The 55,997-nt window shown below is 67.1% G+C and carries 58 protein-coding genes and 1 tRNA gene (1 of these 59 running past the window's edge); 28 read left to right on the top strand and 31 right to left on the bottom strand.

What is annotated here, in order from left to right:
• From LRP66_RS07620 to LRP66_RS07585, 8 genes are all read left to right on the top strand, one after another.
• Positions 1-764 carry the 3' portion of a hypothetical protein gene (locus LRP66_RS07620; RefSeq protein WP_230481897.1) on the top strand. 244 nt of this gene lie to the left of the window's left edge, so 764 of the gene's 1,008 nt are visible here — the last part of the coding sequence; its start codon lies beyond the left edge, outside the window; the stop codon is at positions 762-764.
• Between the two features lie 64 nt (positions 765-828).
• Positions 829-1,404 (top strand): aminoacyl-tRNA hydrolase, encoded by a 576-nt coding sequence (pth, locus tag LRP66_RS07615; RefSeq protein WP_230481896.1) that lies wholly within the window; start codon positions 829-831, stop codon positions 1,402-1,404.
• Positions 1,401-2,003: a TIGR02466 family protein gene (locus LRP66_RS07610; protein WP_230481895.1), complete on the top strand. Its 603-nt coding sequence runs from the start codon at positions 1,401-1,403 to the stop codon at positions 2,001-2,003. Before pth ends, LRP66_RS07610 begins: the two co-directional genes overlap by 4 nt.
• A 165-nt stretch (positions 2,004-2,168) precedes the next feature.
• On the top strand, positions 2,169-2,363 hold the full coding sequence (locus LRP66_RS07605; RefSeq protein WP_230481894.1) for a hypothetical protein: 195 nt from the start codon (positions 2,169-2,171) through the stop codon (positions 2,361-2,363).
• A gap of 164 nt (positions 2,364-2,527) precedes the next feature.
• A complete protein-coding gene (gene ychF / locus LRP66_RS07600; RefSeq protein ID WP_230481893.1) occupies positions 2,528-3,628 on the top strand; it encodes a redox-regulated ATPase YchF in 1,101 nt (366 codons plus the stop codon).
• Positions 3,629-3,707: 79 nt separating this feature from the next.
• On the top strand, positions 3,708-4,100 hold the full coding sequence (locus tag LRP66_RS07595) for a BLUF domain-containing protein (RefSeq protein WP_230481892.1): 393 nt from the start codon (positions 3,708-3,710) through the stop codon (positions 4,098-4,100).
• Between the two features lie 97 nt (positions 4,101-4,197).
• Positions 4,198-5,511, top strand: coding sequence for an alkaline phosphatase family protein (locus LRP66_RS07590; protein WP_443026669.1), 1,314 nt, complete (start codon positions 4,198-4,200; stop codon positions 5,509-5,511).
• 19 nt (positions 5,512-5,530) lie between these two features.
• Positions 5,531-5,992, top strand: a complete 462-nt coding sequence (locus tag LRP66_RS07585; RefSeq protein ID WP_230481996.1) for a MaoC family dehydratase — start codon at positions 5,531-5,533, stop codon at positions 5,990-5,992.
• Here the strand turns inward: LRP66_RS07585 and LRP66_RS07580 are convergent, their stop codons facing one another.
• A complete protein-coding gene (locus LRP66_RS07580; RefSeq protein ID WP_230481891.1) occupies positions 5,993-6,493 on the bottom strand; it encodes a hypothetical protein in 501 nt (166 codons plus the stop codon).
• A 298-nt stretch (positions 6,494-6,791) separates the two neighbouring features.
• On the opposite strand from LRP66_RS07580, the gene petA reads away from it, so the two are divergent.
• The 7 genes from petA (at position 6,792) to LRP66_RS07545 (ending at position 12,232) form a co-directional block, all read left to right on the top strand.
• Positions 6,792-7,385 (top strand): ubiquinol-cytochrome c reductase iron-sulfur subunit, encoded by a 594-nt coding sequence (gene petA / locus LRP66_RS07575; protein WP_230481890.1) that lies wholly within the window; start codon positions 6,792-6,794, stop codon positions 7,383-7,385.
• A gap of 14 nt (positions 7,386-7,399) precedes the next feature.
• Positions 7,400-8,698: a cytochrome b gene (locus LRP66_RS07570; RefSeq protein WP_230481889.1), complete on the top strand. Its 1,299-nt coding sequence runs from the start codon at positions 7,400-7,402 to the stop codon at positions 8,696-8,698.
• A 30-nt stretch (positions 8,699-8,728) separates the two neighbouring features.
• Positions 8,729-9,577 (top strand): cytochrome c1, encoded by an 849-nt coding sequence (locus tag LRP66_RS07565; protein WP_230481888.1) that lies wholly within the window; start codon positions 8,729-8,731, stop codon positions 9,575-9,577.
• A 168-nt stretch (positions 9,578-9,745) separates the two neighbouring features.
• Complete coding sequence (locus tag LRP66_RS07560; RefSeq protein WP_230481887.1) at positions 9,746-10,282, top strand: adenine phosphoribosyltransferase; 537 nt, start codon at positions 9,746-9,748, stop codon at positions 10,280-10,282.
• A complete protein-coding gene (locus tag LRP66_RS07555) occupies positions 10,282-10,737 on the top strand; it encodes a tRNA (cytidine(34)-2'-O)-methyltransferase (protein WP_230481886.1) in 456 nt (151 codons plus the stop codon). The genes LRP66_RS07560 and LRP66_RS07555 overlap by 1 nt, the downstream gene beginning before the upstream one ends.
• A 35-nt stretch (positions 10,738-10,772) precedes the next feature.
• Positions 10,773-11,633 (top strand): oxygen-dependent coproporphyrinogen oxidase, encoded by an 861-nt coding sequence (gene hemF, locus LRP66_RS07550; RefSeq protein ID WP_230481885.1) that lies wholly within the window; start codon positions 10,773-10,775, stop codon positions 11,631-11,633.
• 5 nt (positions 11,634-11,638) lie between these two features.
• Complete coding sequence (locus LRP66_RS07545) at positions 11,639-12,232, top strand: GNAT family N-acetyltransferase (protein ID WP_230481884.1); 594 nt, start codon at positions 11,639-11,641, stop codon at positions 12,230-12,232.
• On the opposite strand, the gene LRP66_RS07540 is transcribed toward LRP66_RS07545, so the two are convergent.
• Positions 12,216-12,959, bottom strand: a complete 744-nt coding sequence (locus LRP66_RS07540) for a hypothetical protein (protein WP_230481883.1) — start codon at positions 12,957-12,959, stop codon at positions 12,216-12,218. The two genes, LRP66_RS07545 and LRP66_RS07540, sit on opposite strands and share 17 nt — an antisense overlap.
• Before the next feature lie 5 nt (positions 12,960-12,964).
• Entirely contained in the window at positions 12,965-13,819 is an 855-nt protein-coding gene (locus LRP66_RS07535; protein WP_230481882.1) for a hypothetical protein, read from the bottom strand.
• A 177-nt stretch (positions 13,820-13,996) separates the two neighbouring features.
• Between LRP66_RS07535 and lipB the strand changes: the two genes are divergently transcribed.
• From lipB to LRP66_RS07515, 4 genes are all read left to right on the top strand, one after another.
• Entirely contained in the window at positions 13,997-14,668 is a 672-nt protein-coding gene (gene lipB / locus LRP66_RS07530) for a lipoyl(octanoyl) transferase LipB (protein WP_230481881.1), read from the top strand.
• Between the two features lie 90 nt (positions 14,669-14,758).
• Positions 14,759-15,028, top strand: a complete 270-nt coding sequence (locus LRP66_RS07525) for a hypothetical protein (protein ID WP_230481880.1) — start codon at positions 14,759-14,761, stop codon at positions 15,026-15,028.
• 252 nt (positions 15,029-15,280) lie between these two features.
• The gene (locus LRP66_RS07520) at positions 15,281-15,988 is read left to right on the top strand and encodes a hypothetical protein (RefSeq protein ID WP_230481879.1); all 708 of its coding nucleotides are present in this window, start codon (positions 15,281-15,283) and stop codon (positions 15,986-15,988) included.
• A gap of 189 nt (positions 15,989-16,177) precedes the next feature.
• The gene (locus tag LRP66_RS07515; protein WP_230481878.1) at positions 16,178-18,040 is read left to right on the top strand and encodes an ABC-F family ATP-binding cassette domain-containing protein; all 1,863 of its coding nucleotides are present in this window, start codon (positions 16,178-16,180) and stop codon (positions 18,038-18,040) included.
• Between the two features lie 222 nt (positions 18,041-18,262).
• On the opposite strand, the gene LRP66_RS07510 is transcribed toward LRP66_RS07515, so the two are convergent.
• The gene (locus LRP66_RS07510) at positions 18,263-18,547 is read right to left on the bottom strand and encodes a DUF3297 family protein (RefSeq protein WP_230481877.1); all 285 of its coding nucleotides are present in this window, start codon (positions 18,545-18,547) and stop codon (positions 18,263-18,265) included.
• 77 nt (positions 18,548-18,624) lie between these two features.
• Positions 18,625-19,011, bottom strand: coding sequence for a hypothetical protein (locus tag LRP66_RS07505; RefSeq protein ID WP_230481876.1), 387 nt, complete (start codon positions 19,009-19,011; stop codon positions 18,625-18,627).
• A 139-nt stretch (positions 19,012-19,150) separates the two neighbouring features.
• Between LRP66_RS07505 and LRP66_RS07500 the strand changes: the two genes are divergently transcribed.
• From LRP66_RS07500 to LRP66_RS07490, 3 genes are all read left to right on the top strand, one after another.
• Positions 19,151-19,552 (top strand): EVE domain-containing protein, encoded by a 402-nt coding sequence (locus tag LRP66_RS07500; protein WP_230481875.1) that lies wholly within the window; start codon positions 19,151-19,153, stop codon positions 19,550-19,552.
• A gap of 528 nt (positions 19,553-20,080) precedes the next feature.
• Entirely contained in the window at positions 20,081-22,756 is a 2,676-nt protein-coding gene (gene ppc / locus LRP66_RS07495; protein WP_230481874.1) for a phosphoenolpyruvate carboxylase, read from the top strand.
• Between the two features lie 5 nt (positions 22,757-22,761).
• Positions 22,762-23,163, top strand: coding sequence for an OsmC family protein (locus tag LRP66_RS07490; RefSeq protein ID WP_230481873.1), 402 nt, complete (start codon positions 22,762-22,764; stop codon positions 23,161-23,163).
• A gap of 30 nt (positions 23,164-23,193) precedes the next feature.
• On the opposite strand, the gene LRP66_RS07485 is transcribed toward LRP66_RS07490, so the two are convergent.
• The 6 genes from LRP66_RS07485 to LRP66_RS07460 all read right to left on the bottom strand — a co-directional run bounded on the left by LRP66_RS07485 (position 23,194) and on the right by LRP66_RS07460 (position 28,422).
• Entirely contained in the window at positions 23,194-23,556 is a 363-nt protein-coding gene (locus tag LRP66_RS07485) for a chorismate mutase (protein ID WP_230481872.1), read from the bottom strand.
• 134 nt (positions 23,557-23,690) lie between these two features.
• Positions 23,691-24,188 carry a methylated-DNA--[protein]-cysteine S-methyltransferase gene (locus LRP66_RS07480; RefSeq protein WP_230481871.1) on the bottom strand — a complete coding sequence of 166 codons (498 nt, stop codon included), beginning with the start codon at positions 24,186-24,188 and terminating at the stop codon, positions 23,691-23,693.
• Between the two features lie 49 nt (positions 24,189-24,237).
• The gene (locus LRP66_RS07475; protein WP_230481870.1) at positions 24,238-24,630 is read right to left on the bottom strand and encodes an acyl-CoA thioesterase; all 393 of its coding nucleotides are present in this window, start codon (positions 24,628-24,630) and stop codon (positions 24,238-24,240) included.
• Positions 24,627-25,232 (bottom strand): DedA family protein, encoded by a 606-nt coding sequence (locus tag LRP66_RS07470; RefSeq protein ID WP_230481869.1) that lies wholly within the window; start codon positions 25,230-25,232, stop codon positions 24,627-24,629. The genes LRP66_RS07475 and LRP66_RS07470 overlap by 4 nt, the downstream gene beginning before the upstream one ends.
• Positions 25,208-27,274 (bottom strand): S9 family peptidase, encoded by a 2,067-nt coding sequence (locus tag LRP66_RS07465; protein ID WP_230481868.1) that lies wholly within the window; start codon positions 27,272-27,274, stop codon positions 25,208-25,210. The genes LRP66_RS07470 and LRP66_RS07465 overlap by 25 nt, the downstream gene beginning before the upstream one ends.
• 50 nt (positions 27,275-27,324) lie before the next feature.
• Positions 27,325-28,422: a glycoside hydrolase family 43 protein gene (locus LRP66_RS07460; protein WP_230481867.1), complete on the bottom strand. Its 1,098-nt coding sequence runs from the start codon at positions 28,420-28,422 to the stop codon at positions 27,325-27,327.
• Positions 28,423-28,552: 130 nt separating this feature from the next.
• Between LRP66_RS07460 and LRP66_RS07455 the strand changes: the two genes are divergently transcribed.
• On the top strand, positions 28,553-30,343 hold the full coding sequence (locus LRP66_RS07455) for an aminopeptidase P family protein (RefSeq protein ID WP_230481866.1): 1,791 nt from the start codon (positions 28,553-28,555) through the stop codon (positions 30,341-30,343).
• A gap of 267 nt (positions 30,344-30,610) precedes the next feature.
• Here LRP66_RS07455 and LRP66_RS07450 read toward each other — a convergent pair whose 3' ends face one another.
• Positions 30,611-35,227 carry an NAD-glutamate dehydrogenase gene (locus tag LRP66_RS07450; RefSeq protein ID WP_230481865.1) on the bottom strand — a complete coding sequence of 1,539 codons (4,617 nt, stop codon included), beginning with the start codon at positions 35,225-35,227 and terminating at the stop codon, positions 30,611-30,613.
• Between the two features lie 77 nt (positions 35,228-35,304).
• Entirely contained in the window at positions 35,305-36,126 is an 822-nt protein-coding gene (locus LRP66_RS07445) for a hypothetical protein (RefSeq protein WP_230481864.1), read from the bottom strand.
• A 123-nt stretch (positions 36,127-36,249) separates the two neighbouring features.
• On the opposite strand from LRP66_RS07445, the gene LRP66_RS07440 reads away from it, so the two are divergent.
• Positions 36,250-36,325 (top strand) — tRNA-Thr (locus LRP66_RS07440).
• 150 nt (positions 36,326-36,475) lie between these two features.
• Positions 36,476-37,693, top strand: a complete 1,218-nt coding sequence (locus LRP66_RS07435; protein WP_230481863.1) for a tyrosine-type recombinase/integrase — start codon at positions 36,476-36,478, stop codon at positions 37,691-37,693.
• Between the two features lie 31 nt (positions 37,694-37,724).
• Here the strand turns inward: LRP66_RS07435 and LRP66_RS07430 are convergent, their stop codons facing one another.
• On the bottom strand, positions 37,725-37,925 hold the full coding sequence (locus LRP66_RS07430; RefSeq protein WP_230481862.1) for a helix-turn-helix transcriptional regulator: 201 nt from the start codon (positions 37,923-37,925) through the stop codon (positions 37,725-37,727).
• Between the two features lie 525 nt (positions 37,926-38,450).
• On the opposite strand from LRP66_RS07430, the gene LRP66_RS07425 reads away from it, so the two are divergent.
• Entirely contained in the window at positions 38,451-38,699 is a 249-nt protein-coding gene (locus LRP66_RS07425; RefSeq protein ID WP_042485091.1) for a helix-turn-helix domain-containing protein, read from the top strand.
• Positions 38,700-38,701: 2 nt separating this feature from the next.
• Complete coding sequence (locus LRP66_RS07420) at positions 38,702-40,033, top strand: type II toxin-antitoxin system HipA family toxin (protein ID WP_230481861.1); 1,332 nt, start codon at positions 38,702-38,704, stop codon at positions 40,031-40,033.
• Here the strand turns inward: LRP66_RS07420 and LRP66_RS07415 are convergent.
• The 7 genes from LRP66_RS07415 to trbJ all read right to left on the bottom strand — a co-directional run bounded on the left by LRP66_RS07415 (position 40,030) and on the right by trbJ (position 45,554).
• Positions 40,030-40,263: a DNA-binding protein gene (locus LRP66_RS07415; RefSeq protein ID WP_230481860.1), complete on the bottom strand. Its 234-nt coding sequence runs from the start codon at positions 40,261-40,263 to the stop codon at positions 40,030-40,032. The two genes, LRP66_RS07420 and LRP66_RS07415, sit on opposite strands and share 4 nt — an antisense overlap.
• Positions 40,260-40,490 (bottom strand): DUF2274 domain-containing protein, encoded by a 231-nt coding sequence (locus LRP66_RS07410; RefSeq protein WP_042485086.1) that lies wholly within the window; start codon positions 40,488-40,490, stop codon positions 40,260-40,262. The genes LRP66_RS07415 and LRP66_RS07410 overlap by 4 nt, the downstream gene beginning before the upstream one ends.
• A 1-nt stretch (position 40,491) precedes the next feature.
• A complete protein-coding gene (locus LRP66_RS07405; RefSeq protein WP_230481995.1) occupies positions 40,492-41,667 on the bottom strand; it encodes a TrbI/VirB10 family protein in 1,176 nt (391 codons plus the stop codon).
• A 47-nt stretch (positions 41,668-41,714) separates the two neighbouring features.
• Positions 41,715-42,551 (bottom strand): P-type conjugative transfer protein TrbG, encoded by an 837-nt coding sequence (gene trbG / locus LRP66_RS07400; protein WP_230481859.1) that lies wholly within the window; start codon positions 42,549-42,551, stop codon positions 41,715-41,717.
• Entirely contained in the window at positions 42,548-43,378 is an 831-nt protein-coding gene (gene trbF, locus LRP66_RS07395) for a conjugal transfer protein TrbF (protein ID WP_230481858.1), read from the bottom strand. Before trbF ends, trbG begins: the two co-directional genes overlap by 4 nt.
• A gap of 3 nt (positions 43,379-43,381) precedes the next feature.
• Positions 43,382-44,668, bottom strand: a complete 1,287-nt coding sequence (gene trbL / locus LRP66_RS07390) for a P-type conjugative transfer protein TrbL (RefSeq protein ID WP_230481994.1) — start codon at positions 44,666-44,668, stop codon at positions 43,382-43,384.
• Positions 44,669-44,801: 133 nt separating this feature from the next.
• Positions 44,802-45,554, bottom strand: coding sequence for a P-type conjugative transfer protein TrbJ (gene trbJ / locus LRP66_RS07385; protein WP_230481993.1), 753 nt, complete (start codon positions 45,552-45,554; stop codon positions 44,802-44,804).
• 329 nt (positions 45,555-45,883) lie between these two features.
• On the opposite strand from trbJ, the gene LRP66_RS07380 reads away from it, so the two are divergent.
• Entirely contained in the window at positions 45,884-46,834 is a 951-nt protein-coding gene (locus LRP66_RS07380; RefSeq protein WP_230481857.1) for a serine hydrolase domain-containing protein, read from the top strand.
• A 128-nt stretch (positions 46,835-46,962) separates the two neighbouring features.
• Here LRP66_RS07380 and LRP66_RS07375 read toward each other — a convergent pair whose 3' ends face one another.
• From LRP66_RS07375 to LRP66_RS07330, 10 genes are all read right to left on the bottom strand, one after another.
• Positions 46,963-47,646 (bottom strand): type II toxin-antitoxin system HipA family toxin, encoded by a 684-nt coding sequence (locus tag LRP66_RS07375; protein WP_230481856.1) that lies wholly within the window; start codon positions 47,644-47,646, stop codon positions 46,963-46,965.
• Positions 47,598-48,272: a type II toxin-antitoxin system HipA family toxin gene (locus tag LRP66_RS07370; RefSeq protein ID WP_230481855.1), complete on the bottom strand. Its 675-nt coding sequence runs from the start codon at positions 48,270-48,272 to the stop codon at positions 47,598-47,600. The genes LRP66_RS07375 and LRP66_RS07370 overlap by 49 nt, the downstream gene beginning before the upstream one ends.
• On the bottom strand, positions 48,262-48,600 hold the full coding sequence (locus LRP66_RS07365) for a helix-turn-helix transcriptional regulator (RefSeq protein WP_058732925.1): 339 nt from the start codon (positions 48,598-48,600) through the stop codon (positions 48,262-48,264). The genes LRP66_RS07370 and LRP66_RS07365 overlap by 11 nt, the downstream gene beginning before the upstream one ends.
• Positions 48,601-48,882: 282 nt before the next feature.
• The gene (gene trbE / locus LRP66_RS07360) at positions 48,883-51,348 is read right to left on the bottom strand and encodes a conjugal transfer protein TrbE (protein ID WP_230481854.1); all 2,466 of its coding nucleotides are present in this window, start codon (positions 51,346-51,348) and stop codon (positions 48,883-48,885) included.
• A 10-nt stretch (positions 51,349-51,358) separates the two neighbouring features.
• The gene (locus tag LRP66_RS07355) at positions 51,359-51,643 is read right to left on the bottom strand and encodes a VirB3 family type IV secretion system protein (protein WP_058732923.1); all 285 of its coding nucleotides are present in this window, start codon (positions 51,641-51,643) and stop codon (positions 51,359-51,361) included.
• Positions 51,640-51,981: a TrbC/VirB2 family protein gene (locus LRP66_RS07350; RefSeq protein ID WP_042485066.1), complete on the bottom strand. Its 342-nt coding sequence runs from the start codon at positions 51,979-51,981 to the stop codon at positions 51,640-51,642. The genes LRP66_RS07355 and LRP66_RS07350 overlap by 4 nt, the downstream gene beginning before the upstream one ends.
• On the bottom strand, positions 51,978-52,982 hold the full coding sequence (gene trbB, locus LRP66_RS07345) for a P-type conjugative transfer ATPase TrbB (RefSeq protein ID WP_230481853.1): 1,005 nt from the start codon (positions 52,980-52,982) through the stop codon (positions 51,978-51,980). The genes LRP66_RS07350 and trbB overlap by 4 nt, the downstream gene beginning before the upstream one ends.
• Positions 52,979-53,422 (bottom strand): hypothetical protein, encoded by a 444-nt coding sequence (locus LRP66_RS07340; RefSeq protein ID WP_058732921.1) that lies wholly within the window; start codon positions 53,420-53,422, stop codon positions 52,979-52,981. The genes trbB and LRP66_RS07340 overlap by 4 nt, the downstream gene beginning before the upstream one ends.
• A gap of 3 nt (positions 53,423-53,425) precedes the next feature.
• The gene (locus LRP66_RS07335) at positions 53,426-55,492 is read right to left on the bottom strand and encodes a conjugal transfer protein TraG (protein ID WP_230481992.1); all 2,067 of its coding nucleotides are present in this window, start codon (positions 55,490-55,492) and stop codon (positions 53,426-53,428) included.
• Between the two features lie 319 nt (positions 55,493-55,811).
• A partial coding sequence (locus LRP66_RS07330) for a hypothetical protein (RefSeq protein ID WP_230481852.1) occupies positions 55,812-55,997 on the bottom strand: 186 nt, incomplete at its 5' end.

Raw genomic sequence — 55,997 nt, 5'->3', positions numbered from 1 at the left:
CCTTCCGCCATCATCTGGGCATGGGGCGGATCGTCATCCTCGACGATGGCAGCCTGACCGAGGACGACGAGCGGACGCTCGCGCATCATTGCGGATCGCCGCGCATCTTGCGGATCGCCGATGTGGACACGGGCCTTTGTCCGCAGGGCGGCACCTGGGAAAGGCTGCTGACCGTCCTCGACCTTCGCGCCGAGGATTATGTCATCCAGCTCGATTCGGATACGGTGACGCTGGGCGACGTGGCCGAGGTGCGCGCCGCGATCGCCGCCAATGACAGCTTCCTGTTCCTGGGCGGTCCGGATGCCGAGGAACGGGGGATCGAGCCGCTTCCCGACTATGTCGCCCATCGCTATCCGAACGGCCCGGTGGACGAGCCGGCGCATATGCAGATCCTCGTCGAATCGCGCCTTGTCGGCCTCCCGGATGCCGATCGGCGTCTTTACGTCCGCGGCTGTGCCGGTTTCGCCGGTTTCGCGCGCGGAGGGCCGAGCGGACGCGCCGAGGCGACACGCTTCTCGACGGCGGCGACCCGGTTGGTCGGCGATACGATATGGTGGCGCTGGGGCAGCGAGCAGGTCACCTCCAACGTCCTCCTGGCCAATGAGCCCGGCGCACGGCTGCTACCCTATCACCGCTATTGCAACTATTGGCTGCAGCGCGTGACCGGCGACGAGCGGCTGGTCCATTTCGTCGGCACGCACCGCTATTCGGACGCCACCTATCGCCGGATGACCGTGCGGGCGATCGAGCAACTGACCCCGTAAGCCTGTGCCTCGCGCGTCGCCGGTGCTAGGGGCCGTCGCCGGAAACGCGAACGAGGAATACGACATGCAGGTCTGGGCCGGGCTGGGCAATCCGGGGCCGCAATATGCGATGCACCGCCACAATGTCGGTTTCATGGCGATGGACGCCATCGCCGAGGTGCATGATTTCGGCCCCGTCAAGAAGCAGTTCCAGGGCTGGACACAGGAGGGGCGCATCGGCGGGCAGAAGATCCTGCTGCTGAAACCCGCGACCTTCATGAACGAAAGCGGGCGGAGCGTCGGCGACGCGCTGCGCTTCTACAAGCTGGGGGTGGAGGCGCTGACGGTGTTCCACGACGAGCTCGACATCGCGCCCTTCCGCGTCAAGGTGAAGACCGGCGGCGGCACGGCGGGGCATAACGGCCTGCGCTCGATCGACCAGCATCTGGGCCCCGACTTCCGCCGCGTGCGGCTGGGCATCGGCCATCCGGGGCATAAGGACCGGGTGACCGGCCATGTGCTGGGCAATTACGCCAAGGCGGAGATCGAGCCGCTGTCGGACCTGCTCGGCGCGCTGGCCGCCGAAGCGCACTGGCTGGCGGAGGGCGACGATGTGCGCTTCGCCAACGATGTCGCGCTCCGGCTGGGGGACCCGGCATGAGCGTGCGGCGGCTGTTCGCCTCGCTCCTCTACGAAGGCAAGCTCGACGATGCCGATCTGCTCGAGGAGATCGAACAGAGCTGCTGGGCGCTGGCGGAGGACGACCGGGCCGGGCGGCGCTGGTCGAAGGAGCATGGCTATCGCGGCTATACCAGCTACGCCTCGCTCGACGACCTGCCGGTCCGCGATCCGGTCTTTGCCGACCTGCGCAAGAAGCTCGACCGCCACGTCGCGCGCTTCGCCGAGGAGTGCGCGTTCGACCTGGGCGGCCGCAAGCTCAAGCTCGACAGCCTGTGGGTCAACGTCCTCAAGCCCGGCGGGCATCATTCGGCGCATATCCATCCGCATTCGGTCGTCTCGGGCACGCTATACGTCGCCATGCCGCAGGGTTCGGGCGCGCTGAAGCTGGAGGATCCTCGCCTGCCGATGCTGATGGCCGCGCCGCCCCGGCGCCCCGACGCGCCCGACGATCTCGCCACCTTCGCCACCGCGACGCCCGAGCCGGGCACCGTGCTGCTCTGGGAAAGCTGGCTGCGGCACGAGGTGGTTCCCAACGGTGCCAAGGGCGAGCGGATCAGCGTCAGCTTCAATTACCGCTGATCCCATCGATCCGGCTGCGACGACCTGCGCCGCACCGGCGACAAGGCGAAAAGTTCCTTCGGTTCGTCGCACGCATGGAGCGTTTGGCCGACGGGATATCGTGCCGTTAACGGGCTTTGGGTAAGGGCTCGTCCGAACGCACCTCCATCCCGGACGCTTACACCGATGCTCGAAATCACCGTCTTCACCTTTGGCATGCTGGCGAGCTTCGTGCTGTCGGGACTCGGCCGGAACAAGAAGGCGCAGCGCGCCAATCCGCCGATGCTGCGGTACATGGGTCTGGTGCTGATGGGCTTTTCCACCGCGCTCGGCCTGCTGCTGCTCGGCTGGGCCGCCGCGATGATGGTCGGGATCGCCTGACCCCTCCCCGTTCAGCCCGGGCGAGCCTGTTCCCTTGGCCGTCGACTTCGCTCAGGCCGAACGGAGCGAAGCCGTGGCGCACGCCCCCCCGGACCATCGGTTGAGAAATCACGCCATCGCCGCTAGAGGGACGCTTTCCCCTTGATCCACAGGATACGCGACGCATGGGTTTCCGCTGCGGCATCGTCGGCCTGCCGAATGTCGGCAAGTCCACCCTCTTCAACGCGCTGACCGAAACGGCGGCGGCGCAGGCCGCCAATTATCCGTTCTGCACGATCGAGCCCAATGTCGGCAACGTCGCGGTCCCCGATCCGCGCCTGTACAAGCTGGCCGAGGTCGCCGGGTCGGCCAAGATCATCGAGACCCAGCTCGCCTTCGTCGACATCGCCGGTCTGGTACGCGGCGCGTCCAAGGGCGAAGGACTGGGCAACCAGTTCCTCGGCAATATCCGCGAGGTGGACGCGATCGTCCATGTCCTTCGCTGCTTCGAGGATGGCGACGTGACCCATGTCGAGGGCAAGGTCGACCCCATCGCCGACGCCGAGACGGTCGAGACGGAGCTGATGCTGTCCGACCTGGAAAGCCTGGAAAAGCGCGTTCCCGCCTTCGTCAAAAAGGGTCAGCAGGGCGACAAGGAGGCCAAGATCGCGGCCTCGGTGCTCGGCCAGACGCTCGAATTGCTGCGCGAGGGCAAGCCCGCACGCCTGACCAAGCCGAAGGATGACGAGGAAGCGCGGGTCTTCGCGCAGGCGCAGCTGCTGACCGCCAAGCCCGTCCTCTATGTCTGCAACGTCGAGGAAGCGAACGCGTCGGCCGGCAACGCCCATTCGCAGGCGGTCTTCGCCAAGGCCGCTGCCGAGGGAGCGCAGGCGGTGGTGGTGTCGGCGGCGATCGAAGCCGATATCGCGACCATGCCGGTCGAGGATCGTGCCGAATTCCTGTCCGAGCTGGGCCTGGCCGAAACCGGCCTGGCGCGCGTGATCCGTGCCGGATATGCGCTGCTCGACCTGCTGACCTTCTTCACCGTCGGGCCGAAGGAGGCGCGTGCCTGGACCGTGCATCGCGGTGCCAAGGCGCCGAACGCGGCTGGCGAGATCCATAGCGACTTCGAGCGCGGCTTCATTCGCGCCGAAACCATCGCCTATGACGATTATGTCGCCTACAAGGGTGAGGCCGGTGCGCGCGACGCGGGCAAGCTGCGCTCGGAAGGCAAGGAATATGTCGTGCAGGACGGCGACGTGATGCTGTTCCGCTTCAACGTCTGATCCATCATGCGCCGGTCGGTCGTGGATGGGCCGGCGCATGGGTCTTTAAACGACGACCCGTCCACGCTACCTGATCGCCATGATCCAGGTTAGTCCGATCCGCCGCATCATCTATAGCAGCACGGCCGTAACCGACGACAGCCGCGCCGATCATCTTGCGATCCTGGGCGTTTCGCGGCGAAACAACGGCATGGACGGTATTTCCGGCATTCTCTGGATCGAGCAGGGCCGCTATCTGCAGTTGCTCGAGGGGCCGGCCGACAGCGTGACCGACGCTTTCGAACGGATCCGGCGCGACCCGCGTCATACCGATATCGCCGTCCTCGACGACCGCATGACCGATGCGACCGCGTTCGGCGAATGGGCGATGGCCGGGCTTCCCGGCGATGGCCCCAGCGATGCGAAGGCGCGCCTCCGCCACCTGTTGCGCAACAGCGACGCCGAGATCAGGCGCTTTTTCCCGCTCCATTAAGGCCCTTCCGCGACCCGCCGCGCCGTCGTCGCAAAGCATCGCTCGCCAGTGTCACATCGTCGCGTTATCGGGCTGGTCCGAAAGGACGATTCCCGCCGTGATCCGATTCCCCCTCGCCGCGTTCGCCCTCAGCCTGCTGGCCGGGTGCGCCTATCCCTATACGCCACCTGCATTGCCGCCGGTCGGCGCCGCGACACCCGCCCCCGGTGGCGTGCCGGTCGCCGCGGCCGCCACGAGCGACGCGCGCGCGCCGGTAACGATCCTGGTGTCGATCGACGGCTTTCGCGCCGACTATCTGACGCGCGGCCTGTCCCCCAATCTGTCACGCCTCGCGAGCCAGGGCGCTTCCGCGGCGATGCGGCCGTCCTTTCCGTCCAAGACCTTCCCCAATCACTGGACGCTGGTGACCGGCGTCGTCCCCGACCGGCACGGCATCGTCGCCAACGGCTTCACCGATCCGGCGCGTCCCGACGAGCGCTTCACCATGGCGTCCGACGATCCCTATTGGTGGAATGCGGTGGAGCCGATCTGGGTCACCGCCGAAAAGGCGGGCATTCCCACCGCGACGATGTTCTGGCCGGGCTCCAACGTCGCCTGGGGTGGCACCGAACAGACCGGCGCGCACCACGCCGTCACGGGCGGCACGCGCCCGCGCGACTGGCAGCAGTTCAACCAGAGCGTGTCCGATCGCCAGCGGGTCGATGCGACCATCGACTGGCTGCGCCGCCCCGCGACCACCCGCCCCCGCTTCCTCACCCTCTATTTCGACGAGGTCGACACCGCCGGACATGAGGCGGGGCCCGATTCGCCCGAGGTAAACGCCGCGATCGGCGCGGTCGACCAGTCGATCGGCCGCCTGCTCGCGGGGCTTGCCGAACTGGGTCAGCCGGCCAATCTGGTCGTCGTCGCCGATCACGGCATGGCGGCGATCTCGAGCGACCGGGTCGTCCCGCTCGATCGCTTCGCGAACCCCGCCGACTATGTGCTGGTCGAAGACGGTCCCTATGCCACGCTGCGCGCCGAGCCGGGGCATGAGGCGGCACTGGAGCATGACCTGCTCGGGCATCACGATCATATCGACTGCTGGCGCAGGGAGGCGATGCCCGCACGCTTCCACTATGGTCGCAACCCGCGCATTCCGCCCTATTTCTGCCTCGCCGATGCAGGCTGGACGATCAAGGCCAAGCCGCCCGAAAAGCCGTTCGCGGGCGGCACGCACGGCTATGACAATGCCGACCCCAGCATGGCGGCGCTGTTCATCGCCAACGGCCCGGCCTTCCGCCCCGGCGTGAGGCTCGCGCCGTTCGACAATGTCGATGTCGCGCCATTGCTGCGCGACCTGATCGGCCTGCCACAGGGTCAGGGTCTGGACGGCAACGACCTGCCGTTCCGGCGGGCGTTCAGGCGTTAGGATCGCGGGAGAGACGATGATGATCTGGCTGGAGGATGTCGCGGTCGGCGACGTGGCGCGGTTCGGGCACTACAGGGTCGAGCGCGACGAGGTCGTCGCCTTCGCCCGGCGCTACGACCCGCAACCCTTTCATCTGTCCGACGAGGCCGCCGCCGCGACCCATTTCGGGCGGCTGTCGGCCAGTGGCTGGCACACCGCGTCGATGGCGATGGCGATGATCGTCGCCCATTTCCGCGAGACGGGGTTCCAGAGCCTGGGATCGCCCGGAGTCGACGAGCTTCGCTGGATGAAGCCCGTCTTTCCCGGCGATACGCTTCACTGCGAGACCGAGGTGCTGGAGACCCGCGCCTCCGCCAGCCGTCCCGAAATGGGGTTCGTGATCAGCCGCTGGACGGTGTTCAATCAGGATGACGAGCCGGTCATGCGGATGCGCCCCACGGTGATGATCCGCGCGCGGGGCGACACGCCGACGGCCGCCTGATCAGCGCGGTCCGCGACCGCCCCGACCACCCGAGCGGCCGCCACGCCAGCCGCCGGGATTGCCCCGGTTGCCGCGCCAGCCCTCGGCGCGCGGCACGCCGGGTGCCGGGCGGACCGCGCCATTGCCGCGCCAGGTGCCCGGCACGTCGCCACGCCAGCCACCACGGCCCCAGCCGCGCCACTGGTCACGGATCGGCCCGCCCGACCAGGCGCCGCGCCGCCCTTCCCAATAGGCGCGCTGGCCGTCGTTCCAGCGATAGGGGCGGCGATAGCGGTCGTAGACGTAGATGCCGGTGCCCGGATAATAGAAATTGTCGTACCAGCCGAAATAGGACGGCGCGTAACCATAGCCGTAGCCACCGCCGTAATAGCCGGGGGCATAGCCGCCGCCATAACCCGCGCCGACTGAGACGCCGCTATACCCGTAACCGTCGTTGCAGCCGGTCAGCGCCATCAGACCGGCCAGCATCGCCGCCGCCAAAGTTTTCCGACCGAGGACCATCTTGCCTCTCCACACCCCTGGCCTGTTACCGCGCGACGGCGGCAGGGGCTCGCCATTCTCGCGTCCATCTCCGGTCAACCCGGGCGCATGATCATGGTTCCTATACGTTCTCCGATGCACCGGCCATGAACGGGACACTGCAAAGGGGGATTGGCAAAGCGGCTCAAGCAAGGCTAACCTGAAACACCGTTCATCATGGACGGACGAGTTGAGAGGGCGGCGCACGACCGGAACAATCCGGCACGACCGTCACGGCGTACCGGATGCGCACGCGAGCAAAGGTGGAGGGACAGGACGAATGGCGATGACGGAGAACACCGTACCCCCCGGCGAGGCGCCGGAGCCATTCCAGGAAGAGGTCCATGATCCCCGCCGCCGCGACTTCATCAACATCGCCGCCGCGTCCTTCGCGGGCGTCGGCGGCCTGGCGATCGTCCTGCCGCTGATCAACCAGATGAACCCGTCCGCCGACGTGCTCGCGCAATCGACCACCGAGGTCGACCTGTCGAAGATCGAACCCGGCCAGGCGATCAAGACCAGCTTCCGCAAGCAGCCGCTGTTCGTCCGCAACCTGACGCCCAAGGAAATGGCGGAGGCCGATGCGGTGCCGTTGTCCGAGCTGCGCGATCCCCAGACGCTCGCCGAGCGGACCAAGCCGGGCAAGAAGAACTGGCTGATCACGCTGGGTGTCTGCACCCATCTGGGCTGCGTGCCGCTGGGCGCTGGCGAGGGCGAGAACAAGGGCCCTTACGGCGGCTATTTCTGCCCCTGCCACGGTTCGGCCTATGACACCGCCGCGCGCATCCGAAAGGGGCCGGCGCCCAAGAACCTGTTCGTCCCCGATTACAAATTCGACACCGACACGACCGTCACGGTCGGCGCGGCGGCTTAAGGGAGTCCCGAGACATGAGCTTCCCCTGGGCCAAGCATTATCAACCGAAGCAGCCGCTGATGCGCTGGCTGGACGAGAAGCTGCCGGTGCCGCGCCTCGTCTACAATGCGGTGGGCGCTGGCTATCCGGTCCCGCGCAACCTCAATTACTTCTGGAATTTCGGCGTGCTGGCGGGCGCCGCGCTCGCCATCCAGATCATCACCGGCGTCGTGCTGGCGATGCATTACGCCGCCAATGCGGGCGTCGCCTTCGATTCGGTCGAAAGCATCATGCGCGACGTGAACGCGGGCTGGTTCCTGCGCTATGCCCACGCCAACGGCGCGTCGATGTTCTTCATCGTCGTCTACACCCATATCTTCCGCGGCCTCTATTACGGATCGTACAAAGCCCCGCGCGAGATGGTGTGGCTGCTCGGCGTCGTCATCTTCCTGCTGATGATGGCGACCGCCTTCATGGGCTATGTGCTCCCCTGGGGGCAGATGAGCTTCTGGGGCGCGCAGGTGATCACCGGCTTCTTCTCGGCGATCCCGCTGGTCGGCGACACCATCCGCATCTGGCTGCTGGGCGGTTTCGCGCCGGACAATGCCGCGCTCAACCGCTTCTTCTCGCTCCACTATCTGCTGCCCTTCGTGATCGCGGGCGTCATCATCCTGCACATCTGGGCGCTGCACATTCCGGGTTCGAACAACCCGACCGGCGTCGATGTGAAGGGTGAGCAGGATACGGTGCCCTTCCACCCTTATTACACCGCCAAGGATGCGGTCGGGCTGGGCGTGTTCCTGCTGGTGTTCGCGGGAATGCTGTTCTTCTTCCCCAACTATCTGGGCCATCCGGACAATTACATTCCGGCCAACCCGCTCTCGACGCCCGCGCATATCGTGCCCGAATGGTATTTCTGGCCCTTCTACGCGATCCTGCGCGCCTTCACCGCCGACTTCATCCTGCCCGCCAAGCTGTGGGGCGTGCTGGCGATGTTCGGGTCGATCCTGCTGCTGTTCTTCCTCCCCTGGCTGGACAGCTCGCCGGTGCGGTCGAACAATTTCCGGCCCAAGGCGCGAATCGCCTTCTGGGTGCTGGTGGTCGACGTGCTGCTGCTCGGCTGGTGCGGAGGTTCGGCCGCAACGCCGTTCTTCATCATCCTGAGCCAGATCACCGCGGCCTATTATTTCCTCCACTTCCTGGTGATCCTGCCCTGGATCGCCCGGACCGAGCGCCCGGCCCCCCTGCCCAATTCGATCACCGAGGCGGTGCTCGCCAAGCAGGGCGGTACGGCCCCGACCAAGTCGGCCCTAACCCCATCGGCCTCGGCCTGACGCGAACCGATAAGAGAGGATTCTGACGACATGGTTCGTGGCATCGCATTCCTGGTCGGCGCGGCCTTCACCCTGGTTCTCGCGATCGCGCTGTGGGGCAGCGTGTCGGGGCTCGTCTCCGACCCGCCCGCTCCCACCGCCGAGGAGGAGTTCCACCTTCACCCCAAACAGGCACATCTGGCCTCGGACGGCGTGCTCGGCCGCTTCGACCGCCGCCAGCTCCAGCGTGGTTTCCAGGTCTTCAAGGAAGTCTGCGCGGCCTGCCACTCGCTCCGCCTCGTCGCCTTCCGCGACCTGAAGGACCTCGGCTATAACGATCCCGAGGTGAAGGCGATCGCCAACCAGTGGGTGATCGAGCAGCCGAGCATCAATCCGGAGACGGGCGAGGCGACGACGCGCAAGAACGTGCCCGCCGATCACTTCCCCTCGCCCTTCGCCAACGAGGTGGCGGCGCGCGCGGCGAACAACAACGCGCTGCCGCCCGACCTGTCGCTGATGACCAAGGCGCGGCATGACGGCACCAACTACATCTATTCGCTGGTCGGCCCCGACGCCTATCGCCCGCAGCCGGCCGAATTGCTGCGCAAGTTCCCGGACATCAAGACGCCGACCGGGCTGCACTACAATCCCTATTTCGCCAACCTCAACATCGCGATGCCGCCGCCGCTGACCCAGGACGGTCAGGTCCAGTATACCGACGGTACGCTGGCGACCCGCGACCAGATGGCCAAGGACGTCGCCGCCTTCCTGACCTGGACCGCCGAGCCCAAGCTGGAGTCGCGCCATGCGGCCGGTATCGGCGCGGTGATCTTCATCCTGATCTTCTGCTTCCTGGCCTGGGGCGCGTATCAGAATGTCTGGCGTGACGTGAAACACTGAGATCGGGCTGGCCCGATGTGAGAGAACTGGGGCGGTTTCCGACAGGGAACCGCCCGTTTTATTGGTGGGCGGCAGCCCCTTCCCCGACCTCCGCTCAGGCTGAACGCTGCGTGGGCCGGTTGGCCTCCCCCCTTTACCCCCGCCGCCGCCAGGCCCATGAGACCCGGCATGAGCCCCAATGATGACCTCAAAGCCCTGATCCGCACCATTCCGGACTTCCCCAAGCCCGGCATCCAGTTCCGCGACATCACCACGCTGCTGCTCGACCCCGGCGGCTTCGCCACCACGGTCGCGCGCATGGCGGCCGCGACGCGCGGGCCGGTCGACCTGATCGCGGGGATCGAGGCACGGGGCTTTCTGTTCGCCGCGGCGCTTGCCGTGCCGCTGAACGCGGGCGTGCTGCTGATCCGCAAGGACGGCAAGCTGCCCGGCGCGACGATCGCCGAGGATTATGCGCTGGAATATGGCCAGGACCGGATCGTGATGCATGAGGACGCGCTGGTCCCCGGCGCCCGCGTCCTGCTGGTTGACGACCTGATCGCCACCGGCGGCACCGCGCGCGCCGCCGTCCGGCTGCTCCGCAAGGCGGGCGGCGTGGTGGAGCAGGCGCAGTTCCTGGTCGACCTGCCCGACCTGGGCGGCGCGGATGCGTTGCGTGCCGAAGGGCTGGACGTCGATTCGCTGATCGCCTTCCCTGGCCACTGATGCGGCTGGCGCTGCATGAGCCCGACATCGCGGGCAATGTCGGCACGCTGATCCGTACCGCGACCTGTTTCGGCGTCGCGGTCGACCTGATCGAGCCGATGGGCTTCCCCTATTCCGACCGGGCGCTGGCGCGGTCGGCGATGGACTATGCCGCGCTGGCCGAGGTCGTGCGACACGCCGATTGGGCGGCATTCCGCGCGGCGACGCCGGGTCGCATCGTATTGGCGACCACGCTGGGGGCGTTGCCGCTGCCCGAGATGCGTTTCCGTCCCGACGACGTGATCCTGCTCGGCTCGGAGGGAGCGGGCGTGCCGGAGGCGGTGCATCGTGCCGCCGATGTCCGGGTCCGCGTGCCGATGCGCGTCGGGGTCCGCTCGCTCAACGTCGCGATCACCGGCGGCATCCTGCTGGCGGAGGCGCGGCGGCAGACGGGTTGGGACCAAATGCCCGGTTGACCCCCGGCCCCGCCCCCGCCCAGAACGCGCTCGCCATGACCAGCCGTATCCCCGATATCGCGCTCGACGCCGAGCAGGACGCCGCCCGCCTGTGGTTCGAATCCCTGCGCGACCGCATCTGCGCCGCATTCGAGGCGATCGAGCGCGAGGCCGGGTCGGACGCCGCCTTCGAATACACCGCCTGGGATCGCACCGACCCCAGCGGCGAGCCGGGCGGCGGCGGGGTTCGCGGCGTGATGAAGGGCCGCGTGTTCGAGAAGGTAGGCGTCAACGTATCGACGGTTGGCGGCACCTTCGAAGGGCCCTTTGCCAAGACCATCCACGGCGCGGGCGACGATCCGCGCTTCGTCGCGACCGGGATCAGCCTGGTCGCGCACATGGCCAACCCGCATGTCCCCGCGGTGCATATGAACACCCGCTTCCTGACCACCACCAAGCGCTGGTTCGGCGGCGGCGCGGACCTGAATCCGCCGCTGCCGATCGAGGAAGACACCGCCGATTTCCACGCCCGCCTCCGCGCCGCTTGCGACGCACATGATCCGGCGCACTATCCGCGTTTCAAGGCGTGGGCCGACGATTATTTCTACATCCCCCACCGCCAGGTCCATCGCGGCGTCGGCGGCATCTTCTACGACCATCTGGAGGGCGATTTCGCCGGGAATTTCGCCTTTACGCGCGACGTGGGCGAGGCCTTTCTGGACATATTCCCGCGCATCGTCCGGCGGCGCATGGGCCTGCCCGCGACCGACGCCGACCGGGCGCAGATGCTGGCGTGGCGCGGACGCTATGCCGAGTTCAACCTGGTCTATGACCGGGGCACGCTGTTCGGTCTGAAGACCGGCGGCAATATCGATGCGATCCTGATGAGCCTGCCGCCGCTCGCCACCTGGGCATAAGGGACGTGGCGTTGACCCCCGTCGACCCGGCCGAGGTCGCGACCATCGTCACCACGCTGGAGATGCGGACTCGTCCCCGCCCGCGTCCGATGCCCAACGCGCCGCTCGGCCTCGTCGCCTGGGCCGATCCCGATCCCGCCAAATACCGGGCCCTGTTCGCGCGGGTCGGCGCGCCGTGGCTGTGGTTTTCACGGCTGGTGATGCGCGACGACATGCTGACCGCGATCATCCATGACCCCGCCGTCTCGGTCTTCGCGGTGGTCGACCGGGCGGGGATCGAAGTCGGGCTGCTGGAACTCGACCATCGTCGGCCGGGCGAATGCGAGATCGCCTATTTCGGGTTGATCCCCGAACTGGCGGGACGGGGTCATGGCCGCTGGCTCATGGCGCAGGCACTGATGCGCGCCTGGACCGCCAGCGTGGAGCGGGTGTGGGTGCATACCTGCACGCTCGATCACCCGTCGGCGCTCAATTTCTATCGGCGGCAGGGGTTCGTCGCGATCGGTCGCGCGGTCGAGACCTTCGCCGACCCGCGCCTGCTCGGCCTGTTGCCCGAAGGCGCCGCGCCGCAGATCCCGCTGATCAGGCCTGTCGGCTGACCAGGCGGCGATAGGCGGCGACGGCGATCAGCGCCTGGGCCAGCCCCGCCGCCATCGAGACGCCCGCCGCGCCCGCCTGGAGCAGCGCGATCGCGACCGGATTGCCGGGACCGTCGCCCCTGGACAGGTCGACCAGCATCAGGAAGGGCTGCGCCGCGATCATCCCGGCGAGATAGGTGCAGGCGGCCAGCGCGGCCATCTGCAACCCGGCACCGCGGGTCAGCGCGAACGACCGCGCCAGCGCCCCCACCGCCGCCATCCGCCGCTCCGCCAGCAGCACCGGCCCGACCAGCAGCAGCCGACCGGCGACGTACAGCCCCGGCAGGATATAGAGCAGCATCCCCGCCCCCACCGGCAGCGCGACGAGCATCATCGCCAGCAGGAAGCGCGGCGCGACGCCCAATGCCCGTCCCAGCGCTTCGCCGACCGTCAACCGCCCCTCGCCCAGCACCAGCGTCAGCAGCGCCGCCGTCCCGAGCAGGCCGACCACATAGCTGGCGAAATACCAGGCGCCATAATGGCCCGCCCATTGCCCGACCGAATCGATCCAGGCGGTGGCCCGCGCCGTGGTATCGCCCACGCCCTCGTCGGGCAGCGGCGGCGCCGGGACCAGCAGCCCGAGCGCGAGGGCGGGCCAGAACAGAAACGGAGCCGCCAGCCGGATCAGCAGCGAGCGGTCCCGGCGGAACAGGCCCCAGGCGTCCCGCAGGGTGGCAACGACATCCATTTTCATCACAGCGACGGCGAACCCTCGGTCCGAAGCGCCTGTTCCCCCGCCGTCGCGACATAGAGCCGCGCGATGAAGACATAGGCGAGCGTCATGAATGCCGCGCTGACCAGCGACCCGAGCAGTCCAGTCAGCGCAAGCACCAGTCCCAGTCGGTCGGGACCGAAGGCCAGCCGGAACACCGCCCCGGCGACGCCCTGCACCGCCAGGACCGACACCAGCATGACGATCACGAACAGGATCGTCACGCCGATCAGCCGCCATGTCATGCCCCGCGTCAGCGCGATCGAGCGGCGAAACGCGCCCAGCCCCAGCCGTTCGTTGAGCACCACCGCATAGGTCAGCATCAGCCGCGCGCTCAACCACACCGCCAGCGGCAGCGCGACGAGCATGTAGAGCGTGACGAAGATCGCCGCCCCACCCGGCATCGGCGGCATCCGGGTCGGATCGCCATTCACCGCCATCGCCGCGGTCAGATCGAACCCGAACGCCACCAGTCCGACGATCAGGATCAGCGCCGCGATCGCGACGGCGAAGCCGATCGCCAGCGCCAGACCCAGAACGGGAAGGAACCGGTGAAGCCCCGCCCGCGATGCCTCCGCCGTCGTGGTCGCGGGATGGGTGGCGAGCGCCATGATCGCGAGTTGCGCCCAGACCCCCAGGACCAGCGAAAAGATGGTGATGGCCAGTCCCAGTCCCGAGACGTTACCGCCCGGCGCCGCGCCGCCCTGTGGCAGGACGAGGATCTGCAACAGGCTGGGCAGCACGAAACCGATCGCGGCAAAGGGTATCAGCATGCCCGCGCGGCCCGCCAATACCTGTTGCGTGCTGTCCCATACCGATCCGATCCTGGCCGTCATCTTTCCTCCCTTTGCCGGGCGCGCTCGCCCACCTGATCGCCCGGCCATCATCCCCTGCCTAGCCCATCGGCGGGCGCAACGCCATCAGCAGGGCCCGAGCCGTCGGCGGGATCGGGAATCCCCCGATCGCCCCGACCGCTTGCATCACACCGGTGCCGGGCGCAGATAACCGCGATCGTGACCCATATTCCCGACATCCCCGATATCGAATGGCGGATCAGCCCCGGTCTGACCCCCTATGACCAGTCGCTCGCCGAGATGGAGGCGCGCGCCGCCGCCGTCGTGCAGGGCGAGGCGCGCGAACTGGTGTGGCTGCTCGAACATCCCCCCGTCTATACCGCGGGGACGAGCGCCGATCCGGTCGAGCTGGTCGATCCGCGCTTTCCGGTTTTCCAGACCGGGCGGGGCGGCAAATATACCTATCATGGCCCCGGCCAGCGCACCGGCTATCTGATCCTGGACCTCAACCGGCGCGGACGCGACGTGCGGGCCTTCGTCCATGGCCTGGAGGACTGGCTGATCGCCGCGCTCGCCCGGCTGGGCGTCGACGCCTTCAGCGTCGACGAGCGCGTGGGCATCTGGACGCGCGACGGCGGGTCCGAGGCGAAGATCGGTGCGATCGGCGTTCGGGTTCGCCGCTGGGTGACGCTTCACGGCTTCGCGATCAACATCGCACCCGATCTTTCGCATTTCGGCGGGATCGTGCCGTGCGGGCTGCCCGAGTTCCCCGTCACCAGCCTTTTTGCATTAAACGGCGTCAAGTCGTTGGAAACCTTTGACGAGGCGCTTGCGTTCACCTTTCCGGCCTTCCTCAAGTCGCTAGGGTCGGTCCGACAAAACGAGGCTTGAGGACGAAGCGGTATCCGATTAATGTCCACTCCGATTTGGGTAATAGGGCCAGCAAGCCGTTCCAAATCCTTATTATCAAGGGAGCTTCCAATGCGTGCAATCATCTCCAAGGTCCTGACGGGCTCGATCATCGCCGGCGCGGCGCTCGCGGTTTCGGCTTGCGGCTCGAAGACCGAGAACACCACCGACGCCAACATGACCACCGAAATGAACGCTTCGGAAGGCATGGACACCGCCACCGACAACATGACCGCCGTCGACGGCGCCATGAACGGCGGCATGATGGCCAACGACACCATGTCGAACGACATGATGATGTCGAACGACACGATGATGACCAACGCGTCGAACGCGATGTAATCATCGTCGGGGTCATCCCCGACGTGAAGAGGGGCCGTCCGGGCGACCGGGCGGCCCCTTTTTCATTGGCTGGTCAGGCGGCCGAGGGCACTCCGCAAGGGATCGGCATAATTCCGTTTTCGCTACCTTTCCGTAACGACACCACTCATCGCAGGCGGCCGTTTGCGGTTCGATTTCCATTTGGGGAAAAGCCCGAAAAGCGTTATGTTTCGGGACGCTCGAAAGGCCCTCAGGGGGAAGGATCGGAAGACAATGAAGGTGGTGCGTACCGCGCTGGTTGCCAGCGTGGCTTTTTGGGGGATGGGCGCCGCGGCGCCCGCATCGGCACAATTCTTCCTGCAGCCCTATAATTTCCAGGGGAAGCCCGTTCAGGGCGACGAACCCGGCATCGGCCAGCCGCTGCCCGGCGCGTCCGCCGCGGAAATGCGCGCGGGACTGCTCTGGAACATGCGCGCCGCGCTGAACGTCGCGGCGCTGCAATGCCAGTTCGAGCCGATGCTTTCGACCGTGGCCAATTATAACGCGATCCTGAAGGATCACGATGCCGAGTTGAAGGGCGCGTTCGACACGCTTGGCGCCTATTTCAAGCGCAAGGCGAAGACGGTTCGCGAGGGCCAGATGGCGCTCGATCAATATGGCACGCGGACCTATTCCAGCTTTGCCGCGGTCGCCGCCCAGCTCAACTTCTGCCAGACGGCGGGCTCGATCGCCCATGCGGCGGTCTTCACGCCGCGCGGCCATCTGGGCGAACTGGCGGTCGAGCGGATGCAGGAGTTGCGCAACAGCCTGACGCCCTATGGCGAGCAGCGCTTCCCGCGCTATATCGGCCGCGAATATGTCGCCGCGACCATGCCGCGCCTGGACGCGCTGTGCTGGAACAAGAAGGCGGAATGGGTGGTCAAGAAGTGCGGCGCCCAGAACTGGCCGCCCGCCGGCGGCACCAACCTGGCGGCACGGTAAGACCCAATCCTCCCCAAGCCCGGCTTGGGGAGGGGGACCGCCACGAAGCGGTGGTGGAGCGGCGCTTCCTTGGGGAATGCCCCTCGCGGCACGTCCCCTCCACCATGCTGCGCATGGTTCCCCTCCCCGTGCCGGGACGGATCAATCCGGGCCTCCCCTTTCGCGTCGATATTTGCTAGGCGCGCCGCCATGCTCAATCTGAATGGCATCACCGTGCGCCTGGGCGGCCGCACGATCCTCGACGGTGCTTCCGCGGCCCTCCCCCCCGGCAGCCGTGTCGGCCTGATCGGCCGCAACGGCGCGGGCAAGTCGACGCTCGTCCGGGTGATCGCAGGCCAGCTCGAGGCCGATGACGGCGCCTGCGAGATGCCCAAGGGCGCACGCCTCGGCTATATCGCACAGGAAGCCCCCGACGGCACCGCCACCCCGTTCGAGACGGTGCTCGCCGCCGACCTCGAACGCGCCGAACTGATGGAGCGCAGCGAAACCGAGAGCGATCCCGAAAAGCTGGGCGACATCTATGAGCGGCTGATCGCGATCGACGCCTATACCGCCCCCGCGCGCGCCTCCAGCATCCTGCAGGGCCTGGGTTTCGACGAGGCGATGCAGGCCCGGCCGCTGTCGAGCTATTCGGGCGGGTGGAAGATGCGCGTGGCGCTGGCCGCGCTTCTGTTCTCCGCGCCCGACGTGCTGCTGCTCGACGAGCCGTCGAACCACCTCGATCTCGAAGCGGTGATGTGGCTGGAGGATTTCCTCAAATCCTATCGCGCCACGATCCTGCTGGTCAGCCATGAGCGCGACTTCCTGAACAATGTCGTCGATCATATCCTGCACCTGCAGGGCGGCAAGGTGACGCTCTATCCCGGCGGTTACGATTCGTTCGAGCGCCAGCGCGCCGAGCGGATGGCGCAGCTCGCCGCCGCCAAGGCGAATCAGGAGGCGCAGCGCGCCAAGCTGCAGGACTATATCGCCCGCAACTCGGCCCGCGCCTCGACCGCCAAGCAGGCGCAGAGCCGCGCTAAGATGCTGTCCAAGATGCAGCCGATCGCCGAGATGGCGAACGATCCGTCGCTGTCCTTCGACTTCCCCGATCCCGACCAGCTGCGCCCGCCGCTCATCACGCTGGACCTGGCGAGCGTGGGTTATGCGGAAACGCCGATCCTGAAGCGGCTGAACCTGCGCATCGATCCGGACGACCGGATCGCGCTCCTGGGCCGCAACGGCAACGGCAAGACGACGCTGGCCCGCCTGCTCGCCGCCCAACTCGCGCCGATGGACGGCGAGATGAACGCGAGCGGCAAGATGCGCGTCGGCTACTTCACCCAATATCAGGTCGAGGAACTCGACACCGACGACACCGCGCTGGAGCATATGACCCGCATCATGCGCGGTGCGACCCCGGCGGCGGTCCGCGCGCAGCTCGGGCGATTCGGCTTTTCGGGCGACAAGGCGACCACCAAGGTCGGCAAGCTGTCGGGCGGCGAGCGCGCGCGGCTGGCCCTCGCGCTGATAACGCGCGATGCGCCGCACATGCTGATCCTCGACGAGCCGACCAACCACCTCGACGTCGATGCGCGCGAGGCGCTGGTCCAGGCGCTCAACATGTACAAGGGCACGGTGGTGCTGGTCAGCCACGACCGCCATATGCTGGAGATGACCGCCGACCGGCTGGTGCTGGTCGACAATGGCACCGCGCGGGAATTCGACGGGTCGCTGGACGATTACATCGCCTTCGTCCTGAAGGGCGATGCGGGCCAGGGCGATGCCGCGTCCAAGGCGGATCGGGCGGCGAGCAAGAAGGCCTCGGCCGAACAGCGCGAGCGCTTCAACGCGATGAAGAAGACGCTGCGCGGCATCGAGGACGAAATGGCCAAGCTGACCCGCGAGCGCGAGGCGCTGGACAAGGCGATGGCCGATCCGGCGGCGGCCGAACCCCGCCATGCGCGACTGTCGATGGGCGAGCTGAACAAGCGCCGCGCCGAGGTGGTCGACAAGCTGGCGGAAGCGGAAATGCGCTGGATGGAAGCCGGCGAGGCGATGGAGGCGGCGTAAGGTCGCTCCATCCTCCGTTCGCATTGAGCGAGGTCGAAATGCGGTGATGTTATCCCGTGGGCTTCGACTTCACTCAGCCTGAACGGGGTCGGGGGCAGGTGGCCCATAATGCAGCGCTGTTCCCCGGCGAAGGCCGGGGTCCAGTTTCTGCGAATTGGGTGGCTCGCCCCCTCGATCGTAAGCCGCAACTGGACCCCGGCCTTCGCCGGGGTGGCACGATACTTAAGCTTCGGCTTCTTCCGAACCTTCGGCGGCATCTTCACCATCGGCGGGATTCTCGATCCACGCCTCGACCTCGCCGTTGAGCTTCAGGGTCAGCGGGCGGCCGTGACGGTCGACCTTCTTGCCCAGCGCGACGCGAATCCAGCCTTCGGAGATGCAATATTCCTCGACGTCGCGGCGCTCATTGCCCTTGAAGCGGATGCCCACGCCCCGCTGCAGCAGGTCCTGGTCGAAATAGGGGCTGTCCGGGTTGGTGGACAGGCGATCGGGAACGGTATCGGTCATGCCCTGGGCCTTAACGCCGACTCGGGCGTGCTGCCAAGAAAAAGCGGCGCCGGAATGACCCGGCGCCGCTCATCGTTTCAGTTACAGACCTGGACCGGCACGTTGCGGCCCCAATAGGGATCCCAGCGCCAGTCGTTCCAGCAGCGCGGCGCATAGCTGCGATACTGATACTGGTAGGCCACCGGCGGCGGGGGCGGCGGCGCATAATAGGGGTCATAGCCGCGGTTGTAGTAATAACCGCGATCGACATAGCGCGGCTGGTTGCTGCTCGCGATCGCCGCGCCGACACCCAGCCCGACGATCCCGCCGAGCAGCGCGCCCGCTACCGCGTCGCCGCCGCGATCCCGGTGGTAATAGCCACCCCAGCCACGGCCCCAACGCTGCGCCTCGGCCGGAGCCGCAGCGGTCAGGGCGGTCGCGCCCAGCGCGATCCCCAGCCCCAGCTTCTTCAACATTCCATTCATACCGAACCTCCGATACTGATACGCCCGGTCCGCTGATGGCTAAACGCTTACGCGGCGTCCGTGTTGCCTTCTTTGCCACCAACGGGCTGAACGGACACGGAATGCGGTGTTTAACCCCGGTTCAGGAGACTCGTGCGCGATGGCCCATTGGCTGCTGAAGTCGGAACCCGACAGCTATGGCTGGGGCGACCTGGTCCGCGACGGCGCCACCGAATGGGACGGCGTCCGCAACGCCGCCGCCGCCAGGTATCTGCGCGCCATGGCCGTCGGCGACACCGCGCTGTTCTATCATAGCGGCAAGGACAAGGCGGCGGTCGGCATTGCGACGATCGCCCGCACCGCAAAGGCCGATGGCGACGATGGCCGCTGGGTATCGGTGCAGGTCTCGCCCGACCGCCCCCTCGCCAAGCCTGTCACGCTGGCGGCGATGAAGGCCGACGCCCGGCTCGCCGACATGGCGATGCTCCGCCAGTCGCGTCTGTCCGTATCGCCCGTGGGCGATTCGGAATGGGCCGTCCTGCTGGAACTGGCCATCCCCTGAGTCCTCCCCATCTCTGACAGAGAGGGGGACCATCCGAAGGATGGTGGAGGGGCAAGCCCGCGCCTAGGCCGGATCGACATTCAGCTCATTCTCCCCTCTCCCCTGGCCAGGGGAGAGGGTTAGCGAAGCTTGCCAGCGTGCTGGCTAGCGCAGCTTGGGTGAGGGGTTGAGCGAGCCTCAAGGCTCGCGCGCTCTTCGAGCGCTCCACCCCTCACCCAGCTCTGACTAGGCCTTTGCTACGCAAAGACCAAGTCTGCGCAACCCTCTCCCCTCTACGAGGGGCGAGGGATGGACAGGCATAGTTGAATGTCGATCGGCCCTAAGTCTTTGCTTTGGCAAAGACCAAGTCTGGGCAACCCTCTCCCCTCTGTGAGGGCCGAGGGAAGAAGAGGGTGCCCCGCAACTGACATTGCCCAACGGCATAATCCTCAGCGCAATTACCGATACGCCTGCCCCAGCGATATTATACCGAAATTACCCGCCACAATCGGTTGACGCGCCCGGTATTGCGTTGCAGCAATGGCGGCCATGACGACCCTGCCACCCATCGCCAACAATGCCGACATCCGTTTTCTGGGCACACAGCTGGGCGACGTGATCCGCCGCTATGGCGGCGACGCGCTGTTCGAAGCGACCGAGGCGATCCGCCGGGCATCGGTCGACCGCTATCGCGGATTGGGCGAGGACGGCTCGGTCGACCTGCAGCTCGAAAAGCTCGCGCTCGACGAGACGTTGGATTTCGTTCGCGGGTTCATGCTGTTCTCGATGCTCGCCAACCTGGCCGAGGATCGTCAGGGCATCGCGCGCGAGCCCGCCGCCGATATCGCCGACGTGCTGGAAACGCTGGCCGGCGAAGGCATCGACCGGCAGGCGGCGATGGAATTGCTGGCGCAGGCGCTGGTCGTCCCCGTGCTGACCGCGCACCCGACCGAGGTGCGGCGCAAGAGCATGATCGACCACCGCAACCGCATCGCCGAGCTGCTGGCGATGCGCGATGCGGGCCGCGCGGTCACGCCCGATGGCGACGATGTCGAGGCGGCGATCGGTCGCCAGATCGCGCTGCTCTGGCAGACCCGCGTGTTGCGACGCGAGCGGCTCTACGTCACCGACGAGGTGGAGACGGCGCTTTCCTACCTGCGCGACGTGTTCCTGCCGGTGCTGCCGACCCTGTACCAGCGCTGGGACAAGGCGTTCGGTGCGCGCGTGCCCGCGTTCCTGCGCGCCGGTTCGTGGATCGGCGGCGACCGCGACGGCAATCCCTTCGTCACCGCCGAGTCGCTGACCACCGCGCTCGCCCAGGCGGCCGATGCGGTGCTGAGCCATTATTGCGAGGCGGTCCACGCGCTCGGCGCCGAGCTGTCCATCTCGACCGAACATGCCGAGGTCGACGCGGCGGTATTGGCACTGGCCGACGCGAGCGGCGACGCGGCACTCAGCCGCGCCGACGAGCCCTATCGGCGTGCCCTGTCGGGCATTTACGCGCGCCTGGCCGCGACGCATCAGACGCTGACCGGCAAGACATCGCCGCGACCCGGCCGCCTGACCGGCGAGCCCTATCCCGATCCCAAGGCGTTGCGTACCGACCTCGTCGCGATCGCGCGCGGGCTGGCGGCGCGCGGCGACGGCGCACTGGCGAGCGGCGGCGCGCTCGGACGGCTGATCCGCGCGGTCGAGACCTTCGGCTTCCACCTCGCCACGCTCGACCTGCGGCAGAATTCGGCGGTGCATGAGCGGGTCGTCGCCGAACTGCTCAAGGTGGCGGGCGTCGAGGTGGACTATCTCGCGCTGGACGAGGAGGCCCGCGTGGCGCTGCTCCGTCGCGAACTCGCCAATGCCCGGCCGCTGTTCAGCCATTATGCGGACTATTCGGACGAGACCCGCTCAGAACTGGCGATCGTCCAGGCCGCCGCCGATGCGCACGCCAGATACGGGCCGAAGTGCATCACCAATTACATCGTCTCGATGGGCAAGTCGGTGTCCGACCTGCTCGAAATCAACCTGATGCTGAAGGAATTCGGCCTCTACCGCCCCGGCGAACCCGCCACTGCCGCGATCATGGCGGTGCCGCTGTTCGAGACGATCGAGGATCTGGAGGCGGGCCCGGAGATCATGCGCGCCTATTTCGGCTTGCCCGAAATCGCCGCGATCGTCCGCGCGCGCGGGCATCAGGAGGTGATGATCGGCTATTCGGACTCGAACAAGGATGGCGGTTACCTGACCTCTACCTGGTCGCTGTCCAAGGCGTCGAGCGCCTTCCGCCCGGTGTTCGAGGAAGCGGGCGTCCGGATGCAGCTCTTCCACGGGCGCGGCGGCGCGGTGGGACGTGGCGGGGGCAGCGCCTTCGCCGCGATCCGCGCCCAGCCGCACGACACGGTACAGGGCCGCATCCGCATCACCGAACAGGGCGAGGTGATCGCGGGCAAATATGGTACGCGCGACTCGGCGCTCGGCAATCTGGAGGCCATGGCCTCGGCCACGCTGCTCGCCAGCCTGGAGCCGGACCGTTTGTCGGAGGCGGACAATGCGCGCTTCACCGCCGCGATGGAGGGACTGTCCGCGACCGCCTTCACCACCTATCGCGACCTCGTCTATGGCACCGAGGGCTTTCGCACCTTCTTCCGTCAGATGACCCCGATCGCCGAGATCGCGGGGTTGAAGATCGGTAGCCGCCCGGCCAGCCGCAAGAAGTCCGACGCGATCGAAGACCTGCGCGCCATCCCCTGGGTGTTCAGCTGGGCGCAGGCCCGCGTGATGCTGCCCGGCTGGTTCGGTGTCGGCACCGCGATCGCGCGCTTTGAGGACAAGGCGCTGCTCGCAGAGATGGCGAAGAACTGGCCCTTCTTCGCCGCCACCCTCGCCAATATGGAGATGGTGCTCGCCAAGTCGGATATCGGCATCGCGCGGCGTTACGCCGGGCTGGTCGAGGATGAAGGACTTCGCGAATCGATCTTCGGACGTATCCATGACGGCTGGCACCGGGCGCGCGACGGGCTGCTGACCGTGACGGAGCAAACGCGACTGCTGTCCGCCAACCCGGCGCTGGAGGCGTCGATCCGCCTGCGCCTGCCCTATATCGAACCGCTCAACCTGCTCCAGATCGAGTTGATGAAGCGCCACCGCGCGGGCGAGGACGATCCGCGCATCGGCGAGGGCATCCTGTTGTCGATCAACGGGATCGCGACCGCGTTGCGCAACAGCGGCTGACGGCCATGGCGGATTTCGTCGTTCGTTACAAAGGCGGTCTGCGCTGCCGCGTCGCGCATCCCGATAATGGTGCGGTGCTGGTCATGGATGCGTCCAGGGAATTGGGCGGTCGGGGCGAGCACTTCTCGCCCAGCGACCTGTTGTCGGTATCGCTGGGCGGGTGCGTGCTGAGCATCATGGCGATGGCGGGACGGGTCGCCGGGCTGGAGCTGGCGGGTGCGACGGCGACCGTGACCAAGGAGATGGGACATGCGCCGCGCCGGATCGCGGGGATGTCGGTAACGGTGCGCGTACCGGGCGCGTTTGACGGCACCCAGCGACGGAGGCTGGAAGCCGCGGCGAAAGCCTGTCCCGTGCACGCGGTGCTGGGCATCGACGCGCCGATCACGATTATCTGGGAAGACTGACCCGAAAATCCTCCCGGGCACGGGGAGGAATCACCGTTGCCACTGCCGCGCTTCTTCCGCTGTGAACCCTTCGACCATCGCGCGGAACGTCGCCTCCGCCACATCGGGGCTCAGCCCCTCTCGCGCGGCCTTCTCGCGGATCCGGGCCAGGATCCGGCGAATCCGCGCCTCATCGCGCACCGTCGCGGCGGATGTCTTGAAGCGCCCCGCCTGCCGCACATAGCGTGACCGCTCGGCCATCAAGTGCAGGATCTGATCGTCGATCCCGTCGATCCGGGCACGGACTTCGCCCAGATCGCGGCAACAGGGTTTGGAGGGGGGCGCGCTCGTCTGCGCCACAACGGGGGACGACAGGCTCGCAAGACCCAGGATCAGCGGCAACAAAGGACGCATCGGCCACCTCCGGCAGGCAACAGGGTCAGGACCGATACGGCCGCAAATCCCACCTCGCCAGTGACATCCCCGTCACCTGCCGCACGTCTTCGTCCGATCCTGCCGCGTCTCGACGAATGCGCGCGGGAGATAGCTCATGCCAGCGCCAGGGCCGGCTCACCCCGTTCGTGCGCGAGCAGCCACTGTTTCACCGCCAGGCCGCCCGCAAAGCCGGTCAGCGTGCCGTTCGCGCCGATCACCCGGTGGCACGGCGTGACGATCGACAGCGGATTGCGGCCATTCGCCGCGCCGACCGCACGCGACGCGCCCGGCCGACCGATCGCCTCGGCGAGCGCGGCGTAGCTGCGCGTCTCGCCATAAGGAATGGCGTTCAGGCCGGTCCATACGCTCTTCTGGAAATCGGTGCCGACGGGGTCGAGCGGCAGGTCGAAGTCGCGCCGCTTCCCCTCGAAATAGTCGGTCAGTTGCCGGACCGCCTCGGTCAGGATCGCGTTGGCGGGATCGTTCCGTCGGTCGGACAAGGGCACGCGCCCCGCCCGCTCCTCGGCCCAAAGGACGGCGCGCAAGCCCTGCGCGCTCGCGACTAGGGTCAGCTCGCCCACCGGCGAGGCCATGGTGCATTCGCTCAACATGGCCCGATCCTATCGCAAGACGCGCGCCGATGCGTCCCGCTTCTTGCGCTCAAAGCAGGAAGGGCGCCGCGATCTCGGGCGTGACGCGCAGCAGACGACCGGTCTCGCGATCGATCAGCGCCCAGGTCGTCACCGCTTCCACCTTCACCTGCCCGTCCGCGCCCAGAAAGCGGACATGCCGGTCGAAGCGCGCGCCCTTGGGCGGGTCGGGAACCCAGGTCTCGGCGGTCACCGTTTCCCCCGCGACGACATTGCCGCGATAGTCGATCTCGTGTCGCGTCACGACCCAGACATGCGCGGCGACATGCTCGGGCGGTGCCACCGCCTCCCAATGCGCGGTCGCGATCGCCTGAATCCATTGTACCCAGACGGCGTTGTTCACATGCCCCAGCTCGTCGATATGCTCGGGACCGGCGGTGATCGTCAGCGTGAAGCGGCTCATGCCTGTTCGTTCGTTTCCCTGTAGCGCAACCACAGCGCACGAACGCCCCAGCCGAGTGCGGCGGCGACCATGACCAGGCCCGCCGCCATCAATATGTGAATCAGGCTGGGGCGATAGCGCGCGGCGAGTTCGTGGAACGCCTCGCCGAACAGATAACCGATACCGACGAAGATCGACGCCCAACATGCGGCCGATGCCGCATTGACCGCGACGAACAGCCGGGTCGACACTTCGCTGGTGCCCAGCGCGACCGGGCTGATCGTGCGCAGGCCGTAGAGGAACCGGAATGCGAAGATGAAGCCGACCGGATAGCGTTCCATCATCTTCGTGACGCGGGCATAGACCTTGCGCTTGCGCAGCTTGGCGACCCAGCGTCCATCGCGCGCACGCCGCCCGATGGTGAAGAAGATCTGGTCGGCCAGGAACGAGCCGATCGCCGCCGCCAGCAGCGTGGCGGGCCAGGAGATCAACCCCTGATGCGCCAGGATCCCGCCGGTGACGACCGCCGTCTCACCTTCCAGCCCGGCGCCCAGCGCAATGGCCGCGACGCCGTAGCGCGCGACGATCGCCTCGATGCTCAGGACTCGACTCCCATCTGCCACAGGATGAAGGCGTGCTCCTCCGCACCCTCGCGCAGGGATTCGAAACGGCCGGACTTGCCGCCATGCCCCGCGCCCATATTGGTCTTGAGCAGCAGCAGATTGTCGTCGGTCTTGGTCGCGCGCAGCCGGGCGGCCCATTTGGCGGGCTCCCAATAGGTCACGCGCGGATCGTTGAGCCCGCCCGAGATGAACATCGGCGGATAGGCCTGCGCCCGGACATTGTCATAGGGGCTGTAGCTGCGGATCAGCTCGAACGCCGCCTCGTCCTCGATCGGGTTGCCCCATTCGGGCCACTCGCCCGGCGTCAGCGGCAGCTCGGCATCCATCATCGTGTTGAGCACGTCGACGAACGGCACGTCGGCGATCACCGCGCCCCAGAGATCGGGATCGGAATTGACCACCGCGCCCATCAGCTCGCCCCCCGCCGAGCGGCCCGCGATCGCGATCTGCCCCGCCTTGGTCCAGCCGCCCTCGATCAGCCCCCTCGCGACGTCGACGAAGTCGTGGAAGGTGTTGGTCCGCTTTTCCAGCTTGCCGTCCAGATACCATTGCTGGCCCAGATCGTCGCCACCGCGGATATGCGCGATGGCATAGGCGAAACCGCGATCGAGCAGGCTCATCCGCCCCGTCGAGAAGCCCGGCGGGATCGCATAGCCATAGGCGCCGTACGCATAGAGGAACAGCTTGCCCGACCCGTCGCGCGGAAAGTCCCTGGGGTAGACGATCGACACCGGCACCATCGTTCCGTCGCGCGCAGGAATCTTGAGGCGTTCGGTCCGGTACTTGTCGCCGTCATAGCCCGACGGGATTTCCTGGACCTTCAACACGGTCAGCCCGCCGGTCGCGACGTCATAATCATAGACGGTGCCCGGCGTGACCATGGACTCATAGCCCAGCCGCAAGACCGACACGTCATATTCGGGATTGTCGCCCAGGCCCGCCGTATAGCTCGCCTCGGGGAACTCGATCCGCCGGGGCACGGTCGGCGTGTCGTAGCGGTGGATGGCGATGCGGTCCAAACCGTCCTCGCGCCCCTCGACGACGAAGAAGTCCTTATAGCACTCGACCCCGGTCATGTAGAAATGCGGGTTCGGCCCGATCAACTCATGCCAGTCGCCGGGATTGTCGATCGACGCGGTGCAGAGGCGGAATTGCGGGTCCACATCGTTGGTGTGGATGAACAGCGTGCCGTCATGCTCGTCCACATCATACTCACGGCCCTCCTTGCGGGGTGCGACCAGGATCGGTTCGGCGAAGACGTTATCGGACGGAAGCAGCCGCACCTCGCTGGTCACATGATCGCCGGTCGCGATCACGATCCAGTTGCGCGCGGAGGTTTCGGCGACGGCGACGCGGTAGCCTTCGTCATCCTCGTGGAACAGCTCGACATCCTGCGCGACATCGGTGCCCAGCTTGTGGAAGCGCGCATTGTCGGTCCGCCACTGCGCGTTCGCCACGCCGTAGAGGAAGCCGCTGTCATCGGCGACCCAGACGATCTCCGACAACATGCCCGGAATCACCTCGGGCAGGTGCTCGCCCGTCGTCAGGTCCTTGATCCGCACCTCGAACCGTTCGGAGCCATTGTCGTCGATCGCATAGGCGAGGTAGCGGCCATTGTTGCTGATCGAGAAGGCGCCCAGCCGGAAATAGTCCTTGCCCTCGGCCAGCGCGGGTTCGTCGAGCAGCAGCTCGTCGGGGCCGCCAGCGACCGGCTTGCGCCACCATTTGCGATATTGCCCGCCGGTTTCGAACCCGGTCCAGTAGATCCAGTCGCCGTCCTTTTGGGGCACGGAGGACTCGTCCTCCTTGATCCGCCCCTTCATCTCTTCATACAGCCGGTCGATCAGCGGCTGGCGCGGGGCCATGACCGCCTCGAAATAGGCGTTCTCCGCCTCGACATAGGCGAGAACGTCCTTGTCCTCGACCTCGGGATAGGCGGGGTCCTTCAGCCAGGCATAGGGGTCGGTGATCGTGACCCCGTGCGCGGTGAAGCTGTGGGGACGGGTTTCGGCAATGGGCGGCGTCGGCGCGGGTTCGGTCATCGCCCGGATGTAGCTAGGGTTATGCCCCGCCGGAAGGGGTGGAGATCACGCTATTTCCACCCATCGGCCAGCGTCCAGCGATCCCGCCAGCGCAGGACCGGCGTCTCGCCCTCCCATTCCACCGGCAGCCAGACGTACCGCCCGTCGATCGCATTTTCCGGCCGCCAGCGATCGGCCATGAAGATGAAGCGCGGCTCGCCCCCCGGACGCTCGGGCGGCAGCGGCAGGACGAAGGTCGATTGCGAGTGGAAGGTCGTCTTCCGATCCTCCTCGCTCCCGCGTACCGGATTGCCCAGCGAGCGCCACGGCCCCGTCACCTGGTCCGCGACATAGACCCGCCCCGGATTGGGCCGCCAGCCGGTCAGGCCGGAGGCGAACATATAATAGCGCCCCTTGGCCTTGAAGAGCGCGGGCGCCTCGTTCCCGCCACCCGGCAGCGCGCGGACATAATAGCCGTCATGCCGCGTCCAGTCGGGCGCCAGCCGCGCGATCTGGAGCGTGGCATTCTCCTCCGAGGCATAGACATGCCAGGCCGTGTCGCCATCGACGAAGACCGTCATGTCGCGCGCCATCTGGCCACCCGCAAAGTCGCGCGCCAGCGTGGTGCCGGGCGCCTTGTCCTCTTCGGTCGCGTTGGCGGGCCAGATGCCCGGATTGACCCGCCCCGCGCGCAGGAAGCGGAACGGCCCCTGCGGCCGGTCGGCGACCGCGACACCCGCCTGCGCCGCGCCGTAACCGCGCCCCTTCAGCTCCAGATGGAACCACATCACGAACGTGCGGGTGCGGCGGTTATAGACGACCTTGGGCCGCTCCAGGATGCAGCCGCGCGTGATCGGGCTGGCCGGATCGTCCGACACGGACAGCGCAATGCCCTCGTCGCGCCAGATCACGAGATCCGCCGAGCTATAGGCATGGACGCCGACCAGCGCGGTATTGCCCGCCTCGCCCGCCGTCTTGTGCTCGCCATGCCACCACCAGCGCCCGCCATGGCGCAGCAGCCCGCCGCCATGCGCGTTGATCGCGACGCCATGGGTGTCGTTCCAGACCTCGCCGGGGCGGATCGCGTCCGCTTCCGCCGCGCGCGCCATGCCGCCGACCAGCGCCGCCGCGCCCGCCCCAGCCAGGATGCTCCGCCGGTCGATCGTCACGCAAACCCCTTCCACGTCATTCGGACGGGATCGTATATCGTCTCACAAACCAATCAAGCCCCGGCAGGCTCGACGCTGTGCGGGCGGAGGGCTAGACCGGCCGCGTTTTCCATTGCTGTCAGGCCGTTCCATGTCCCATTCCGCCCGCCTTTCCGCCCTTCGCAACGAGTTGGCCGCACAGGGCCTCGACGGTTTCGTCGTGCCGCTGACCGACGAGCATATGAGCGAATATGTTGGCGACTATGCGCAGCGCCTCGGCTGGCTGACCGGGTTCGGCGGCTCAGCGGGCACGGCGGTGGTGCTGGCGGACAAGGCGGCGATCTTCACCGACGGGCGCTACACGTTGCAGGTGCGCGAGCAGGTGTCGGGCGAGGACTATGCCTATATCCCGGTGCCGCAGGACAGCGTGGCGGGCTGGCTGGGTCGCGAGACGGCGGCGGGGCAGCGGATCGGCTATGAACCGTGGCTGCATACCCGCCAGCAGGTCGCCGACATGACGGCGGCGCTGGCCGATCGCGAGGCGGAACTGGTCGCGGTGACCGCCAACCCCATCGACGCGATCTGGACCGACCGCCCCGCCCCCTCGCCCGCCGTGCTGACGGTACAGAAGGACGACGTGGCAGGCGAAGGCTCAGCCGCCAAGCGTGCGCGGATCGGCGAATGGCTGGCCGAGGTGCGCGCCGACGCGGTGGTGCTGTCGGCGCTCGATTCGATCGCCTGGGCGCTGAACGTGCGCGGCACCGATGTCGCGCACACGCCGGTCGCCCTGTCCTATGCGATCGTCCATGCGGACGGGGAGACCGACCTGTTCGTCGCGCCCGAGAAAATCACGCCCGAGGTGCGCTCGCATCTGGGCAATGCGGTTCGGCTGCATGACCGCGCGGCGTTCGAGGATTACCTGGGCGGCTTTGCGGGCAAGCGCGTCGTCGCCGACCCCGAGCGCGCGGTGGCGGCGATAGGGCAGGCACTGGAGGCGGGCGGGGCCAAGGTGCTGGCGCTTCGCGATCCCGTCGTGCTGACCAAGGCGATCAAGAACCCCGCCGAAGTCGCCGGACACCGCGCCGCCTCGGTTCGCGACGGCGCGGCGATGGTGAAATTCCTTCGCTGGGTGGAGGCGGAATGCCCGAAGGGCGGCCAGACCGAGTTGTCAGCGGCGGCGCAATTGCTGGCGTTTCGCGAGGCGACGGGGTTGCTCAAGGACACGAGCTTCTCGACCATCTCGGCGACCGGCGCGCATGGCGCGAGCCCGCATTATCATGTCACCGAGGAGTCGAACGCCGCGATCGAGGCGGGGCAACTCTTCCTGATCGACTCGGGCGGGCAATATCAGGACGGCACCACCGACATCACCCGCGTCATGCCGATCGGCGAGCCCACGCCCGAGATGCGCGACCGGTTCACCCGCGTGCTGAAGGGGCATATCGGGCTGGCGACGGCGGTATTTCCGGACGGGACCTTGGGCGGGCATCTGGATTCGCTGGCGCGGCGCCCCCTGTGGGAGGTCGGGCTCGACTATGCGCACGGCACGGGGCACGGGATCGGCGCATACCTGTCGGTGCATGAAGGGCCGCAGCGTATCGCCGCGCCCAATTATCCCGGCGGCGCGGCGATGGAGCCGTTGCGCGCCGGCATGATGCTGTCCAACGAGCCGGGTTATTACAAGGCGGGCGAGTATGGCATCCGCATCGAGAATCTGGTGCTCGTCGAACCGCGCGGGATCGCGGGGGCGGACCGCGACATGCTGGGCTTCGAGACGCTGACGCTGTGCCCGATCGAGCGGACGTTGATCGTTCCCGAGTTGCTGACGGCGGCAGAACGGGACTGGCTGGACTCGTACCATGCGCGGGTGGCGGAGATGCTCGCACCGGAGCTGGAGGGGGCGGATCGCGACTGGTTGCTGGAGAAGTGCGCGGCGATCTGATTTTCGCGCGTAGACGCGAGGACGCGAAGAGACAGAAGCTTGGTTCGCGCAGAGGCGCAGAGGGCGCAGAGGTGTCTCGCCCGCCGCGCCAGCGGCCCTCCTATCTCGATCGCTGACGAATAGAAGGCGCTGCGCGCGGCAATTCATCTCTGCGTCCTCCGCGCCTCCGCGCGAACAAAAACGCCGCGCGGGAGAGGCCTCCCACGCGGCGTTTTGCGCGCCTTGCACGGCAGAGAAACCGGACCCCGGCCTTCGCCGGGGAACGGGTTATCGCCCGAGCAGCACGCGCGCCTGGCCCGCGATCTGGGCCAGCATCGCGGCGTTGGGTTGGGCCGCGAGGCGCGCGCGGTCGATCACCGCCTTGAACTGGCCCACTCGGGCGGCGTTGCGCTCCAGCCAGGCCTCGACCGCCGCTTCGGGATCGGTCGCGCCCGCACGGCCCAGGAAATCGAGCCGCTGCTGCTGGAAATCGCGCGCGAGGCCAGCGATCAGCAGCCGCTCCCACGGATCGCTGGGGTTGATCCGCGCCGCCTGCCCCTGCGCCCAGTCGAGGCCAAGCGCCTGACCCAGGCGGGTAAAGGCATGGGTCAGCCGCGTCTCGTCGAGCGACAGGCGCTGACCCAGATCGGCCAGCCCGACCGCACCGTCGAGCTCGGACACGCGAACCACCCGCGCCGCAAGATCGGCAGGCGCCCCCGCCTCTTCCAGCGCGGCGACGACGCGCGCGCTCTGCGCCTTGGCCTCGTCGCGCAATAGTGCGGGCGTTTCGGCCGCCAACCGTGCGATACCCGGCTGCAACCGCTCCAGCGCGGCCCCCGGCGCCGTGCCCGCCGGCATGGCGCGAAGCAGGTCGGCGATCTGAGAACGGGCGGCCCGCGCCACCTCGTCGAACAGCGCGATCCGCGCCGCCTCGGGCATCGCCGCCGTCTCGATCGCGGTCCACAGCCCGCCCAGGTCGAACAGCCGCTCGACCACGACGAACATCGCCGCGATATCGGCCATCGCCGCGCCTTCCTCCTCCGCCAGTTCGAACGGGTGGAGGATGCCCAGCCGGTTGACGATCCGGTTGGCCAGCTTGGTCGCGACGATCTCTCCGCGCAGGCGATGCTGGTCGATCGCCTCGCCATAGGCTTCGCGCATCGCGGTCGGGAAGGCCGCGTGCAGATCGGGCCGCAGTTCGTCGTCGAGCGCCAACGGACTGTTCTCGATCGCATCCTGCAACGTCAGCTTGGCCGTCGCCAGGAGCACGGCGAGTTCCGGCCGGGTCAGCGCCTGCCCGTCCTGTCCTCGCCGCAACAGCACGTCGTTGCTGCCCAGCCCCTCGACCGAGCGGTCGAGCCGCCCGGCGCTCTCGAAGATCTCGATCACGCGGACATAGCTCGGCATCGCGCCCGCCCCGTCCGCCTCGGCGATCGACAGGCCCAGCGTCTGGAGCCGGTTATCCTCCAGCACGATATGCGCCACGTCATCGGTCATCGACGCGAGCAGCGTGTTGCGATCACCCTCCGCCAGACGGCCCTCGATCATCTCGCGGTTGAGCGCGATCTTGATGTTGACCTCGTTATCCGAGCAGTCGACGCCCGCCGAATTGTCGATGAAGTCGGTGTTGATCCGCCCGCCACGCTCGGCAAAGGCGATTCGCGCGGCCTGGGTCACGCCCAGGTTCGCGCCCTCGCCGATCGCGATGACCCTCAGATCCTCCGCATCGACGCGCAGGCGGTCGTTCGCCGGATCGCCGACCTGGACGTTATTCTCCGCCGCCGCCTTGATGTACGTTCCGATGCCGCCGAACCAGAGCAGATCGGCCGGTGCCTTCAGGATCGCCGAAATCAGCGCGGCGGGCTCCAGCGAGGTGGCGGTGATGCCCAGCGCCTCGCGGATTTCGTCCGACAGCGCGATCGTCTTGGCCGAACGCGGGAAGACGCCGCCGCCGGGCGAGATCAGGCTGGTGTCGTAATCCGCCCAGCTCGACCGGGGCAGCGCGAACATGCGCGCGCGCTCGTCCCAGCTCGCGGCGGGATCGGGGTTGGGATCGAGGAAGATGTGGCGATGATCGAACGCCGCGACCAGCTTGATCGCCCTGGACAGGAGCATCCCGTTGCCGAACACGTCGCCCGACATGTCGCCGCAGCCGACGACGCGGATGGGTTGCGACTGCACGTCGACGCCCCGCTCGGCGAAGTGACGCTGCACCGAAACCCACGCGCCCTTGGCGGTGATACCCATCGCCTTGTGGTCGTAACCCTGGCTGCCCCCGGAGGCGAAGGCATCGCCCAGCCAGAAGCCACGCTCCAGCGCCAGCGCATTGGCGACGTCGGAGAAGGTCGCGGTGCCCTTGTCGGCGGCGACCACGAAATAGGGATCCTCGCCATCCAGTACGCGGACGCCCTCGGGATGCACCACCGCGCCCTCGACGATATTGTCGGTGATCGACAGCAGCGCGCGGATGAACACGCGGTAGCTTTCCTTGCCCTCGGCGGCCCAGCCGTCACGATCGGTGACGGGCGACGGCAGCTGCTTGGGGTAGAAGCCGCCCTTGGCACCCGTCGGGACGATGACCGCGTTCTTCACCCGCTGCGCCTTCATCAGGCCCAGGATCTCGGTGCGGAAGTCGTCGCGGCGATCCGACCAGCGCAGGCCACCACGCGCGACGGGTCCGGCGCGCAGATGGATGCCCTCGACGCGCGGCGAATAGACCCAGATCTCGCGCCAGGGCAACGGCGCGGGCAGCCCCGGAATCCTGTGGCTGTCCAGCTTGAACGCCAGCGCTTCCCGGCCCGCCTCGGCAAAGGCGTTGGTGCGCAAGGTCGCGGCGATCATGTCGCGGAAGCTGCGCAGGATGCGGTCGTCGTCGATCGCCGACACCGCATCCAGCCCCGCCGCGATCGCGGCATCGGCGGCGGCGATATCACCGCCCGCCTTCGGGTCATGCGCGGCGGTGAAGCGCTCGATCAGTGCGGTGGCCAGCCTGGGCGCCCGGCGCAGCGCATCGACCACGGTGGTCAGGCCATAAGGCAACCCCGCCTGGCGCAGATAGCGGAACCAGGCGCGGAACAGCACCACCGCCTGCGGGCTCAAACCCACATCGACGATCAGGCGGTTGAACGCGTCATTCTCCGCCGCGCCCTCCAGCACGGCGGCAATCGCCCCCTCCAGCACCGCCGCGCCCTTGGGCTCGGTGGTCGCCTCGGTCTCGACGATGAAGTCGTGGACGAAGGGATCGGCATCGTCGCGCAGCCGCGTCGGCAGCTCGCCGATCACGCGGAACCCGAAATTCTCAAGCACCGGCACCGCGTCCGACAAAGGCAGCGCGCCGTTCAGCTTGTAGATCTTCAACTGGCGGTCCGCGCCCGCCAGTACTGGGAACAGGCGGACCGAGCGACTGCCCTCATCGTCCAGCGACGACAGGCGCAGGATGTCGGCGGCGGCTTCCGACGCCTCGCTGACGTTGCGATAGTTGGTCGGGAAGGCGTTGGCCCAGCGCAGGGCGAGGCGCGCGGCACGCGGCGCCGCCACCTGTTCCGCGAGTGCCGCCTCGACATCGGGCATCCAGCCGCGCACCATCTTGCGCAGCCGCTCGGCCAGCATGTTCGTGTCGGGCAGACGGCCATCCTGCCGAAGATCGATCGTATAGCGGATCAGCGCGACCACGCCGTCCTCCAGCGCGATCGACCAGTTGAGCAGCGAGCCGTTCGCCGCCTCGCCCAGCATATCGCCGATCGCCACGCGCCGCGCGGTGGTCAGCTCGTCGCGCGGCAGCCAGACGAAGGCGAACAGATGCCGCTGCAACACCGACCGGATCAGCACCAGCTCGGGGCGCGGACGGTCGGCCAGCGACATGGCGGTCAGCGCCAGTTGCTCCAGCGCTTCGCCCGGAAAGGCCGTGACCAGATCATGCGGCAGCGCGGTCAGCGCATGGGTCAGCGCCTTGCCGGTATGCCCGCGCGGGTCGAAGCCGAACTTGGCCTGGAGCGCGGCCAGCCGGGTGCGCAGCACCGGCACCTCGTGCGGCGGGCTGGCGAGCGCGGCGCTGGTCCACAGTCCCGCATGGATGGAAAGGCCGACCGCGCGGCCGCCCTCCATGATCGGCACCAGCACCAGGTCGAGCGGCACCGAGCGATGCACGGTCGAGATCGCGTTCGACTTGAGCAGCAACGGCGCCGCGCCGCCCTCGGCGAAATAGTCGAGCGCACGCTGGCGCGAGATATCGGCCAGCAGCGGCAGCTTGCGCGGGGTGCGCGCGATGCCCAACGCCGGGGCGTCGCGGCCATCCTCGAACCATTTCTCATGGCCGAGCAGCGTCAGCTTGCCGCCGAGGAACCACAGCAGCAGCGCCGCCCCTTCGCCATTGCGCTCGCCCAGCGTGGTCGCATCGCTGGCCAGCGCATCCTGCAGTCCCGACCAGTCGGTGACGGCGGCGCGCACATCGGCCAGCACCGCCCGCAGATCATCGACCAGTCCGCGCCGGTCGCGCGCATCGGCGCGTTCCATTTCCAGATAGATGAAGGATTCGGACCGGCCGCCGGGTGCGCCGATCGCCTGAAGTTCGCCCTCGCCGTCGCGGAGGACGGGCAGGACCGGGTGGATGACGCGGTCGATCGCGATTCCGTCCGCGCCGACCATCGCCGCGATCGAATCGACCAAAAAGGGCATGTCGTCATTGACGATGGCAAGGCGCATCCGGCGATGCGTATCGTCGCCCGACATCGGCTCCAGCGCGATGGAGGGCTCGCCCGGCACCCGCCGCTGGGCCACGCCCGCGACGAAGGCCGCCGCAGCAGCCACCTCCGCGGGGCCGAACCCCTGCAACTCCGCCGGAAGGGCGCCCTGGGTGAGCCGCGCGGCAATCGCGTCGGCCATCGGATGCGACATATTCGGTGCCATGGCCGTAAGTCCTAGGCCCGGCTTTCGCGCCGCTCAAGCCTTTGACACCCGAGAAAAGATGTTGCGCCGCAGCGCAATTATCGACGCGTCGCGCGCAATACCCTTTCAGCGAGCCGGGGATCGTCGCTGACCATTCCGGTAATCGCGAGCGCGCCCAGCGCGTCGACATGGCCCACGATCACCACCGGCGTGCCCGGCGCGGCGTCGATGGGAAGGTCGATCGTCGCGATCACCGCTTCCTCGCCGCCCTCTGGCTTTTCGGCCAACTTCCACAGGCTTCGGCCCGCGTCATGCGGCGGCGGCGCGTGCTGGCCGTCCACCGCCTGCAGCAGCGCCGAGTCGAGCGTCGCCTGGAGCAACGGGTCCGCCCGCTCCTTCCAGCTCACCACACCGTGGACGAAGTCGATCATCAAACCGTCGGAGGAATAGGGCAGCAGGATCGCCCGGTACAGGATGGTGCGGCCCAGTTCGTTGACGAACTCCGCCTCGAACCCGGCGGGAGCCTGATCGTGCAGGATCTGCTCGCAATGCCCGGTCAGCCGCGCGAGCAGCGACCGCTCCGGCAGGTCGGCGACCCGCGCGACCGCGTCGACCATGCCGCACTCGTCGCGCAGCGCCTGGCCGATATAGGCGATGGCGGGGTCGGCGCGATCCTCGCGGAAGTCGAGCAGGACCGAATTGGCCGAAAAGTCCCCGATCGCCTCGGCCTCGAGCGCGGCGATCATCGGAAACCGCGCCTCTCCGACCAGCGACGCCCAGTGATGATAGGCGCGCGCATGAAGCCGCCGCTCGACACTGCCCAGGTCGAGCATCACGTCATCGCTGCGGTCGGCGGGCGCATCGCCTCCCGAAGGACGTTCGGGGCGGGACGGACTGCCGATGAGTGTCTTTCTGGCCATGGCCCGGTCATGCCGACCTATAGTTAATCCTGCGTAAAGATCGCAAAGCTGCTTGCCAGCCCCCAATCGATCTGTTAGGCGCGCCCACCTCGACCGGACACCAGCCGGTTCGACCGATGACGGGCCGCTTTAGCTCAGCTGGTAGAGCATCGCATTCGTAATGCGGGGGTCACAGGTTCGAGTCCTGTAAGCGGCACCATCACGTCCTCGGAACAAACCTGGAAAACCGCAGAAATCTGCGGTAAACTGCCTCTCGGCGGTCCCGTGAAATCTCATTATGTTCCGCCGTGGCCCACTCAAAAGGGGCCACGAATCATGGGGCCACGAACGTTGCAGGAGGCGTGGCCCCATGCTTACGGTTGTGCAGATCCGGGCGCTGAAACCGGCAGAGCGTCCCTACAAGGTGGCCGATTCGGACGGCCTGTATCTACTGGTGCAGCCATCCGGCGCCCTGCTCTGGCGCTTTCGCTACCGGTGCTGCGGCATCGAGCGGAAACTTTCGCTGGGCAGTTTCCCCGATGTCACCTTGGTGCAGGCGCGCAGGAAGCGCGACGAGGCCAAGGCCGAACTCGATGACGGGATTGATCCCGTCGAGGAAAAGCGCCAGCGGCGGCTGAAGGCCGAACTGGCGGCGCAGACGACGTTCGCGCTCGTCGCCGGGGAATATATCGAGAAGATGGAGCGCGAGGGCCGTTCCCCCGCTACCATCAAGAAAGCGCGCTGGTTCCTCGAACTACTTGATGGCATCGCCAAGCGTCCGATCGCGGCGATCACCCCGCATGAGCTTCTCGACGTGCTGAAGCGGGTCGAGCGTCGCGGGCATCATGAGACGGCGCTTCGGCTCCGCTCCTTCGCCGGCCGTGTCTTCCGCTATGGTTTCGCGACCCTGCGCACCGAGCGTAATCCAGCCGACATCCTGCGCGGCGCCCTTACTGTTCCCAGGGTCAAGCATCATGCGGCGATCGTCGAGCCCAAGAAAGTCGGCGACCTGCTGCGCGCAATAGACGGGTACACGGGCCGGCCCGAGACCCTGCATGCACTCAGGATCGCGCCGCATGTCTTCCTGCGCCCGGGTGAGCTGCGGCAGGCGAAATGGAGCGAGATCGACTTCGCCGAAAAAGTCTGGCGCGTGCCGGCCGAGCGCATGAAGATGAAGCAGCCGCATGCCGTACCCTTGTCGCGGCAGGTGCTGTTCCTTTTGCAGGATCTGCGGTCGCTGGCGCGGGACAGCGAATTCCTCTTCCCGGCGCTTCATACCACTAAGCGCTGCATCTCGGACAATACGCTGAACGTCGCGCTGCGCCGCCTGGGGTTCGAGAACGATGAGATGACCAGCCACGGCTTCCGCGCCATGGCCAGCACGCTCCTCAACGAGTCAGGGCTGTGGCATCCCGATGCCATCGAGCGCGCGCTGGCCCATGGCGAGAAAGACAAGGTGCGCGCCGCCTATCATCGCGGCGCGCACTGGGCGGAACGGGTGCGCATGGCGCAGTGGTGGTCGGATTATCTCGACCAACTTCGGATCGGCGGTGCCGTCATCAAGGGCAAGTTTCGCAAGCGAGCGTAGGACTTGCTACGCCTGCCATGCGATGATGGCGTCATTTCGCAGGATCGTAGGAAGCGGGATTGCGCATCCACTCGTCGATGGCCGATGCACGCCAACCTATGCAGCGGGTGCTGAGCTGAGTGCTCCTTGGAAAGGTGCCGTTCGCCATCTTGCGGTAGAGGGTGGAACGGCGAAGTCCCGTCTGAGCGAGGACGGCGTTCAGACGGAGAAAGCGGTCAGGATTAGCGGACATGGGTACCACCTTTCGGTTTTTGCGGTTGGGAACCGCTAAGGTCCTGTTTCCCCGCTAAGTGGAGTAGAGCCTCTCTGGGTCCTCCGGGGTGCTCGCGAGGGACATTCGCTACCGTCTCTCGCGATGCTGCAGGAACGGCATCGACGCCGCTGGCGTGGTGCCAAGCTGCTCCGTCTGGATCCATTCTGTTTTGTGACCTGAGGCAAAGAGCGCGAGTGTCGCAATGCTTGGTGGATATCGACGGCGCCCCGCCCAAACCTGCGCAAGGGCGTGAAGGCAAGGCTGGCAAACGTTAGAATCGCGCGCGTTACATGTCGTCGTCCAGCCATGCTGACGAGAATAGCTCCTCCTCTGGCCGCTACCCTCGCGGACGCGCGATATAGCCCAGAGTCCTTAACATTGATAATGCCCTACAGGGTATAACTTGCATTTACTCCCTGCAGGGTATAAATACACAATATGCCCTTCAAGGTATATCACTAGTTTATCCCTTATAGGGTATGCCGTCACTGAAAGGCGTCTCCCGTGGCCCACATTGCTCGCTCTCCCAAACAGCTCGGTGCGCTCATCCATAACGCGCGAACCAAGCGCAACCTCACCCAGCAGGCTCTGGCGGCCTTGGTTGGCACCGGGCAGAAGACGATCTCCCGCATCGAAAGTGGGCAGACGGGTACGAAGCTCGACACCCTGTTCGGTATCCTGGCAGCGCTCGACCTCGACATGCAGATCGCACCGCGCAGCAAGGGCAGCGCCGACCTGAGCGAAATCTTCTGACAATGGCGCGCCGCAAGACCCACGTTCCCCTGAACGTGCTGATCAATAATCGCCTCGTCGGCCGCCTCGAGAAGGAAACGAGTGGCGCCGTATCGTTCCGCTATGATCAGAGCTGGCTCGAGTGGGAGCACGCATTTGCGGCCTCGCTGTCACTGCCGCTTCGTGCAACCACCTATCGCGGCGCGCCGGTACTCGCCGTTTTCGACAACCTGCTTCCCGACAGCGTAGATATCCGACGCCGCGTGGCGGAGCGCACGGGTGCCGAAGGTGCCGATCCGTACAGTCTCTTGGCCCGCATCGGCCGGGATTGTGTCGGTGCGATGCAGTTCCTGCCCGACGGTGAGGCCATCGACGCCATAGGCGATATACGGGGCGAAGCTTTGAGCGACGAGGATATCGAACACCTCCTCGACAATCTCAAAGGTGCGCCGCTCGGGATCGATCCTGGCCAGGAATTCCGAATCTCGATCGCGGGTGCGCAGGAGAAGACCGCACTGCTGCGCCACGACGGCCAGTGGCTGCGTCCAATCGGAACGACTCCGACAACGCATATCCTAAAGCCTCAGCTCGGCGAGATTCCGACCTCAACCGGCACGGTCGACATGACCGCCAGTGTCGACAACGAGCATTACTGCCTGGCGCTGCTGGGCGCCTTCGGCTTGCCGGTCGCGAAAACCGAGATCGTCACCTTCGGAGCGCGGCGCGCGCTGGTCGTAGAGCGGTTCGATCGCCGATGGCTCGCCGATGGCCGACTGCTGCGCGTTCCGCAGGAAGACTGCTGCCAGGCACTCGGCGTGCCATCCTCCCAGAAATACCAAAGCGAAGGTGGTCCCGCCGCGGCGGACATCATAAGACTGCTCGGCGGCAGCGACGATCCGACCGAGGATCAGGCGACATTCCTGTCGAGCCAGATCATCTTCTGGCTCATCGGCGCGACCGACGGACATGCGAAAAACTTCAGCCTCTTCCTGCGTCCGGGCGGCGGCTTCAAGCTGACGCCCTTCTACGATGTCCTGAGCGTCCAGGATGCTGTCGATCGCGGACAGTTGGCACAGAAGAGTTTCCGGTTGGCAATGTCGGCGGGCACCAGCCGCCATTACCGGATCGAGGAAGTCCTGGGCCGGCACTTCGTCCAGACCGCGAGAGCCGCGGGTATCGGCCCGACCATTATCGACAAGGTCATCACCGACATTCGCAAAAAAGCCGTCACGGCCGCGGACGTCGCGCGGGAAGCAATGCCGGACGACTTCGCCGACGACGTCCATGCCAGCGTAAGCCGCGCGATCGCCGATCGTCTGGCACGTCTCGACACGGCGTTTACGGAGCTAAGCTAGTCGCGTTGCAAAACATGTCCGGCATGCCCCTCTCCGCCACCCTCATTGTCGGTCAACCGCTTGAGGCTGCGATACTGGACCAGCGTCGCACGGCCGACCTTCGTCGTCTCGAGGTCGCCCGACTGGATGAGCTCGTAGATCCGCGAGCGGCTGAGGCCGGTGATACGAACCGCCGTTGCCACGCGGACCGTCAGCGGCTTGATCTTCCTTTCCCATGCCCGCTCGATCATTTCTGCCCCCGTACTCGCGCGTCGCGCTCGCGCACGAACGCCCGATCGCTCTCCAGAAAGGCCGACAACATCGCGGGGATCAATTCGGTGACCGGCTCCTCAATGCCGTAGGTCGAGGCATAGGCCGCAGCATAGGCCTGCAACGACGACTGGAGGTCCGGCGTGATGGTGATGGCCAGCTTGACCGGCGTGCGGTCGGGCAGCTTGCCGAGCTTGAGATCGGCCATGTCAGCTTGTCCTTCTTGGATAAGGGGCGAGGATGAGATCGTGGGTCACCAGCAAGCGGACCGGCGCGCCGGGACGGATCGTGACCGTCGGCTGGACGTCGAGGTTTCGCTGGGTGATCTGGTCGCCGGCCCGCGCGACGTTCATCTGGGCGGACTGGCGGATCGCCTGCACGAGGTCGCTTCCGCCGGAGATCGACAGCTCGGAACCGACGCCGAGCATGGTCGCGATCGCGACACCCTTGAGCAGCGTCCATGTGTGGAAATCGACCCGGTCGGCAAGCCCGGCATAGCCTTCCGGGTCGGTGGCAGGCATGTTGTCGAGCCGCACCGAGCTGCCGTCGGGCAGGATCAGCCTTTGCCAGATCACCAGCGCACGGCGCTGCCCGAACGCGACGACGCTGTCATACTTGCCGATCAGCCGGGCACCCTGTGGTACGAGCAGGATCGTCCCCGTGACGGTATCGAACACGTTCTGGGTGACCTGCGCGGTGACCATGCCGGGCAAGTCGGAACTCAAGCCGGTGATGAGGCTTGCCGCGATCACGCTGCCAGCCAGCAGGCTGTTGGGCGAAGCAGGAGTGACGAGGGCGCCGACGTTGAGATCGCCGCCCGTGTCTCTGGCCGCGGCGAACTGCTCCTTGCGCGTCCCCGTCGCCGTCGCAGGGATGGCATCAGGGACTTCGGGGCCGACGGAGGAAGCAGGGGTGACCACGCTATGGCCGGTCGTGACCTGCGCCATCAGGCCCGATTCTCGCGCCGCCTTGAGGTCGGCCATCCGCTGCTGCCGTGCTGCCGCGACCGTATCGACGGACGGAGGGGCAACGGTCGCTTCGGCCCGTTCCTGTGCGCGCAGGATTGGCCGGCCAAGGTCGCCGGGAAGCGGTCGGCCGAGCCTGGGCGCATCGCCATAGCTGGCCGGGAGGCCAGAGAGTGCGTCGGCGGCGGGCTTTGCCATCGGCTGAGACAATTCGCTGTCCTGCGCGACGTGCCGGAAGACCTGCGGCTTCAACGCCATCCACGCGATACCCATCAGGCTGGCCGAGCCCAGTGCGGCGAGGCCGATGATCGCACCCTTGCGGAAGCGGATCGCGCGTGCCGGACGGGAACGGATGGCCAATGTCTCCGGGTCGACCTTCGGCGGCTGGGCGGGAGCTTCGGGTGCGGGCGCGTCGAGCATGGCTTCGGCGGGCGAAGGTGCGTCTGACGAAGGTTCGGCAATTTCGCTCATGCGCCCCTCCGCGGGGCGGATGGCCCGATCCTGTTGATGCGGACGACCTGCTGCTTCTTCAAGCCGAGCCGGAGTTCGGCCGCGTCGAAGATCCCGTCGACGACGTAGAAGCGATCACGCAGCCGGTAATTGACCAGTTCCACCTTCCCATCTGGGTCGACGACGAACAGGGGCGGTGCATCGCCATTGGCCAGCGAAGCCGCAAACTCGACATAGGTCCTTGTCCCGTCGTCGAACACGCGCAGCGGCCGCCATGGCGGGCGGTCGCCGCTGATCGCGTAGTTGAAATGCAGCTGCTCGACCGCCAGCCCCGTCGCCCCCGGTGGCGCAGCCTGCGCGGCTTCCGCCTTGCGTCGCACGGCCAGCAGCTCGTCCTGCGGATAGGTCCAGCGCAGCGAGGACAGCGCCGTTGCCGGGGTGCTGGCGAGCCTGAGATGATAGGCGCGCCGGTCGGTCGTGATGACCAGGTTGGTCAGCAGGCCTGCGGAGACCGGCTTGACCAGCACGTGCGTCTGCTTGCCGTCGCCCGAACCGCTCGTCGTATCGCCGATCACCCAGCGGGCGGTATCGCCGCTCGCGACCGCCACGAGGGTCTCGCCGGGCTGGAGCGCAATGTCCGTTACCAGCCCCGGCGCGGTATAGACTTGATAGATCGTGCCGTCGGTGAACGGATAGACCTGCGCGCCGCTGACGAACCCGTTCGCTGCCGGCTCGATCGTGGCGCTGCGTGTCGCGGACCGCACCGCCTTGAGCGGTGCCGCGGCCCGATCCTGCGCCCACGCGGGACCGGCCAGGACCATGGTGGCGATGGCCGGCAAGATGACGGATTTCATGGGTTCTTCTCCTGTGAGTTGGACAGGCTCACCGCGCCGGATCGGGCGCCGAGTGAAGGATCGAGCGGTGATCCGAATGGAAGGCTCGATGGAAGGTTCGCCGGCGACCGAATGGCGGGGCGTGGGGATGGCGACGATGGCGCGGTGTCCAGTTCGCGGCTCCAGTCGATCGCGTCGACATAGATGCCGAGCGGGTTCTTGCGCAGCACATCGGCCGATGTCGGCGCGCGCGTGACGATGGTGAGGATCGCCGTCCAGCGCTGGACGCCGGCCTGGCTGCCGCGCTCGAACATGGTCTCGGTCCATTTGACCTGGAACGACTTGTCGGACGCGCGAACGACGCTGGTGACCTGCACCGACACTGTCCGGTCGCCGACCTGGGCAAAGGGCGCTGCCGACCGGGCATATTCCCCCAGGAACTGAGCCCCGCGTTGGGTCGCGAAGTCATATGCCTCGAGCCAGTCGCGGCGCAGCAGCACCGGGTCGAGCGACACCGATCGGATGTTGGTGATGAATCGCGACAGGTGCCACGCCACCTGCGGGTCGGTCGGCCGGTATGCGACGTCGGCCGGCTGGACGGAGCGCGCTTCGCCGAGCTTGTCGACCTCGACGACATAGGGCGTGACGCGGCTCTGCATCGATTGCCAAGCAAGGGCTGCCGACGTGCCTGCGGTCAGGAACAGGCAGCCGAACGCCATCAGCCGCCAGTTGCGCGCCTGCACGCGCGCCGAGCCGATCCGCTCGTCCCAGAGTTGCCCGGCACGCTGGTAGGGCGTCTCGGGCGGCGGCGTTCGCCCGTAGCGCTGCACGCTTCGCTTGAAGACCATGGTTCAGTCGTTCCTTTCCTTGATGTCGGGAATCGCGGAGCCGCCGCCACGATCGCCTTGGCTGAGCGTATGGATCGCGATCTGGCGGCGATGGCGGCTCGTCTGCTGGTCGCGCATCGCCCGCGCCCATGCGGGGGTGCCGCCGTCGGCGTCACTCGCGCCCGGTGACGCATCGGGGGTTCGATTGAGCGCCGCCCAGGCAGCGTTGCGCCCCCGCTCCGCGGCAGCGCCGAGCCCGAAGGTGCTTTCGACCTTCTGGGCTGCCGCGCCCTTGGCAGCGGCGGCCATGCCGCCGACCACAGAGCCTCCTGTTTCGCGACCGAGCTGCGCGGCGGCCGACGCCGCCGATCCCATCGCGGTGCCGGCACGCACCGCCCCCAGCGCAGCGCCGGCCAAGGCGCGGGCGCCACCGACGGCCGCCCCACCCGCCAGCATCGCGATGCCGCCGGCGCCGACCGCGGTGCCGAGCGCCGCGCCGGCGCCGAGCTGCGGGGCGCCGGATACCAGCCCCGAGGCGATCGAGGGCCCGACGATGCCGAGGCCGAACAGCGACAGGCTGGCGAGCACAAGGCTCATCGCTTGGCCGATGTCGGGCTCCTGGCCCTGCAAGGCGTCAGTGAACTCGGCGAAGAAGTTGGAGCCGATCCCGACGATGACGGCGACCACCATCACCTTCACGCCGGACGAGACGACATTGCCCAGCACGCGCTCGGCGAGGAAGCTGGTGCGGTTCCACAGCGCGAACGGCACGAGGATGAAGCCCGCCAGGCTAGTCAGCTTGAACTCGAGGATGCAGACGAACATCTGCACCGCGAGGATGAAGAAGGCGACGATCACCAGCGCCCAGGCGAACAGCAGGATCATGATCGTCAGGAAATTGTCGAAGAAGGTCGTGAACCCGACCATCTCGCTCGCTTGATCGAGCAGCGGCCACGCCGCCGAGAAGCCGGTGCCGGCGAGCCGCCCGGGCTTCAGCAGGTCGTCCGCGGAAAGCGTGCCACCGCCGGCGGTCAGCCCGGCTTGCGCGAACGAGCGGAAGATGATGTCCGCGAGACGAGAGAAGCTGTTCAGGATGAAGGCGAAGGCGCCGACATAAAGGATTTTCCTGAGGAAGCGGCCGATGACATTGTCCTCGCCGCCCATCGCCCAGAACAGGCCGGCAAGCGTGATGTCGATGCCGATCAGCGTTGCGGTCAGGAAGCCGACGTCAGGACCGAGCAGCCCGAAGCCGCTGTCGATGTAAGTGATGAACGCCTGCAGGAAGCGGTCGATGACACTGAGGTCGTTCATGGGATCCTCTTCCTGGCAACGTGGCGAGAATGTCGCGGGGCGCGGTGGGGAGCGGGACCGCGCCCTGCGACGACGACGAATGATCGGGGCATCACCGGCCACTTGCCGGATCGAGCCTGTCTACGCCGTGGGGCTATTGGGACGTGTAGGCTGATCCGGAGCCGAGGAACTTCCTGGTCGCCGCGCGTGCCTCCTGTGCCTGCGTCGCGCGCCGTGCCTGCTCGATCGCCTCGCTACGGAATTGCGCGGCCATCATCTGCTGGAGCTGCAACTGCTGCTTGGCGGTCAAGGCAAGGAGCTGGTTGGTGGCTTGCTGTGCCTGGAGCGAGCCTTCCGCGCCTTGGCTGCGCGCGACGATGTCGGCGAGCGCCTGTGTGTCGGCCCGGACGTTCTCGACGACCTGCGCCTGCACCGTCATCGTCTGGCGGAAGGCACCCATGCTGGCATCGAGCCGCGCGCGGGCATCCCGCACGCGGGTGTCGGTGCGGAGCGCCGAGGAGAAGTCGGCAGGAAACAGCGATTTGAACTGGTCGTCGAGCTGGCCGACCCGGAAGTCGATCGCCTGCGCCCGGCCCATCAGCCGGTCGATCTCGGCAAGCTTCTGTTTGAGTGCATCCAGCTGCGGGAAATCGATGCGGCTTAGGTTCTTGCCCATGGCAACCAGCATCTGCGCCTCATTCTGGAGCTGCTGGATCTGCTGGTTGACGCTCTGCAGCGTGCGCGCGGCGGTCAGGATGTTCTGCGCATAGTTTCGCGGATCGAACACGATCCCGCCGAACTGCGCATGGGCCGGCGTCGCCGCCGACATGACCCCCATGATGAAACTGCCCCTGGCAGCGGCGGCGAGCATGGCGGCGATGACGCGGCGGCGGTCGAGGAACGGCATGACGATCTCCAGTGCTTTGGCACCCGCACCCGCGTCGATCGCGGTCGGGCTCGGCATGGAGTGTCGGCCTCTCAGCGCCGCGGCGTCAGATACCGGCTGGGGTCTGCACGGGACCTTGTGGGGACAATCACGAAACCTTCTCCAAAGTCCCGGCAGTTGTTGTGGCCAGACTTCGACGCCGCTATGTGTGGCACATGAGCAATACAGCCAATCTTCTGAAGCGGACAGTTCACGCAGGCTTGATTGCGCTGCTAGCTTGCGCCTCGATGGCGGACGCCAGAGCCAACGCCTCTCTGCCGGATATGACCACGGCTCTCCGAGAACTGCACGTGGAGAGTGCTTCGGTCGCCGTGATCCGCAACGGACGGATCGTCTCGACGGGCGCCTGGGGCATGGCAGGGCCGAACCGGGCGGCGACCGTCGCCACGCCCTATAATCTCGCCTCGCTGACGAAGCCGCTGACGGCGGAAGTCATCCTGCGCCTGGTGTCAGCCGACAGGCTGTCGCTCGACGAGCCGATGGATCGCTACTGGAGCGATCCCGACCTGTCGCGTGATCCCCGGCGGATGAAGCTCACCGTCCGCATGGCGCTGAGCCATCGCACCGGGTTGCCAAACTGGCGCGATGCCAAGGGGCTGGCGTTCGATCATGATCCTGGCACGACGACCGGCTATTCGGGCGAGGGGTATCAATATGCCGCGCGCTACGCCGAGCGTCGCACCGGGCAGTCGTTCGAGACGCTGGCTGGCCGCTGGCTGTTCGCACCTGCCCACATGCGCGCTTCCGGGTATGTGTCGGCGCAAGGCGAGGCGGCGCCGATCGCCGTGCCCTACGACGACGCCGGCAAGCCGCTCCCTGTAGAGCGTGTGACGCGCTACAACGCTGCCGATCTCGCGCACGCGACAGCGCGTGATTACGCGCGCTTCCTCATCAATGCGCGCAACGACAGGGGCCTGGTCGCGTCCGTCGCGGCGGAGCGCAGCAAATCGCAGGCCGATCTGACGCCCGGAATATGTGCCGGATCGAAAGCAGCCAGCTGTCCACCCTGGACCGGCTTTGGCCTCGGCTGGCAGCTTCTCGGATTTCCCGGAGGCACAACGATGCTCCACACCGGCAAGGATGCCGGGGCCTTCACCTTCGCCGCGATCGATCGTGCGAGCGGCGACGGCATCGTGATCCTGACCAACAGCGACAACGGATGGCGGGTCATCCTGCTCATCCTCGAACGCACCGGCAGCGACCCGAAGCTGATCGCCTTCCTGCGTGGCCAGATGAACTGACAGGACCAAGGTCATGCTGACTGCCCTTGCCGCCGCCGCGGTCCTGCGGACGACGGCTCCGTGCTCACGTCCTTCTCGTCTTCGTTGCAGTTTAGCCGAGCGGTAGCAGGCGACCAATCGCGATCGGTTCAGACTTGGCCGCGGATCGTGGCGGCGCGCTCCGCGAGTACGGCCGCCGGCCCTTCAAGCTCGTAGAAGGCAAAGGGATTGAGGAATTGCCGTCCCCAGAACAGCGCCCTGTCCACCGGTCCCAGGCTCGACTCGTCGCACAGCGCGAGCCATTGCGCGCCAATGGTCTCGATCTGCCTGGACACGATCGCGATGGCCTGGTCGGACGTCATATGGAAGTCGCCGGCGGCGGCCAGGCAGGTGGCGATCTGGCTCGAGCGGTGCTGGCCCACAATCAGCATCGCTTGGCTGGCTTCCTCGCCGGCTCGCGCCTGTGGGCAAATGTCGTAGGCGGGCGTCAGGGCGAGCTGCGCCCCATCCCAGAACGCGGCGTGGTTGCGCGCATGATCGTCGACATTGCCGACGAGGATGTTGAACGTCAGCCGCGCGAACAGCTCGTGCAGGGTCGCGGTCGGATCGATGAAGCGGAAGCGTATCTTCTCGGCAAGATCCTGATAGCTCGCATAGCGCGCCTGCATCTCGTCGAGCTCAAGGATGGTGAGCGCCGATACCATCGCCCGGCGGTGCCAGTCATTCCCAGTCGGCACGCGATCGAACCGCTCGACCAGAAGCACATCCTTGCCCGCAGCATGGATCAGCCGGACCGGCGCGACCGACAGCCCAGCGAGCGCGGCCAGGCGCACGCGATATATTCACCCTTCACGACCGAATAGGTGTCGCCGCTGCTGGAGAATTTGGCGACATATTTCTGCCCCCCATCCGTGAGCAGCGCCTTGGGACGGGCACCGCCGATCGAACTGCCATGATGGAGGGCCTGGTCGAGCTCCAGCGTGAGCGGCAGATTCTTCTCGACCTTCTCCGCAGACGCGAGCAGTTCCTCGACGGTCGCGTACCTGCCGCCGCGTGGAGCATATGCTGTTGCAGACGTCTGGAAATCCAGGGCGCCGATCCGGTCCGAGCCGGATTCGAGCAGGAAGACCAGCTCGTCCAGCTCGATCCCGTCAAGGTCGTCGCCCTTGACCCCGAAGGTCCTGTTGAGGATGACACGCCGTCCCCAGGCGTCAGGGGCGCCGTCGCGGATCGCGCTCGCCATCGCAAGTGTGCCGAGGGGTGCGATGGGTTCGCCCACGAGCGGGAGTTCCGGCATATAAAGCGGGATGGCGTCGGTCCGCTCGCGATACGAACGGCCATACATGAACTGGATACGCTCGCCGTCGGATACCAGCCAGCCAGCAACGACCGGCTTCGTGGCTCCGGGAAGCCAGGTCCAGACAAAGGCCTCGCGCGGATGGGGCAGCTTAGAAGTCATCGCTGATGCTCAACGGCTTCGGCCGCACGCGGCGAGGCAGCAGTGCGAGGCGCTTGCCCGCTTCGTCGAGCCGCATCGACACCCCTCGTGCATCCTCTTCGAACAGCGGAATGCCGAGGATGGCACACGCCTCGAAGGCAAGTCCCAGTTCGACCTTCGGGTCCCCCTGTTCGAGCCGATGCAAGGTGCTGCGGTCGACGCCGAGGCGGTCCGCCATGTCTTGCGCGGTCATCCTGCGCGACTTGCGCTCGACCTGCACCAGCAGGCCGAGAAGCTCTACCGCGGCAATCGTATAGCGTGCGTAACTGCGCTTCTTTGAAGCAGGCATCTGTGGCACCCATCCGGCATCAGGCGGGTTAACGCGTGATGTATCCGGCAAATGCACTCTCAAACGTCCATTGTCAATCGTTATGCTGCATGCATCCATCAGTAATGCTGTTAATGATGGATGCATCCATCGATCATGTCCCATCGCCAACGGCTCGTTGTTCGCGGTAGAAAGGCCCAAGGCGATCGATTTTTGCCATTATCGTGCATCTCGAATGCACGATGATCTCAGACCGAGGCAGCCTAGCTGTGACCGCAGCAGGCGTCGCGTGGTTCTGCATCGCTAGAGTGATGCTCCGCTAGGTTCCGGCTGCGGGGCATCGGCCATGAGGTCGGCCGCCCAATCAAGGCCAGCGTCGCGAAGGAAGGCACTGGCGAAGCCATCGCGGCCATGTTCGGCGAGCACAGCATTGATCCGCTTCTGCGTCGCCGGGTTCGACGCGCCGCAAAGCGCGAGTGCGATGGGACCAAGCCCCAGTTCGAACAGCCGGTTCCCGCGCGCAGACTGCAGGTAATAATGGCGCTTGGGGATCGCCCGGGCGATCAGCTCGACCTGTCGGTCGTTGAGGCCGAAGCGCGCGTAGATGTCATGGCCCTGCGGTTCGACCGCCCGGTCGTTGGGCAGCAGGATCCGCTGCGGGCAGCTTTCGATGATCGCGGGCGCGATAGCCGAGCCCGCGATATCGGCGAGGCTCTGCGTTGCGAAGACGACCGCGACATTCTTCTTGCGCAGCACCTTCAGCCATTCGCGGATACGCGCGGCGAACAGCGGGTGGTCGAGGAAGATCCACGCCTCGTCGAGGACCAGCAGCGTCGGGCGCCCGTCGAACCGCGCCTCCAGCCGGTGGAAGAGATAGGTCAGCACCGGCGCGACCGCGCTGGCCTGGCCCATCAGCGCCTCGGTCTCGAAGCATTGGACATCGGCAAGGTCGAGTTGCTGCTCGGCCGCGTCGAGCAATCGGCCGTACGGTCCCTCGAGCGTGTAGGGCTGGAGCGCAAGGCGCAGCGCGTTGGACTGGAGTAGCAGTGCGATGCCGGTCATGGTCCGCTCGTCACGCGGGGCGGAGGCAAGGCTGCCGAGCGCAGTCCAGATTGCGTCCTTTACGTCAGGGGTAACCGGCACGCCCTCGTGCGCCAGCAGCGCCGCGATCCATTCGGCGGCCCAGCCTCGTTCAGCGGCATCGTCGATATCGGCGAGCGGTTGGAAAGCGAGCGTCGTGCCGTCCGCCTCCGCCGCGCCCAGCGCATGGTGCGCCCCGCCCATCGCCAGCACCGACGCACGCGCGCTGTTGCCCTTGTCGAAGATATAGACCTGGGCTTGGCGATAGCGGCGGAACTGGAGCGCGATCAGGTTCAGAAGCACCGACTTGCCGGCGCCCGTCGGCCCGACCACCATCATGTGCCCGACATCGCCGACATGGGTCGACAACCGAAACGGCGTCGATCCGGCGGTCTTGGCGACGAGCAGCGGCGGCGCTTCCTGGCCCGTGACCGCGGCGAGATGGTCGTTGCCGGCCGGGCCGGCCCAGACGGAGGAAAGCGGCATCAAATGCGCGAGGTTGAGCGTGTGCACCAGCGGCTGCCGGACATTGGCATAGGCGTGGCCCGGCAAGGACGACAGCCAGGCCTCGACCGCATTCACCGTCTCGCGCTTGGCGGTGAAGCCGAGTCCGTTGACGATCCGCTCGACCGCGCGAACCTTGTCCTCGACTGCTGCCTGATCGCGGTCACTGACCGTGATCGTCGTCGTCAAATAGCCGAAGGCGACATGGTCGCCGCCGAGCACCTGAAGCGCCTGGTCGGCATCGGCGACCTTGTTGTCGGCATCGCTGTCGAGCAGCTGCGCCGGGGTGTTGTACATCACCTCGCGCAGCAGCGCAGTGATCGACTTGCGCTTGTTGAACCATTGGCGCCGAAGCGAAGTGAGCGTCCTAGTCGCCTGAGTCTTGTCGAGCGCGATGAAGCGCGTGACCCAGCGATAGCCGAAATCCTGGTGGTTGAGCGCGTCGAGGATGCCAGGGCGGCTGAGATTCGGAAAGCCGAGCACCGTCAGCGTGCGCACATGCATTTGCCCGAGCCTGGGCTCCAGCCCGCCGATGACCGGCGTGTCGGCGAGGAGGCCGTCGAGATACATCGGCGTCTCAGGGACCGCGACAGGATGGCGCCGGTCGGAGACGGTGCCATGTAGGAAGGTCAGCGTCTCGCGGTCGTCGAGCGGACGCACCGACGCCATGACGCCCGACAGCAGGTCGAGCACGCGATCGGTCTCCGCGACGAACGAAGCGAGCGTACCCCGCCAGTCGCGCTCCCGGTCGCTGTCGGGGCGCTCGACTAGGCTCCGCCCGGCACGGTCCGCCGTGTCCGCCGGTGGCAGCCAGGTCAGTGTCAGGTGATAGCGGCTCTCGAAATGCGTGCCCGCGGCCTCGAACGCCGCCCGGCGCTCGCGATCGACGAGCCAGCTCGCCGGGTCGGGAAAGTCGCTGTCGGGATAGGCCAGGGCCTCGCGCCGCTCGGCGTCGAAGAACAAAGCCCAGCCGCTGCCCAGACGCTTGAGCGCGTTGTTCGCCCGTGCGCAGGCGCCGACCAGCTCGGCCTCGGTGGCGGATTCGAGATCGGGGCCGCGGAAGGCGAGCACCCGCAGGAAGCTGCCGTCCTTGTTCAGCACCACGCCCGGGGCGACCAGCGCCGCCCAAGGCAGGTGATCGGCGAGCCGCTCGGCACGGTCGCGATATTCGCCGAGGTACATCATGCCATCTGGCTCAGCATGCGAGATATCCCTTCTGGCGGATGTGACGGAGCAGGACCGGCGCGAAGTCGGGATCGCGGCGCGCCGCCATCACCGCGGCGCTGTGGCCGACGGCCCAGAGCAGCACCCCGGCCGCCCATTGCTGGAGGCCGAGGCCGACCGCGGCGGCCAGTGTCCCGTTGATAATCGCGAGCCCGCGGGGCGCGCCGCCGAGTAGCAGCGGCGCGCCGAGCGAATGATGGATCGGCACCTCGAAGCCATCGAGGTGCCGACCGGTATCGGTCGCCGGGGCGGTCATGCGACCAGCGCCCCGCCGCCGAAGCTGAAGAAGGACAGGAAGAAGCTCGACGCGGCGAACGCGATCGACAGGCCGAAGACGATCTGGATGAGGCGCCGGAACCCACCTGCGGTTTCGCCGAACGCCAGCGTCAGCCCCGTCGTTATGATGATGATCACCGCGACGATCTTGGCGACCGGCCCCTGCACGGACTCGAGCACCTGTTGCAGCGGTTCCTCCCACGGCATGCCCGAGCCGGCCGCCTGGACCTGGGTCGCGAAGGTCAGGGCGAGGCCGATCGCTGCACCGGCGATGAGATTCCGCCGAGCGGTCGGGCGCGTGATGGAAAGACGGGTCATGGTCGGGTCTCCTTCGGGTTGAACGGGGACAGGTCGGCGAGCGTGTAGGCGCCGGTATCGGGGTCGAGCCCGGCGACACGCGCGATGGTCGAGACGCGACGGTCGACACCGCGCCCGGCGATGAAGACGACGAGGTCGATCGCCTCGGCGATGAGCTGGCGCGGCACGTTGACGACCGCTTCCTGGCAGAGCTGCTCGATCCGATAGAGCGCGGCTTGTCCGCTGTTGGCGTGGACCGTCGCGACCCCGCCTGGGTGCCCGGTGTTCCAGGCCTTGAGCATGTCGAGCGCCTCGGGGCCGCGGACTTCGCCGACGATGATCCGGTCGGGGCGCAGCCGCATCGTCGAGCGCACCAGCTGGGTCATCGACACCTGCGGCGGGCGCGTGCGCAGCGCCACCGTATCGGGTAGCGGGCATTGTAGCTCGCGCGTATCTTCGATCAGGATGACACGCGCGTCCTGCCCCGAGCGTTCCTCGGCCATCTCGGCCAGGAGCGCGTTGGCGAGCGTCGTCTTGCCCGAGCTGGTGCCGCCGGCGACAAGGATATTGTCGCGCCGGGTAACCGCGCCACGCAGCGCCTCGGCCTGAATCGCGGACATCAGCCCATCGGCGACATAGTCGTCGAGCGTGTGGAGCTTGGTGGCGGCCTTGCGGATCGCGAAGCAGGGCGCCGGCGCCACCGGCGGCAGCACGCCCTCGAACCGCTCGCCAGCATGGCCTTCGACATGCGGCGGCAGCTCGGCCGAGATGATCGGGTGCTCCGCATGGACCTCGGCGCGGGCGTGCGAGGCGACCAGCCGGACGATGCGCTCGACTTGGTCGGGTGCCATCCGCACCCCGGTGTCGCTCCGGCCCTCGCCGAGACGGTCGAGCCGCAGCGCACCATCGGGATTGACCATGATCTCGACCACCAGCGGATCCCGCATCGCCACGGCGATGTCGGTCCCCAGCGCCGTGATCAGCATCCGGCGGCGACGCTCCGCGGACAGCAGGGCGCTCATCGGTCACCTCCCCGCTTAGAAGGAATCGTATCGGCTTCCTGCGGCGATCCGCCGAGCGAGCGGCGTCCGGTCGAGACCTGTCGCCCGACCTGCGTCACGAAAGCCTCGAAGCGCTTGGCGCCGAGCGCGCGACCGGCGGCATCGTTCTCGGCGAGCGGTGTCTGGATCGAGAGCTCGAACCGGATGAACAGCGCCAGCGTCTCGAGGATGACATAGGTGTCCCGGTCGACCCGCCCAATCGCATGGGTCAGCCGGTCGAGCCGGATCGCGAACCGGTCCTCCAGCTCGGAGGCGCCGCGCCGGTTGAGCCAGGCGGTCACCGCATCGACGAGGATCGCCGACTTGGTCGCGCCGGGCCTGGCCGCGAGTGCCTCCAGCCGGTCGGACAGCGGTCTCGGGAGAAAGAGTTGATGGCGCACCTTGTCGCTCGTCTTGTCCATCGCTCAAATCCCCAGCTGCAGGTCGTCGGGGCGGCCCGAGGCGGCGTCGAGGCCATAGACCGTGCGAGCGGTGCCGACCTGCTGGGCACGGTCCATCGCGCGTCGCTCGGCCGCCTGATCGCCATCGTCATCGCCGAGGCCAAGTGGGTCGGCGATCTCCGGCTCGACCATCATGGCCGGCTCGACCTCGTGGGCAGGAAGCCGGGCCTGTTCAAGACCGGCTTCCTCCGTGTCTTTGCTAGCGTCGGTGCTAACCGCAAGCCGCAGGTCGGCTCCGCATACCCGGCCGGCCCAGTCGTCGGGGCGGGTGGCGGGCACGTCGCGATATCCGCCTGCATCGAGCGTCGGCGGCGGAAGGACGCGCGCAGTGTAGCGCCGGTCCTCATAGTAGCGCAGCTTCCTGGCCCGGATCGGCGGATGACCCGAGATCAGCAAGAGCTCGTCGGTCGGCGCGAGCTGCATCACCTCGCCGGGTGTCAGCAGGGCACGTGCGGTCTCCTGCCGGCTGACCATGACATGGGCCAGCCAAGGCGCGAGCCGGTGACCCGCATAGTTGCGCATCGCGCGTTGTTCGGTCGCGGTGCCGAGCGCATCCGATATCCGCTTCGCCGTCCGTTCGTCATTCGTCGCGAAGGCGATGCGGACATGGCAATTGTCGAGGATGGCGTTGTGCTCGCCGTAAGCCTTCTCGATCTGGTTGAGGCTCTGTGCGATCAGGAAGGCGCGCACGCCATAGCCTGCCAGGAAGGCGAGGCTCGTCTCGAAGAAATCGAGTCGCCCGAGCGCCGGGAATTCATCGAGCATCATCAAGAGAGGCCGTCTGCTTTCGGGGCGGCTTCCGGAACCGGCGGCACCGGTTTCGCCGTCTTTGCCAAGGCCATGGAGTTCCTCGGTCAGTCGGCGGCCGATCTGGTTGAGGATCAGCCGCACGAGCGGCTTGGTGCGGCTGATGTCGGACGGCGGTACGACGAGGTAGAGGGAAACGGGATGCGCCGCCTCCACGAGGTCGACGATCCGCCAGTCCGACGCGGCTGTGACGGCCGCGACGGTTGGATCGCGATAGAGGCTGATAAAGGACATCGCCGTCGACAGCACGCCCGAGCGTTCGTTATCGCTCTTGTTGAGCAGTTCGCGGGCAGCAGAGGCGACGACGGGATGGACGCTGGGCGCATCATCGGTGCCGAGATGGTTGGTCTCCATCATATGGCGCAGGGTCTCAGCGAAGCTGCGCTGCGGATCGGACAGGACGGTCGCGACGCGGGCGAGCGTCTTCTCTCCCTCGGCATAGAGGACGTGCAAGATCGCGCCGACCAGCAGCGCATGGCTGGTCTTTTCCCAATGGTTGCGCCGCTCCAGCGCACCTTCCGGGTCGACGAGGATATCGGCGATATTCTGGACATCGCGGACCTCGTTCACGCCGCGCCGCACCTCGAGCAGCGGATTGTAGCGCGCCGAGCGGGCATCGGTCGGATTGAACAGCAGGCAGTGCGAGAAGCGTGCGCGCCAGCCGGCGGTCAGTTGCCAGTTCTCGCCCTTGATGTCGTGGACGATCGTCGAGCCGGTCCAGCTGAGCAGCGTCGGCACGACCAGGCCCACCCCCTTGCCAGAACGGGTCGGTGCGAACGCCATGACATGCTCGGGGCCGTCGTGGCGAAGATCGTCACCGTCGAACCGGCCGAGGACGACGCCGCGATCACCGAGCAGTCGGGCCGCCGCGACGTCCTTGCGGGTCGCCCAGCGAGCCGAGCCATAGGTGGTGAGGTTGCTGGACTGCCGCGCCCGCCAGATCGATCCAAAGACCGCGGCGCCGCACCCCAGGAAGCCGCCGGCCGCAGCGATCGCGCCTGCCTCGTCGAAGATGACCGGCGCATAGGCGTCGAACGAGAACCACCATGGAAAGATCGACCACGGATGGTAGATCGGACGATCGAATGCGATGAACCAGGGCGGGCCGAGCTGCGGCTGGTAGGCGAGCCGAGCAGCGGCCCATTGCGTCGCGATCCAGATACTCGCGACGATGATCGCGAGCACCACGAGGATCTGTCCGATAAGCAACTTGGTCGGTGTCACGAGCGTCTCCAGCCCGGGACCGGACATCCTGTCCTCCGGGCCGCCTCCACGATCGCATCATCGCCGCCGCACGATCAGACCCTCGCTGGGGCCGGCACGAACGTGTCGGGGGACATTGACGCGGCGTCCACCGTGTCCAGCGCGTGAACCAGCGTGGTCGCGCAGGCAAAGTCGAAGCATGTGGCAACGGGCCTGCTACAAGCGATGCAGGCATCGAAGCACCGGCACGAGGCCATCGCCGATGGTGGTCGCATCGGTCCCTGGAAACCCGGCGGCCGTTCTCGGATGGCTCCATCCGGTGCTGCCGGGGAGCGAAACACTATCTTGTCGATGCCGACGGTGCATCGCCCCCTTGGTCGACATCGGGGAAATGGGTAAAGTAGTCGCAGCCCATGCCGAACAGAGCATCGACCGGGTCGCTGGCGCGTATTCTCTCGTTGCGGTGGTCAAGCCCCGCGGTTTTATCTTGCCATAGACATCCTTTCGTCATGGGCGGTCGGGGCGT

Origin of the sequence: Sphingomonas sp. Leaf21 (assembly GCF_916858675.1) — a bacterium.
Lineage (GTDB): Bacteria > Pseudomonadota > Alphaproteobacteria > Sphingomonadales > Sphingomonadaceae > Sphingomonas.
Note: the sequence above shows the minus strand (reverse complement) of the source record. Positions and strands in the feature narration are given on the sequence as shown.

Coding starts and splice junctions, on each gene's coding strand:
- pth (WP_230481896.1), top strand. CDS start 829: ATGCAGGTCTGGGCCGGGCTGGGCAATCCGGGGCCGCAATATGCGATG.
- LRP66_RS07610 (WP_230481895.1), top strand. CDS start 1,401: ATGAGCGTGCGGCGGCTGTTCGCCTCGCTCCTCTACGAAGGCAAGCTC.
- LRP66_RS07605 (WP_230481894.1), top strand. CDS start 2,169: ATGCTCGAAATCACCGTCTTCACCTTTGGCATGCTGGCGAGCTTCGTG.
- ychF (WP_230481893.1), top strand. CDS start 2,528: ATGGGTTTCCGCTGCGGCATCGTCGGCCTGCCGAATGTCGGCAAGTCC.
- LRP66_RS07595 (WP_230481892.1), top strand. CDS start 3,708: ATGATCCAGGTTAGTCCGATCCGCCGCATCATCTATAGCAGCACGGCC.
- LRP66_RS07585 (WP_230481996.1), top strand. CDS start 5,531: ATGATCTGGCTGGAGGATGTCGCGGTCGGCGACGTGGCGCGGTTCGGG.
- LRP66_RS07580 (WP_230481891.1), bottom strand. CDS start 6,493: ATGGTCCTCGGTCGGAAAACTTTGGCGGCGGCGATGCTGGCCGGTCTG.
- petA (WP_230481890.1), top strand. CDS start 6,792: ATGGCGATGACGGAGAACACCGTACCCCCCGGCGAGGCGCCGGAGCCA.
- LRP66_RS07570 (WP_230481889.1), top strand. CDS start 7,400: ATGAGCTTCCCCTGGGCCAAGCATTATCAACCGAAGCAGCCGCTGATG.
- LRP66_RS07565 (WP_230481888.1), top strand. CDS start 8,729: ATGGTTCGTGGCATCGCATTCCTGGTCGGCGCGGCCTTCACCCTGGTT.
- LRP66_RS07560 (WP_230481887.1), top strand. CDS start 9,746: ATGAGCCCCAATGATGACCTCAAAGCCCTGATCCGCACCATTCCGGAC.
- LRP66_RS07555 (WP_230481886.1), top strand. CDS start 10,282: ATGCGGCTGGCGCTGCATGAGCCCGACATCGCGGGCAATGTCGGCACG.
- hemF (WP_230481885.1), top strand. CDS start 10,773: ATGACCAGCCGTATCCCCGATATCGCGCTCGACGCCGAGCAGGACGCC.
- LRP66_RS07540 (WP_230481883.1), bottom strand. CDS start 12,959: ATGGATGTCGTTGCCACCCTGCGGGACGCCTGGGGCCTGTTCCGCCGG.
- LRP66_RS07535 (WP_230481882.1), bottom strand. CDS start 13,819: ATGACGGCCAGGATCGGATCGGTATGGGACAGCACGCAACAGGTATTG.
- LRP66_RS07525 (WP_230481880.1), top strand. CDS start 14,759: ATGCGTGCAATCATCTCCAAGGTCCTGACGGGCTCGATCATCGCCGGC.
- LRP66_RS07520 (WP_230481879.1), top strand. CDS start 15,281: ATGAAGGTGGTGCGTACCGCGCTGGTTGCCAGCGTGGCTTTTTGGGGG.
- LRP66_RS07515 (WP_230481878.1), top strand. CDS start 16,178: ATGCTCAATCTGAATGGCATCACCGTGCGCCTGGGCGGCCGCACGATC.
- LRP66_RS07510 (WP_230481877.1), bottom strand. CDS start 18,547: ATGACCGATACCGTTCCCGATCGCCTGTCCACCAACCCGGACAGCCCC.
- LRP66_RS07505 (WP_230481876.1), bottom strand. CDS start 19,011: ATGAATGGAATGTTGAAGAAGCTGGGGCTGGGGATCGCGCTGGGCGCG.
- LRP66_RS07500 (WP_230481875.1), top strand. CDS start 19,151: ATGGCCCATTGGCTGCTGAAGTCGGAACCCGACAGCTATGGCTGGGGC.
- ppc (WP_230481874.1), top strand. CDS start 20,081: ATGACGACCCTGCCACCCATCGCCAACAATGCCGACATCCGTTTTCTG.
- LRP66_RS07490 (WP_230481873.1), top strand. CDS start 22,762: ATGGCGGATTTCGTCGTTCGTTACAAAGGCGGTCTGCGCTGCCGCGTC.
- LRP66_RS07485 (WP_230481872.1), bottom strand. CDS start 23,556: ATGCGTCCTTTGTTGCCGCTGATCCTGGGTCTTGCGAGCCTGTCGTCC.
- LRP66_RS07480 (WP_230481871.1), bottom strand. CDS start 24,188: ATGTTGAGCGAATGCACCATGGCCTCGCCGGTGGGCGAGCTGACCCTA.
- LRP66_RS07475 (WP_230481870.1), bottom strand. CDS start 24,630: ATGAGCCGCTTCACGCTGACGATCACCGCCGGTCCCGAGCATATCGAC.
- LRP66_RS07465 (WP_230481868.1), bottom strand. CDS start 27,274: ATGACCGAACCCGCGCCGACGCCGCCCATTGCCGAAACCCGTCCCCAC.
- LRP66_RS07455 (WP_230481866.1), top strand. CDS start 28,553: ATGTCCCATTCCGCCCGCCTTTCCGCCCTTCGCAACGAGTTGGCCGCA.
- LRP66_RS07450 (WP_230481865.1), bottom strand. CDS start 35,227: ATGGCACCGAATATGTCGCATCCGATGGCCGACGCGATTGCCGCGCGG.
- LRP66_RS07445 (WP_230481864.1), bottom strand. CDS start 36,126: ATGGCCAGAAAGACACTCATCGGCAGTCCGTCCCGCCCCGAACGTCCT.
- LRP66_RS07435 (WP_230481863.1), top strand. CDS start 36,476: ATGCTTACGGTTGTGCAGATCCGGGCGCTGAAACCGGCAGAGCGTCCC.
- LRP66_RS07430 (WP_230481862.1), bottom strand. CDS start 37,925: ATGTCCGCTAATCCTGACCGCTTTCTCCGTCTGAACGCCGTCCTCGCT.
- LRP66_RS07420 (WP_230481861.1), top strand. CDS start 38,702: ATGGCGCGCCGCAAGACCCACGTTCCCCTGAACGTGCTGATCAATAAT.
- LRP66_RS07415 (WP_230481860.1), bottom strand. CDS start 40,263: ATGATCGAGCGGGCATGGGAAAGGAAGATCAAGCCGCTGACGGTCCGC.
- LRP66_RS07410 (WP_042485086.1), bottom strand. CDS start 40,490: ATGGCCGATCTCAAGCTCGGCAAGCTGCCCGACCGCACGCCGGTCAAG.
- LRP66_RS07405 (WP_230481995.1), bottom strand. CDS start 41,667: ATGCTCGACGCGCCCGCACCCGAAGCTCCCGCCCAGCCGCCGAAGGTC.
- trbG (WP_230481859.1), bottom strand. CDS start 42,551: ATGAAATCCGTCATCTTGCCGGCCATCGCCACCATGGTCCTGGCCGGT.
- trbF (WP_230481858.1), bottom strand. CDS start 43,378: ATGGTCTTCAAGCGAAGCGTGCAGCGCTACGGGCGAACGCCGCCGCCC.
- trbL (WP_230481994.1), bottom strand. CDS start 44,668: ATGAACGACCTCAGTGTCATCGACCGCTTCCTGCAGGCGTTCATCACT.
- trbJ (WP_230481993.1), bottom strand. CDS start 45,554: ATGCCGTTCCTCGACCGCCGCCGCGTCATCGCCGCCATGCTCGCCGCC.
- LRP66_RS07370 (WP_230481855.1), bottom strand. CDS start 48,272: ATGACTTCTAAGCTGCCCCATCCGCGCGAGGCCTTTGTCTGGACCTGG.
- LRP66_RS07365 (WP_058732925.1), bottom strand. CDS start 48,600: ATGCCTGCTTCAAAGAAGCGCAGTTACGCACGCTATACGATTGCCGCG.
- trbE (WP_230481854.1), bottom strand. CDS start 51,348: ATGATGTACCTCGGCGAATATCGCGACCGTGCCGAGCGGCTCGCCGAT.
- LRP66_RS07355 (WP_058732923.1), bottom strand. CDS start 51,643: ATGACCGCCCCGGCGACCGATACCGGTCGGCACCTCGATGGCTTCGAG.
- LRP66_RS07350 (WP_042485066.1), bottom strand. CDS start 51,981: ATGACCCGTCTTTCCATCACGCGCCCGACCGCTCGGCGGAATCTCATC.
- trbB (WP_230481853.1), bottom strand. CDS start 52,982: ATGAGCGCCCTGCTGTCCGCGGAGCGTCGCCGCCGGATGCTGATCACG.
- LRP66_RS07340 (WP_058732921.1), bottom strand. CDS start 53,422: ATGGACAAGACGAGCGACAAGGTGCGCCATCAACTCTTTCTCCCGAGA.